Here is a 53500-nt window from a genome sequence, read left to right as displayed (position 1 = left end):
TAGCATGTTTATTGGTAATATATTCTTAGTCATTTTGAACATTGCTTTAATAGGATTACTGTTAAAAATATTACGTACACCACCCAAAGTGTTATATCCTATTATTTTGGTGCTAGCGTTTATCGGTACATATACATTAGGTTATAGTATCACTGATTTCTATATTCTAATTATTTTCGGTATTATCGGCTTAGTTATGAAATTATTAGATTTCCCGGCTGCGCCTTTAATTTTGGCAGCAATCGTAGGTTCAGATATGGAGCAGAATTTTCGTAAAAGCTTAATAGTGAGTAATAACAATGTAGCAGATATCTTTTTGGCATCCCCAATTAGTATCGTATTGACATTGATGACTATTTTAGCGCTGTTCTATCCACTGATTATAAAAGGATTTAAAAGAATGAAAGTGAAAAAATAACATAATAAATCTACTCATTATGTTATGTCATGAGAGGTTTCAAAACGTAGATAAACCAAGTGCTATAAAAGCATTTGGTTTATTTTTTATAGATGTTTTTCCTTGAGATAATCTTTGTTTATCAATTTCTTTACTAAATTTACAAGGAAATGGAAGAATTCTTTTTCGCTAATTCATTTATATATTTGTTGTCCTATATTTAGTTACATCAATGAATCAAGGCAGTGATTTGTGCCGACCCCGCGGGAAAAGTACTAGCCGAATACTATAGGATGGCTCATGCCTGCTGAAAGTGTGTACAAAAAGTGCCGACAAAGTCTTCAACTTTGTCGGCACTATGCAACTACTCATTAAGTTCTATAAACAACGATTTTAAATAGTTATTATTGAAGCATTTCCTTATATACTTTTTGGTTTTGATAAACAGTAGTTAGCAGAGGTGCATTTAATTGGTATGATGCTGCTAAATTTAACAAATAACCTTGTAAATGATCTGCTTCAATATTTAATCCTTTTTCCATATCTCGTTGCATAGAAGTTTTGAAGTGATAGGATAATTTCGGCAGTGATTTCATATATTGATCGACGATATTATCCGAAATAGGCGCACTATGTGTACGCATAATTGAAGCGACTTCATTGTATAGTGACTCAATAAAATCAACGCCTCCCACGCTATCACGAATTGGTCCAATTGGTGCATGCATGAGTGTAGTAAGACTTGATAGTACAGTGATCATTAAATATTTATGCCACAAACCTTGCTGGATATTTGAACTTAAAATAAATTCAGCTTTGGTATTTGAAAAAGCTTGAGCAATTTGTTCAGCACGTTCACTTTGATCACCATTTAATTCACCAAAAAAGAGTTTGTCAAAAGGACTTGTATGAACGATTTCACCAACGGGGTTTAAAGTCGTTTCAATAACGCAATAACCACCCATAATTTTATTTTCACCGAAAGTTGATTGTAACTTTGGTAGATGTGCGATTCCATTAAGTAATGGAATAATCACTGTATTACCGTTAACAAATGGTGTTAAATCTTCAAGCGCATGTTCTAAATGATAAGACTTAGAAGACAAGAGCACTATATCGAATGGTTTCACACGGTCTTTTCTTGTAATAAGTTGAGGGTTAAAGTGATAGTCACCCTTTTCGCTATGAATAGATAGACCATTACGCTCTAGATATGATTTTCTTTTTGAACGTACTAGAAATGTAACGTTTTGACCACCTTCAGCTAAGCGACCACCAAAGTAGCCCCCGATACCACCTGCTCCTAAGACTAAAATTCTCATTATTATGCAACTCCTCGTGTTATGTATTATTTCTATCTTGTTAATATATATATACCACTTCATAAAATTATTACGCATATTTTTATATATATTTTATATTATTATTGTAGATGTATATATTAAATTAAGGTGTTATTTTTTCTTTAGCTTCTCAAATTATAAAGTTAACTATCAGAATGATTATTGTTTCACATGGAACGAAGTGGAAATATTTATGAAAACAAATGATTTAGAATTTTCTAAAAACTCATTGACTAATCATGAGTGCGATGCTAGGATTAAAACAATCAAATACATATGATTTACTCTTATCTAGAGTGGTGGAGGGATGTGCCCTATGAAGCCCAGCAACCGTCGTTTTTGAAATGGTGCTAATTCACAGAAAGTAATTTTACTTTCAAAGATGAGGGAAGGTGGATACTTTCTCTTGAAAACCAAGAGAAAGTATTTTTTTATACATAGCTTTAGTCGTAAATTAAAACAAATTATAAGGAGAGATTTGATGAAAAGGGTTACAAGTTTAGTTTCGTTATTAGTATTAGCAGTTATATTAGCAGCGTGCGGAAATTCAAAGGGTGAAGGTGAGGATAAAAAAATTACGATAGCAACGTCTCCTGCACCACATGGCGAAGTGCTAAAACACGCTAAAAAAGCAATGAAAGAAGAAGGTTATGAATTAGAAATTAAGACAGTGAATGACTATAAAGTGCCTAATAAATTATTAGATAAAGGCGATGTAGATGCAAACTTTTTCCAACACGTGCCTTATCTAAAAGCTGAAAAAGAAGATCATAACTATAATATTGAAGAAGTAGGAAAAGTCTTAACTACGCCAATGGGTGTGTACAGTAAAAAATATAAAGATATTAATGATATCCCTAAAGGCTCAACAATTTATGTATCGAACAATCCTGCTGAAGAAGGACGCTTCTTATCATTTTTTGTTGATAAAGGTTTAATTAAAATTAAAAAAGGTGTAAATATTGAAGATGCAAAATTTGAGGATATTGTAGAAAATAAAAAGGATTTAAAATTCAATAATAAACAAGGTGCTGAATTTTTACCAAAAACATATAACAGCAAAGAAGGCGCGGCAGTTATTATGAATTCCAACTATGCTATCGATAATGGACTAACACCACATAAAGATTCGATTGCAGTTGAGGATAAATCATCACCATTTGCAAATATAGTCGCAGTTCAAAAAGGCCATAAAGATGATAAAAAATATCAAACGTTAATTAAAGTACTACAATCAAAAGGTACACAAGACTTTATTAAAAAAGAATACGGTCAAGACGTCATTCCGTATGAAAAATAGGTTGTCATAGATAACACAATAAATTGGTTACATTTTATATAGTAATTAAAAGTACCATATATTAATATTCTATAAATAAGGCGGGGATAAAATGTCCAAAATAGGAATCATTGGGCTTGGTAAAGTAGGGAGCCAAGTACTTACAGACGTCCAAAATTTAAATTTATTCTCAGATATTGTATTAATTGATACAGATACCGAAAGAGCAAGTGGTGAAGCACTGGATCGTTTGCACACACAAGGTTTACCTAATTCAACCCACATCAATATTCGCGAGGGCAATTACAATGATTTAACTGAAGCCTCCTTCATTGTAATTACAGCAAGTGTGCCAACAGATCCTAATGAGGGTGACCGGGTATTGCTTACGAAAGGTAATCGAATTATGATTGAAGGAGTCATGAAACAAATTAATCAAGTGACACAAGATGCGATTGTTATTTTAGTTTCCAATCCAGTAGATACGATTACTTATATGAGCAATGCATCTCAGTATCCTTCACATAAAATAATTGGTACTGGTACATCTTTGGAAACATCTCGATTTAAAACATTGATTGCGTCATATTACCAAGTTGACCCTAAGAATGTTGAAGCGTTTGTGATTGGAGAACACGGGCAACATGCAGTTCCTGTATGGAGTAAAGTTAGAATTTATGGCATGACATTAGATGAATTTCAACAATTGACGGATACTCCACCTATAGATAAAACGCGCATAACTTCAGAAATAGATCAGGTATCTATGGATGTATTTTATAAAAAAGGATGGACAAATGTAGCGATATCGAAAGTAGTTAATTATTTAATACAAGCAATTGCATTAAACCAGCAGAGCATCATGCCGTTAACTTCAATAAGTAATGAATATGGTTTGAATGAGAGTGCCTTTAGCCTACCTACATTAGTGGGACGTGAAGGTATTAAACAGAGGTTTGAAATTCAACTTAGTCCAACAGAAATTGCGCAACTCAAAGAGGCGCATCGATATATAAAACAAACAATTAGTAAAGTAACAAATTAATAATTGAGAGATAGTAATGAATGAAAAATTCAGTTGCTATCTCTTTTTTTATTTAAAATAAGCATTTATAGCAGAAATTAAGGTGATGTTAAATAAACAGTGAACTCCTTGCTTATATAATGAGTTATAGCTACAATGTATTTGATATTATAGGTAACGCTTACTAATAAGGCGTGTAAGAATGTGGAAAGTGCGGTGCAGCTATGCAAGAAAGACATGCTAAACTTATTCGTTTAATATTAAATAATAGTAATGATTATTTAAGTGCAAACGAAATAGCGAACTACTTGAATGTTTCCAACAGAACTGTACGAAGTGATATTAAATATATTAATAGTGAGTTAGTGAAAGAACTAATTGTTAGTGTAAAGGGTCGAGGTTATAAAATGAACCGTACCTTATATAGCGTGGAACAATTAGCAGAAATCGTTACAGCATATACGAATAAAGAAAGTGAAATACTGTTGAAAATAGGGTACCAATTGCTAATGCATCAACAACCCATGACTGTTGATCAATTGGAAAATGACTTTGGCTTAACAAGATCAGAAGTAAATGACTATTTAAAGAGAATACAATCATGGTGTACCTCATTTGATATTAATGTAAATATTTCTAAGAAAAAAGGTATTACAGTTAATGGTAACGAAATGAATATAAGAAATGCGATTCTCCATTTAAATCAGCTCTCTACAAAACACCAGACTGTAGAGCAATTCATTCTAAATGAAATACCGGAAGCACATATCCAAATGATATTTCAAATTATTAAAAATAACTTAAGTGATTACCAAATACAAACTTCCGATATTCGAATTCGACAATTGCTCATACATCTTATTATTATCTTTAAAAGAAACAATGACAATGACGCTTCGTGGGTTGTAGATGAAGAATCACAAATTATAGCACAGCATTGCATAGACGAAATAAATCGTAAATTAGCATATGGTCTAAGTGATGAAACAGCTAAATTGTTTTCATTTTTTATTAGTTACTATTTTAATAAATACGATTTAGGCTTAGAAAAAGTGTTCGTTAAAAGTTATATCGATAGAATGATATATCAAATGGAAAAAAGTGTTGGAGTGAATTTTACTAAAGATAAAGCATTACGTGACAATGTTTATTCACATTTTAGTAGAACCTACTTACGTATTGCTAAAAATGTCTATATTAACAATCCATTAACTGAAGATATAAAAAAACATTATCCTTTTGTTTTTAACACATTATATGAAACAGTAAATCATTTGTCTAAAGACGCAAAAATAAATCTAGTAGAAGATGAAATTGCATTTTTAGCATTACATTTTCAATCATCAATAGATCGTAATGAAAAAAATCGTTTTAATATCGTAATTACTTGCTACTATGGTTTGGGTATTTCAAGTTTATTGGAAGCTAAAATAGCAAATTTAGATGATAGGATACACGTGATAGATACATTGAAATTAGAAAATGTGTCACAGTATGATTTTTCAGGTGTCGATGCTTTGATTACGACGCATTTTATAGATAAACTTCAGGTGCCAGATACATTACAAGTAATGGAGGTTTCTCCATTATTTTCCAATGAAGATGCTAATAAAATTCAATCATTTATACGCCATAAGCAAAATCCTGTGCTAAATCAGGATGAATTAGCAGCCATTCAATTTGATGTACACTCAGACAAGCAAGAGCTAACAGAAGCATCCTATGTATTTGAACAGGCGCAAATTATTTTTGGGGACAACCATTCAGTTAGCGAAAAATATATCCAAAGTGCTTTGGAAAGAGAAAAATTTTCTTCTACTTTTATAGGAAATGGGATTAGTATTCCCCACGGCGATCCTGAAAAGGTACTGAAATCACACGTGGTGATTTTTAAAAACATGCAGGGTTTTGGCTGGAAACAAAATCGAGCGAAATTAGTCTTTTTCTTAGCAATAGCAGAACAAGATATTCCAGCTATGAAAAAGATTATTCATACGATAGCCAATTTAACTGAAAATGATGTAGATCAGTTGTTAGTGCTTGAAGATCAAATTTTAAGGGATAAAGTAATTCAGTTAGTGAAAGAATAATTGCCACTACTAACGGCAATTATTCTTTTTTATTTATTCATGAATGCGTTTACAATTAAAAGTAAGGAGGATGAACGTTATGAAAATATTAGCGATAACATCGTGTCCAAATGGGATAGCACACACGTATATGGCTCAAGAGAAATTAGAGCAAGCAGGTAAAGAAATGAGTATAGACATTAAAGTAGAGACGCAGGGAGGCGTTGGTGCTGAAAATGTTTTGACATCGAAAGAAATTAGAGAAGCGGATGGGATTATTATTGCCGCAGATCGCCAAGTAGATTTATCTCGATTTGATGGGAAATTATTAATCAATGAAAGTGTTCGAGAAGGTATTCATAAACCACAAGAACTCATTCAACGTATTATCGATAAAGATGCACACATACATCATGAAGCTAATGCGACAGGTGCTTCTAATCAAGATGATGAGGAGCAAAAAAGTGGCATGCAAATGATATACCAACATTTGATGAATGGTGTTTCATTTATGGTTCCATTTATCGTTGTTGGTGGACTATTGATGGCAATTGCATTGACTTTAGGGGGTAAAGCTACACCTGAGGGGTTAGTAATACCAGAAGATTCATTTTGGAAATCAATTGAAAATATCGGTAATTTAGCATTTAGCTTTATGGTTCCTATCTTGGCAGGTTATATTGCTGTAAGCATTGCAGATAAACCGGGGCTTGTGCCAGGGATGATTGGTGGTGCGATAGCTGCTGATGGTAGTTTTTATGGTAGTGACGCAGGTGCAGGTTTTTTAGGCGGTATCGTAGCAGGTTTCATAGCAGGTTATATTGCAAAATGGATAAAAAATATTAAAATACCAAAAGCAATGGCTCCAATTATGCCGATTATCATTATACCGATAATATCTTCACTGATCGTAGGGCTCATTTTTATTTTCTTAATTGGCGCACCGATTGCTAGTATTTTTGAAGGCTTAACGACATGGTTGAAAGGTATGCAAGGAACAAATATCGTAATTTTAGCGTTGATTATTGGAGCAATGATTGCTTTTGATATGGGTGGACCAGTAAATAAAGTTGCATTTCTATTTGGTTCAGCATTGATTGCTGAAGGAAATTATGCAGTCATGGGTATGGTTGCTGTTGCAGTATGTACACCACCTATTGGTCTAGGTCTTGCAACATTTATCAACAAACGCAAGTTTAATAAAGGTGAAGTAGAAATGGGTAAAGCTTCATTTACAATGGGATTATTTGGTATAACGGAAGGTGCGATTCCTTTTGCTGCTCAAGATCCTTTACGTATTATACCTTCTAATATGATAGGTGCCATGATTGCAGCGGCGATTGCAGCAATTGGTGGCGTAGGTGACAGAGTAGCACACGGTGGACCTATCGTAGCTGTGCTTGGTGGTATTGACCAAGTGCTCTGGTTCTTTATAGCAGTGATTGTAGGTAGTGTTGTGACAATGTTCTCAGTGTTAACACTAAGAAGAAAAACACCAGCAATAGCTGGAGATGCAGCGCATACAGAAGCAGGAATGACAGAACAAAGTCAGAATGATTCAGAAGTAACTGCGCAAAATAGCGCTGAAGAAAAAGAAGATAAACAATCAACAACAGATGATGAGATTGAAGTATTTCAGCAAGAGGTAATTGAAATATCAGAGAAGAAATTGACAAGAGACGAAGCAATTGAACATCTTGTAGATCAATTAGATAAATATGATTACATTACAGATATGGAAAAACTGAAAGCAGACGTCTTAAAACGAGAAATGGAGTCGACAACGGCTATAGGCATGAATGTGGCAATACCTCATGCCAAGTCAGATGCAGTGAAAAAACCAATCGTAGCAGTTATGAATAATAAGCAAGGCGTGAATTGGGATAGCTTAGATGGCACATTGCCAAAAATTGTTTTCTTAATTGCAGTACCAAGTGATAGTAGTGATACGCACTTGAAATTGTTACAGCGTTTATCTAGAGCGCTAATGGATGATAATATTCGTCAAAGTTTAATCGATGCAACACATACAGAACAAATATACGATATACTAAAAGAAATATAATTGGAGGTATGAGCATATGCCATTATTCTTACAACCTGTTTTTCAAGAACGTATCTGGGGTGGTACGGCTTTAAAATCATTCAATTATGATATTCCTAATGAATATACGGGTGAATGTTGGGGGATATCAGCACATCCTAATGGACCGAATATAATTGAGAATGGTAAACATAAAGGTAAAACATTAGAAGCAGTATGGAATGAAGATAAAGCATTATTTGGTGAAACTGGTGATACTAAATTCCCTTTATTAACGAAAATATTAGATGCAAACGATAAATTATCAGTTCAAGTCCATCCAAATGATGAATACGCACAAAAATATGAAGGTGAATATGGCAAAACAGAGTGTTGGTATATTCTAGATGCACAAGAAGATGCAGAGATTATTTATGATGTTAACGCTAAAAATCAGGATGAATTAAACGAAATGATTGATCGACAACAATTTGAGACACTTTTTAAAACAGTAAAAGTACAAGCAGGAGATTTCTTCTATGTACCAGCTGGAACAGTACACGCAATAGGAAAAGGTATTATGATTTTAGAAACGCAACAATCTTCGGATACGACATATAGAATATACGATTATGATCGTGTAGATAAAGATGGAAATAAACGTGATTTGCACTTAGAACAGAGTAAAGCTGTAATTCATCTTTCAGAAGATTCACCTAACACGACGGCAATACATGAAAATATCCAAGGGCAGCAGTACACACAATTTGTGTCTAATGATTTTTTCACAGTTGAACGTTGGGTGATCGCTGGTAACTTAAATTATAGAAAACCGCATGACTATTGTCTTGTTTCAATTGTTGAAGGTAGCGGACAAATTACTGTAGATGGAAGCGACTATAGTTTAAACAAAGGTACGCACTTTATACTGACAACAGAAGATACAGAGATAAAATTTAATGGTGACATGACGATGATTGTCAGCCATGTATAAATAAGGAGAGGCAAGATGAATTTGATTTGTCACAAGGCAAATTAGTTTTGTCTGTGCCTCTTTTTATACATAATTAAGATAAACTAATAAATGATGGAGTTGGTGCCTGATGTTGAAAATTTGTGTTGATATTGGAGGAACTAAAACGATTGTGGGCCTTATCAATGAAGACTTAGAAATCGTAGCGAGTCAAAAATTTAAAACGGATAAAGATGTGCCCGAAAAGGAATTTGAAGAAATTATAAACCTGGCGAATGACTATGTAGAGAATTTCGAAAATGTCGATAAAACTTCGTTAAATATTGCGATGCCAGGTCCTTGTGATTATAATCAAGGCTTATTTTTAAATCCTCCCAATTTGCAAAAATATAATGGATTTAATGCGGGTACTTATATAACACAGAATAGTGAATTTAAGCCACGATTTGTTAATGATACGGATGCTGCAATTTTAGCAGAACATCAGTATATAAAAGCACAAACTGAGGATTTCATTTATTTAACGATTAGCACAGGCGTTGGCATGGCTTATATGAAACAGGGACAATTAATCTCTGGCATTGACGGGAACTTTGGTGAGATTGGCCATACAGTAATTAAAAGCGATAGTAGTTACCAATGTCCTGTCTGTAAGCAATATGGCTGTGTTGAAAATGAGATTTCTGGATTAGCGATTAGCAGAAAAGCGAGTGGGATTCTAAAAAGAGAAGTGAGTACAAAAGAAGCCATTGAAATGTATGTTCAAGGTAAAGACAAAACAATAACTCATATGATTGAGGAAGTTTTAAACTTAACTCAACAACTGTGTACAAATTTATTTAGTGTATTTAATATTTATCATATTGTATTAGGCGGCGGCGTGACGCAAAGTCCATTGCCTTATAAAGAAAGTATAGAAACCTATGTAAAAGAACATCATTTAGTACGAAATAGTCCCATTAGTATTAAAGTAAGTGATTTAGAAGCTAATGTATTAACGGGTTTATATTTTGTGAATGAATCATAATAAAAGACTACACATATGTTGTATTACTATCAAATAACGTTTTTATAAACCTTTTTGAAATGTATAACAATAGTGTGTAGTCTTTTTAAAGTTTATTTCTTTTAATAGCTAAGTATTTTCGTATGTTCAAAGTTTTAGATAATTGATCTGAAATCAACAAACCTAAAGCAATCGCACCTGCTATCAAAATAGCACGAATAAATGTGTTAGTCGCGTCAGTAAAATTAAGCGTAACGAGCTGTTGTGTCGCACTGAAAGCAATGCTTCCTGGAACAAGTGGAATAATACCAGGAATCATAAACAATACAACAGGCGCTTTATATATTCGACTCATAGTATGGCTGATTAAACCTAGTGTTAAACTACCTAATAAACTTGTGTATATTGTATCCATTTGTCCATGCTCGCTTAAAATAAAATGGACGATATAACCCATGGCTCCAGCAAATCCGGCGGGAAGAAATACCTTTTTATGCGAATCGTAAATCACGTTGAAGAAATAAGAGGCGCTGAAACTGCATAAGAATGTAATTAAAATAGTCATGAAGAATCCCCCTTAAAATAGTGAATACGCAATTGCTATGCCTGAACCAATCGCAAAAGCAATAACTAATGCTTCCAAAAATTTTGCTGTAAACATAAGCATGTGACGTCCAAATAAATCTTGTATTGCGGTTGTTATTAACACGCCAGGAACAATTGGCATAACTGAAGCAAGCATGGCAGGTCCAAACATATTATCAACATTGAATAATTTAGACCCAAATATAACAATTGTTCCTATTACAAAAGAAGCTACAAATTCAGGTATAAACATAGTCAGTGACTTACTATGCATATACTCTACGATTAAAAATCCTGTAGCACCAGCTATGATTGCGGTAAGCGCATCTGGCCATGTACCATTTTGTAAATATAAAAAGCTCAATGAGATAATGCCGGCTGCTATACCTTTCTTCCACAATGGAATTGTTACTGATGTACGTTCTATATTTTTTAAAAGATCATAAGCTTCTTCTATAGACAATTGATTACTCGTGAGTTTTCGTGAAATTGCGTTAACTTGAAATATTTTCAATAAGTTGGTGATATTTTTATTAATACGTAAAATGCGCGTATCGTGTTCCTCACTAAGTGAAAAATTGATAAACACATTTATAACATATCCTTGGCTATTGTAATAGCCCATACAAATTGCTATGCGACGCATAGTATCTTCAACACGCGATACTTCAGCGCCAGAAGATAAAAGTATTTTACCGGTAAGTAATATGACATTCATGGTTATTTGATCTTTTTGATTATCCAAACGTGCACCTCCAACTTATTGAACAATTATTGTTATTATCCCAATATTAATTAACAAACACAAAGGTAAATACCTTTATTAATAGAATATAGGAGTTGAAATATAAAATTTACACACGCAGGAGTCTTCGGTTTGTGTGACGGGATAATAGCGCGCAGTCTAAAAAACGCCCAACCTTTATTTGTTTGGGCGTTTTTGACGTGCTATATTTTCAGAGTGTGAACTTGGTTCTTAGCGTCACTAAGGAAACTTTTAACATTAGTTTCCAAGTGACGCTTTAAAACCTTTATCAAGATCTGAAATGATGTCTTCTACTTTTTCTGTTCCAACTGATAATCTTACAAGTTCTGGTAGTACACCTGAAGCTTTTTGTTCTTCTGGTGACAATTGTAAGTGTGTTGTACTTGCAGGATGAATGATTAATGATTTAGAATCACCAACGTTTGCTACGTGTGAGAATAAATCTAATCCTTCAACGAAATTAGCAATATCGTCTACTGAACCATCAACGCCAAATGTAAGTATAGCGCCTTGTCCATCTGGTAGATATTTTTGAGCTAATTCATTGTAAGCATTGTTTTCTAAACCAGGATAGTTTACCCATGTTACATTTGGATGTTTTTCTAAATATTGTGCGATGCGTAAAGCATTTTCTGAATGACGTTCCATACGTAGATGTAATGTTTCTAAACCAATTAAGAACTCATGAACATTGAAAGGTGATACAGATGCACCTAAATCACGTAATAATTGAACACGTGCTTTAGTGATAAACGCAGCTTCTCCTACATCCTTCGCATAAGAGACACCATGATAACTAGGGTCTGGTTCTACTAAGCCAGGGAATTTACCGTTATCCCAATTAAATTTACCACTATCAACAATGACACCGCCGATTGAAGTACCATGGCCACCAATAAATTTAGTGGCTGAATGAACAATTATGTCAGCACCATGCTCAAACGGACGTAATAAATAAGGCGTTGGGAATGTATTGTCAACAATTAATGGAACGCCATTATCATGTGCAATATCTGCAACAGCTTCTATATCTAGAACATCAATACGAGGGTTGCCGATTGTTTCTGCATAAACAACTTTCGTTTTATCTGTAATAGCATTTTTAAAGTTTTCAGGATTGCTAGGATCTACAAAATGGACTTTAATACCTAATTTTTTGAATGTCACTTTTAATAAATTATATGTACCACCGTATAAGTTTGAAGAAGCAACAATTTCATCACCTGTTTCAACGATGTTTAATAATGCGAGATGTATTGCAGCTTGTCCTGAAGCAGTAGCTAAAGCGCCAACGCCCCCTTCTAGAGCCGTGATGCGTTCTTCAAAGACATTTTGTGTTGGGTTCATAATTCTCGTGTAAATATTACCGTCTTCTTGTAGCGAAAATAATTTTTGTGCATGGTCTGTACTATCAAATACATAACTCGTTGTTTGATGGATAGGTACTGCGCGTGATTTTGAATCATCCACTTGTTGACCGCCATGAATTGATAATGTGTCTAAATGCCATGAATTCTGACTCATAATGTAAATCCTCCTATAAATTTGAATTTTCTGATAACTAATACTATACAAGAGCTATATAGTGAATTCAAGTATTCTTATTAAAAAAGTAAGGATTTATTTTAAGTGTTTTACAATATTTTAATTATAAAATTTGCAAAAAGGGCTGAAACTATTTATAATTCATATCAGTATAGTAGGGAATAAACAAAATATTAAAAACACCTGTGTGTGGAGGACTATGATGATTGCATATGATTTAATCGGCAATACACCTATGGTATTATTAAAATCTTTTAGTAATGAGGATGTTCAAATTTATGCTAAATTAGAACAATTCAATCCTGGCGGTAGTATTAAAGATAGACTTGGGAAGTATTTAATTGAAAAAGTTTTAGAGAACAACTTAATACAAAAAGGTGGAACTGTAGTAGAGGCATCAGCAGGCAATACGGGTATTGGCGTAGCTATTGCAGCCAACCATCATAATATAAATGCAGTTATTTTTGCACCTGAAGGTTTTGCAGAAGAAAAAATAGCTATTATTAAAGCCTTAGGTGCTGAAGTTAGAAGAACTGAGCAAGCACTAGGCATGCAAGGTGCTCAAGAAGCAGCAAAGCAATTTGAATCGCAAACAGGCGCACTTTATTTAAATCAATTTGAATCTGCTAACAACCCGAAAGCATATTTAGAAACGTTGGGCAAAGAAATTACAGAAGCATTGCCAGAAATAGATTATTTTGTGGCTGGTATAGGTTCAGGAGGTACATTTACAGGTGTTGCAGAACACTTAACTTCATTAAATGTAGAGAATGTCATAGTTGAGCCGGAAGGTTCTATATTAAGTGGAGGAGCTCAACATCCCCATGATATTGAAGGTATCGGTTCTGAAAAGTGGCCTCAGTTTTTACCTGAATCCTTAGTTTCTGATATTGTTAAGGTATCTGATAAAGATGCTTTTGAAAATGTAGCATTATTGGCAAAACGAGAAGGTTTACTTGTAGGAAGTTCCTCTGGCGCAGTCTTACAAGGTGCATTAGAAGTAAAAAAACACATCAATAGTGGTGTTATTGTAACGATTTTTCCTGATGGTAGTGATCGATACATGTCACAAAAAATCTTTAATTATGAGGAGAATCATTAATGAATAAAAAAACACAATTAATTCACGGCGGATCTACTACAGACCCATATACAGGTGCAGTAACTACACCAATTTATCAAACAAGTACATTTATGCAAGATGACATCGGTGATATGAGACAGGGATATGAATATTCTCGTTCAGCTAATCCAACACGTAGTTCATTAGAAGGCTTAATTGCTGATTTAGAACATGGTCAATATGGTTATGCATTTGGTTCAGGTATGGCAGCAATATCAGCAGTGATTATGTTATTAGATGAAGGCGATCATTTATTGATAAATTCTGACGTTTATGGTGGCACTTATAGAGCGCTAACAAAAGTGTTTTCACGTTTTGGAATAAAAGCAGATTTCATAGATACAACGCATATAGATGAAGTGGAACAATATATTAAACCAGAAACAAAAATGTTATATATTGAGACACCTTCAAATCCATTATTACGAGTAACAGATATTAAAAAATCAGCTGAAATTGCACAAAAACATAATTTGATATCAGTTGTTGATAATACATTTATGACGCCATATTTCCAAAACCCATTAACATTGGGTATTGATATCGTATTGCATTCAGCTACAAAATACATTGGTGGTCATAGTGATGTCGTTTCAGGCCTAGTTGCTACAAATGATGAGAACCTAGCTGAGCGTATTGGATTTATTCAAAATTCAACAGGCGGCGTGTTGGGACCGCAAGATAGTTATTTGTTAATTCGTGGTATTAAAACATTAGGGCTAAGAATGGAACAAGTACAACGTAATGCACTTTCAATTATTGAAATGTTGCAACAACATCAAAATGTTAAACAAGTATTCCATCCAAGCATCGCTGAACATTTAAATCATGATATCCACGAAGCACAATCAGAAGGACATACTGGTGTTGTTGCTTTTGAAGTTGAGGATATAGAAAGTGCCAAAGCAATTATCCGTGAATCGCAATATTTCACATTAGCTGAAAGTTTAGGCGCAGTAGAAAGTTTAATTTCTGTACCAGCATTAATGACACATGCTTCTATTCCTAAAGACATTCGTGCCAAAGAAGGTATTGCAGATGGGCTAATTCGTCTCTCAGTTGGCATTGAAGACACTGAAGATTTAGTGGAAGATTTAAAAAAAGCGTTAGATCACCTAAAATAATTAATTATAAAAAAGAACCTCCAATCATTTGGAGGTTCTTTTTTATAAGAAACTGTTCTGTTGTGATATCTATGTAGTACTTTTTGTAGCCTTTGTATGTCATATTGGATAATGGCTTATTAGGACTTAAGTTCAGTTTTAAGATAAGGCTTCTATGTATCACAGAGTTATTTTCTAGGAATACCAATCACATGACCTAATTGTTTTGGAATGTCGAAGGGTTGTTGGCTATCAAAATATGTTTTGATCTTATCATAAACAGGTTCAGGGAAATTCATGCTACGTCTTGTATGGTGACTTACGCCCATCATAATGACTTCATAAGTAGCCGTACGTTCGTCCTGCTCATTATACATCGTTAAAAACAAATGCACTCTCTTGGCATCATAGTCATGTATATGAAACTTGATATAAAATTGATCATCTAGTAATAATTCATTTAAAAAAGAAATATGTGCTTCAATGCTAAATATCGTGATCTCTTGATCGGGACGATATGAAATTGATAAATCTACAGATTCAAAGAAACCAACAACTGCATCACTGAAAATTGAATAATATTGTGCGTCATGCATATGATTATTACGGTCAATCCAAGATGGTTGTACGGTATTTCTATATATGTATTCTTCTACCATGAGACCACTCCTATAATTATTTTTTAATATTGGACTACATAATTGTATCAGTTTTATAGTGAAAAGTTTAAAAATTTGTTTTCTCTATAATGATATTATTATTAGTTGAAAAGTGCGTATTATATAATGTAAATACCATCAAGGATAAGTATTTTCAGCGGTTTGAAAATTAAAGCTAAGTGAGTTACTATGAATATGTAAACGTTTACATTATTGTGAAAGGCAATACGGATTTTCTATGTATAGACGTGTATAAAGGGGTTTGGAATGTAATGCGTTCTATTTTACAATGATGATTTTACGTTTTAAACAAAAAATATTACTACGTACAAAGGGGATTACTATGAAGAAAGTATTTTTAATAGGTAGTGCCTTAATTGGTATAATTGTGGGTGCTGGATTTGCTTCAGGACAAGAAATCCTACAATATTTTACTAGTTTCGGTAAGTTGGGTATATTTGCAGCAATTGTTTCAACAATGTTATTTTCATATATTGGTATGGTACTTGTATGGCTAGGTAGTAAGTTTAAAGCTCAGAGTCATAATGATGTAATACATAAATTAACTGGCGGTACATTGTTTGGTAAAGTGCTTGCATGGGTGATAGATATTGTACTCATCATCGCTTTATTTGGATTTGGTGTCGTAATGCTTGCTGGTGGTGGTTCGAACTTTGAACAACAGTTTGGTATACCAGCAGTACTTGGAACATTATTAATGGTTCTCTTAGTATTTTTATTCGGTATGTTACGTGTAGATAATGTTGTTAAAGTTATCGGTAATATTACACCGTTATTGATTATAGCGATTCTCGTTGTTGCGGTTTATTGCTTGTTTACTATGTCAGGTACGTTTACTGAACTCACTGACATAGCTAAAGAACATACGTCAGCGGTGCCGAATTGGTTTATTTCAGGCGTTAATTACGTTTCATTAAATATCAGTTTAGGAGCAACTATGGCAATTGTTATGGGTGGTAGTGAGAAGAATCCTAAGGTAGCTGCATGCGGTGGCTTCTTCGGAGGATTTGTTTTAGGCATAATGATTATGATAAGTCATTTTGCGATACTTTCTAAAATTGAAACGGTAGGGGATTTACCAATGCCGATGTTAGGGCTTGTAAATGATATATCTCCAATTTTAGGTGTTCTTATGTCTATCATTATCTATTTAATGATATTTAATACGTGTTTAGGTATGTTCTATTCACTTGCTACACGTTTTACTACTCCTGAAACAATACAGTTTAAAATATTTTATATCGTAGCTATTTTAATTGGCTTTGCAGTAAGTTTTGCAGGATTTACAGACTTAATGTCATTCTTTTATCCATTCATTGGATATTTAGGATTAGTATTAATTGTGGTATTAATTTATGCACCATTTAAAGTTAAACGATTAGAGAAAAAAGGAGATTTACCATAGTATAATAGAAATAAAATCAATATGATTATTTATATAGGCTTTGTTTTACAAATTTGAATATTAAGATAGAATGAATAGGCATAGAACTAAGAAAAACAGATTGTATTGTTAGAGGAGTACTATTATGGTATTTATTGCATTAATATTATTTATTTTATCTTTAGTCTTACTTATTTATTCTATCGCATTATTAATGGGCAAGGATGGTTCGTTATTTAGTTTGTTTACGGATGGAGAAAAAACTTTAACTAAAGGACAAAAGTTATTAATCTATATCGTTACGATTGTTTTATTAGTGATAAGTTTAGTTTGGTTACTTAATCTAATTTAAAAGTTGTGTCTGTTTGCGTTTGTAGTTAAAAAATAATTTATATATATTTAAAAGTTTCTAAGAACATCTTGAGTTCTTAGAGGCTTTTTTATTATCGATAGAACATTAGAAACTTTGATGTTATGCATACTCCCGTAGACACGGTAAAAATCGTAAAATTTTAAATATAAAAAGGACTAATCCATTTAATACGGATTAGTCCTTTTATTTTGAGAATGGCATTTATGTCCAAACTCGAGAATAACTAATATTTTCTTAAAAAATCAACGTCACGATCGAAGATTTCTTTAACAACATAAGTTTGTAATGTTGTTAAAATCTTTTCGATTACTTGTGTTTTGTTAGATAAAATACGAATGCTAAAACCATGTGTTGGTAACTGTGTAATACCAAAACGACAATCATATACTTGTTGCAAGTGTTTAATTTGATCGAATACGTTATCTATAAATTTTTGGTTAACATCTGGGTGGATAAAATAGCAAGAACCCAAGTGGCTATAATGCTCCATGTAACCAATATCATCGACTTTATTTTTAGTTGGATCAAGTAACATATTATCAAATACAACGAGATCATCGTCTACATAAATTTCATTTAATAAATGCATATATGTGTAGCTAAAGGCTTTACCTTCTTTAGAATATCCTGGTGTTAAAATATCTGTATAAAATAAAGATGCTGTTGAACTCAAGTTAAATGTATTATGTTGGTAGAATTTGGCATTTTCAAAAGCGATAATTGGATCGCCTACATATTCCGCATAAGCGTTATCTTTAATATTGAAATTTTGATATTGTTCCACATGATCATTCAACGTTTTATAAATCTTTGTTGCACCTTGCGAAGTTAATATCACTTTTGCATCAGTGTCTACATTAAAGTTCATGTTATAGCGATCGCCATCTAAATAACCGCCACCTACATTCACAATATAAAATGTAGGAATATCAGAGCCGTTTAAGTAGACTGGACGCATTACTTTTAATGCTCTTTCAAAAAAGATATCACGCGCAACAGATTTTTTTCCGTTATTAAAAACAGTTAGATCTAATTGGCCAGTCCATTGTGGATTTGACTCAGACATTAAGCTAATCCTTTAAGAAATACATCTTGTTCAATCCACTCAAGTACATTGTCTAAGCCTTCATCGGTTTTAAGATTTGTAAAAGTGAATGGGCGGTTACCACGGAATGCTTTTGTATCTTCTGCCATGCGTTCTAATGATGCATTAACATAAGGCGCTAAATCAGTCTTATTGATTACAAAGTAGTCAGATTTAATCATACCTTGTCCACCTTTACGTGGAATTTTTTCGCCTTGTGCAACATCAATAATATAAATTGAAAAATCAACGAGTTCCGGGCTGAAAGTTGCCGCTAAGTTATCGCCACCAGATTCAATGAAAATAAGTTCTATATCTTCATTGCGTTCTTTTAGTTCATCAATTGCTGCAAAGTTCATTGACGCATCTTCACGAATTGCTGTGTGTGGGCATCCACCCGTTTCAACACCGATAATTCTATCTTCAGGTAATACACCTGAGTTAACTAATATTTTTTCATCTTCTTTTGTATATATATCATTAGTGATAACACCAATGCTCAAGTCTTTTGCTAAACGTTTAACAATTTTCTCGATAAGCTGGGTTTTCCCTGCACCCACAGGGCCACCGATACCTATTTTAACTGTCTCTGTCATAAAAATTGTCCTCCTAAGATATAAAAATTCTTACATTGACGTTCTCGTGTTCCATTTGATTGATTTCTAATCCTGGTGCAGTAATACCTAGTTGGGATTCATCCAATGTCATGATATAGTCTCTTGTCTCTTTCATAAGTGGAATCATATGATGTACAATACGTTGACCAGCAGTTTGTCCCAAAGGAATTGCGCGTACCGCATTTTGAGTTAAACTGGACACGTTTTGATATAAATAATAATCAATAATTGTTTCGATATCGACTCCTAAATGATGTCCGAGCATCGTAAAACAAATGGCAGGATGCAACTTGGCTTTTTTCTCTTTTAGTTGCGCATTGTACCAGTCAATCCAGTCACTATCATAAAGTTCAGAAGCGAGTTTGACCATGCGGTTACCCATTTGTTTTGAACCTTGGCGTGTTTCTTTAGGTAAGTTTTGTACGAAAAGAATTTTATCTAATCGCAATATAGATTCTGAATCATTTTGATTAAGCGCATCGTAGACGAGTCGCATTGCTAAGCCATCTGCATATGTCAATTGTTCGTTTAAAAATAACGCGAGCCATTGTTGAAAGCTTGCTTCGTCGTGTACTGTGTCACGTTGAATATAAGTTTCAAGGCCAAAGGAATGACTAAATGCACCTGTCGGGAATTGAGAATCACAAAATTGAAACAGACGTAGATGTGCATGATCAGTCATGTGAATGACCTATATGTCTAAATGCTTTATTTACTTTACGATCTTCATGCTCGTATGGAATCCCTAAATCTTTTAATAATGATTCTACCAAGTAGTCGTATTGTACAAGCATTTCAGTTTCTGTAAATTGTGCTGGCAAATGTCTGTTTCCAAGTTGATGCGCGATATCTCCCATTTCTTGAAGCGTACGTGGTTTAATAACGAGTAAATCTTCAGAATTCACATCTACGATAATCATATTGGTGTCGTCTTTATATAAAATGTCGCCATATTGTAAATCAATAGGTTGTTTTAAACGAATTCCTATTTCATTACCATGGTCTGTCGTTACACGTTGAATACGTTTAACTAAATCAGAGTTTTCCAAGTATACTTTTTCTATATGTTTACCTTTTTCACTATCAGCAATGTTAGCGATATTTCCTACAATTTCTTCGATGATCATTTTTTACCTCCTAGAATAAGAAATAGCGTTGAGTTAACGGTAATTCAGTAGCTGGTTCACTTGTGATTTTTTCACCGTCCACGAATACTTCATATGTTTGTGGATCAACATCTATTTTTGGTGTTGCATTGTTGTTTTTCATATCTGCTTTACTTAACTTACGGATATTACGAACAGGTCTTACTTTACGTTTTAAGCCGAGTACTTTATCAATATCATTTTCGTATGCTGTTGAAGAAACGAAAGTCATTGAAGTACTTTGCATATTGCCGCCTAATTGTCCGTACATTTTACGGTATTTCAAGGGTTCAGAAGTAGGGATAGAACCGTTAGCATCACCATTAATGGCTGTATTAATGAGGCCACCTTTAAGGATAACGTCTGGTTTTACGCCAAAGAAAGCAGGTTCCCACATGATAATATCTGCGAGTTTGCCTTCTTCAATAGAGCCAACATAATCTGAAATACCATGTGTAATGGCAGGGTTAATCGTATATTTAGCGATATAACGTTTGATACGGTTATTGTCATTATGTTTACTGTCACCTTCTAATGCACCACGTTGTTCTTTCATACGGTGTGCAACTTGCCAAGTACGTGTAATAACTTCACCGACACGTCCCATAGCTTGAGAATCAGAACTTACCATACTAAATACGCCAATATCATGTAATACATCCTCTGCTGCAATTGTTTCTTTACGAATACGTGAATCAGCAAATGCGATGTCTTCAGGGATTGCAGCGTTTAAGTGGTGGGTAATCATAACCATATCTAAATGTTCGTCTACAGTATTTACTGTGTATGGAAGTGTTGGATTTGTAGAAGAAGGTAAAATGTTTGGATAGGCAGCAGATTTAATTAAATCTGGCGCGTGGCCACCACCAGCACCTTCTGTATGATACATGTGTAATACGCGGTTTTTAACTGCGGCCATTGTTTCTTCCATGAAGCCAGCTTCATTTAATGTATCGGCGTGTAGTGCGATTTGAACATCATAGTCATCTGCGACTTGCAAAGCGTGGTCTAATGCTGAAGGTGTCGCACCCCAGTCTTCATGTACTTTTAAGCCAATCGCACCAGCATGTACTTGTTCTACTAAGGCAGTGTGATTGACTGCTTGACCTTTACCAGTGAACCCAATATTTAATGGCAATGATTCTGCCGCTTCTAACATGCGGTGTAGATGCCACGGTCCTGGAGTAACTGTAGTTGCTTTTGCACCTTCAGATGCACCAGTGCCGCCACCAATATGCGTAGTTATACCACTTTCAAGCGCAACTTGTGACTGTTCAGGGTTAATAAAGTGAACGTGTGTATCAATACCACCTGCAGTTACGATTTTACCTTCTGCAGAAATAATATCAGTCGTAGCACCAATAATAATATCTACATTATCCATAATATCAGGATTACCTGCTTTTCCGACTGCCATAATATAGCCATTTTTAATACCAATATCAGCTTTAATAATTTTATCGTAGTCGATAATCATTGCATTTGTCATAACTAAATCTGCAACCTGTTTATCATCACGTGTTACATTAGGATTTTGAGCCATGCCGTCTCTGATAGATTTACCACCACCAAATGTCGCCTCATCGCCATACGTAGCGTAATCTTTTTCTACTCTTGCAAATAAATTTGTATCTCCAAGTCTTACAGAGTCACCAACAGTTGGCCCATAAAGACTTGTATATTGTGATTGCGTCATTTTAAAACTCATGCTTTATACCCACTTTCTTTATTAGCATTTTCGTTTTCTTGATTTTCTTGTTCAACGATTTCTGTAGCTGAAGTGTCTGCTTCATCTCTATAGACACGAGACTCATGAATTGCTCCATTTACAGCACCGTGAAAACCATAAATTTTTCGTTTGCCAGAAAATTCAACGAGTTGAACTTCTTTCTCATCACCCGGTTCAAAACGAACGGCTGCACCAGCAGGAATATCCAGTCGTTTACCATAGGCTTTTTCATGGTCAAAGTCTAGCGCTGGATTCGCTTCAAAAAAGTGATAATGTGAGCCGACTTGTATTGGTCGATCTCCAGTATTTTTCACATTAAGTATTGTGGATTTATGACCTTTATTTACTTCTATTTCTGTACGTTTAACTATAATTTCACCAGGTTTCATAATATAAATCCTCCTTTATACGATTGGGTGATGTACGGTAATCAATTTAGTTCCGTCAGGGAAAGTCGCTTCAATTTCCATTTCTGTTAGCATATCGGCAATACCTTCCATTACATCATCTTCACTTAATATTTGTTTCCCATAACTCATCAGTTCTGCCACAGATTTTCCATCTCTAGCACCTTCAAGTAGTTCAAAACTAATTATAGCTACTGCCTCTGGATAATTTAATTTTAAACCGCGTTGTTGACGTCTGCGTGCTAAATCTGCTGCTACAACTAGCATCAACTTATCTTGTTCACGTTGTGTAAAATGCACGAGCTTCACTACCTTTCAATTATTTATATCGTGTACGTTAATTATGTCCGCTATATAATGATATTCCGAATAGTATTTAACTACAAGAATAACCCCTTGTGAGCGTGAAAAATAAAAAAAAAGAATTTTATTACAGGCGATATGTATCTCTTTAAATTTAGTGGATATTAATATATTATTATTTAAGTCAAAGTATATAGAAATCAGGTGACGTTGTGGACGCTATTCGGATAATATTGAAGAATATTGCGCAAGTATTATTATTGAACAATTCGTGGACAGGATTGTTTGTTTTAGCAGGTATTTTTGTAGGTAATTGGAAAGTGGGGCTAATGGCTTTGAGTGCAAGTGTCATTTCCCTATTGCTTGCAAAACGCACGAATTATTCAGAAGAGGAAATCAACACGGGATTGGCCGGGTTCAATCCTGTACTTACTGCCATTGCATTAACATTATTCTTAGTACCAGAATGGTATAGTGTGGTTATTGTATTAGTGGCAATTATTATAACAATGCCTATTGGTTCGGCATTTAGAGAGTTTTTTAAACCATTTGGTGTGCCAATGTTAACAATGCCATATGTATTTGTAAGTTGGATTGTATTACTCATGTCATTCCAATTTAAATTTGTGAACGCAGATGTTAATATTTTGCCGAATACAGTTCAGGAAATTAAATTTTCTGGTCATAGTATCGACTTTATAAGTGCATTTTTGACGGGTTTCAGTGAAATATTTTTACTTAAAAATATGATTGCAGGTATATTAATTCTTATTGGTATTTTTATTGCTTCCAGAAAAGCTGGTACATTTGCAATTATTGCAAATATTATAGGTTTTGCAGCAGTCACGGTACTTGGTGGTAATCACGACCAAATTAATGATGGTCTGTTTGGCTATAATGTCATACTTACAGTGTTAGCTTTAGGTGTCGCATTTAGTACTAGAATTCCGCGTTATATAAGTATTGTGTTAGGCATTCTGCTAACTGTCATATTACATGCAGGCATGACTACATTATTAACACCATTTGGTTTACCGGTATTTACATTGCCATTTATTATTGCTACGTGGATTATGCTATTTGCGGGTAATCAAATGAAAGAACAACAAATAGAGTGATATAACATGAAAACTTAAATTAATCTGGTTGAAAGTGTAGTTAACTCTATTGTTATAAGTTTTAAAATATAAATTTCTAATTGATTTTAAGAATGGTTTTTTAGAAAGAAGGAAAATAAATGAAAAGATTAGTGGTATTGTTTGCAACCGCAGCAATTACTTTAGCAGGATGTAGTGGATCTGGAAGTCAATCTAAAGGAAACACTTTGAACATTGAGTTACCTTTAAAAACAACTTCAATCGCCCCTTATGAAACCGATGTACCAGTGAAAATTGGCGCAGCAGAATCTTTGTTTAAAGCCTCCGCTGAAGGAAAAGTTCAAAAATTATTAGTTGAATCATATAATCAAAAGTCACCAACTCAACTCGATCTAAAAATAAAAGATGATATTAAATTCCAAAATGGTAAAAAAGTGACTGGTAAAGCAGTGAAATCTAGTTTGGAAGAAAGTATTGAGAAAAGTGACTTGGTAAAAGGATCTCTTCCTATTAAGGACATTCAAGTAGACGGACAAAATGTTACGATTACGACAAAAGAAGCATATCCTGAATTAGTTTCAGAGCTTGCCAGTCCATTTTCAGCGATCTATGATACGGAAGCAAAGGGCGATGTAAATAAAACCCCTGTTGGTACTGGACCATATCAAATTAAAGATTATAAGCAATCTCAAAAAATTAAATTAGATCAGAATAAAGACTACTGGCAAGGTAAACCGAAACTAGATCATATTAATGTTACTTATCAAGAAGATGGTAACGCACGTACGAGTGATTTAGACTCTGGGAAAGCAGATGTCATTACAGATGTACCTGTGGAAAAAGTAAAAACACTAAAAGAGAGTGATGAAACAAAAGTATCAAGTGTCTCAGGATTTAGAACAGGCTTACTCTTATATAACCATACAAGCGATAAGATGACGCAACCTGTACGCGAAGCACTCGATAAAGTAATAGATCGTGAAAGTATTGCAAAAAATGTGTCTAAAGGTCATGCTGAACCTGCAACTGGACCTTTCAATACAAAATTAGATTTTATAGAGAATCGACAAGTGCAGAAACAAGATATAGATAAAGCGAAGCAAATAATGGAAGAAGAAGGCTATACAAAAGAACATCCATTACAATTAACAGTTTCAACATATAATGGACGTCCAGAACTTCCGAAAATTGCACAAGTTATCCAATCAGATGCTAAAAAAGCCAATATTGATATTAAATTACGTAATGTGGATGATATCCAAGGTTACCTAAAAGATAAAAGTCAGTGGGATGCATCACTTTATAGCTTTGGTACGATTCCAAGAGGAGACACTGGTTATTTCTTCAACCAAGCGTATAAACCACAAGGTGCGATTAACGCAGGTGATTATGATAATGACAAAGTGACTGCTTTAATAAATCAATTTAATAAAACAGTAGATACAAAAGAACGTCATCGTTTAACGAATGAAATTATTGATATAACTAGCAATGACTTAGCAAATAGCTATATTTCATATAATGATAATATCGTCGGTATGAGTAAAGATGTAGAAAACTTAAAAGCAACTCCTGAAGGCGTCTATCTCATCGATTATAAAGTGGATAAAAAACAATGATATTAAAAAATATACTTTCTAGAATTGGACAAATGATCATTGTATTGTTTGTCCTTTCTACTATCACTTTTATATTAATGAAACTTACGCCGGGAGACCCAGTCGACAAAATTTTACATTTAGATGTAGCTAACGTTTCAAGTGAACAAATTGAAGCTACCAAACAAAAATTAGGTTTAGACCAACCCGTAGTCATCCAATACATTCAATGGTTAGGACAAATTGTGCAGTTGAATTTTGGTACGAGTTATCAAACAGGCGAGCCTGTAATCAATGAATTAATTTATTATACGCCACCTACAGCATTCATTGCTATTTTGACTATCATTATCGTTTTTATTGTAGCAGTGCCATTAGGTATTATTGCAGCGAAATACTATCATACTTGGATTGATACATTGATCCGCACAGTGACATCTTTTACTGTTAGTATACCTTCATTCTTTTTAGGAACTTTATTGATTTATGTATTCGCACAAAAACTCAACTTACTTCCATCATCTGGATTAGATTCGTTAGCAGGCTACGTATTACCTGTGATAGCACTGAGCATAGGTATGAGTGCCTATTATGTCAGATTAATGCGTTCTAATTTAGTAGAACTGTACCAATCTAAAGAAGTAGAAGCGGCTCGACTCAGAGGGATGTCTGAACGTTATATTTTATGGAAAGACTTGTTTAAGCCTGCTATTATACCGGTCGTTACAGTATTGGGTATGTCTATAGGCAGTCTTATTGGCGGCACAGTCGTTATTGAAAACTTATTTAGTATACCAGGTATTGGTCATTTCCTAGTCGATAGTATTAGAGCAAGGGATTATCCTGTTGTGCAAGGTGCAGTTCTTATGATCGGTTTCCTTGTCGTTCTTGCTAACACAATCAGTGACTTATTGTTATTATGGCTAGATCCAAAACGTCGATACAATAAAAATCGTAAAAAGACTAAAGTAGCGCGTCAGGATGGTGAGATGTAATGAAACATATTAATAAACACAATCTCATTTTCTATGGTTTTTCTTTCTATCTCATCGTCATTATAATAGCGCAATTTTTTGTTTCAACTAATAGTGCGTTAGAAGTGCATTTAGGTAATGCTTTGGAAACGCCAAGTCTGACTCATTGGTTAGGGACAGATGATTATGGTAGAGATTTATTATCACGAGTTATCGTTGGGGCAAGGTATACTTTACTCATTAGTTTGATTACATTACTCGTTACGGTAATTATTGGTGTTCCACTTGGTCTTTTAGCCGGTTACAAAAAGGGAATCGTCGATACAGTGATTATGCGTTTAATTGACATTGGACTAAGCATTCCAGAATTTGTATTGATGATTGCATTTGCCAGCTTTTTTAAACCGAGTATTTGGAATTTAGTCATCGCCATTACAATAATTAAATGGATGACATATACAAGACTTACACGTTCTGTAATAAGCAGTGAAATGATGAAACCCTATATACAAATGGCTAAGTTATTTAATGTGCCAACGCGTACAATTATTTGGAAACATTTTTTACCACAAGTTACGCCATCTATTATTGTGCTGATGACTGTTGATTTTGGTAAAATTATTCTTTATATTTCATCACTATCCTTTTTAGGGCTAGGCGCACAACCACCTTCACCTGAATGGGGAGCAATGCTTAATGCTGGACGTGACTATATTAGCTCATATCCATTACTGTTAATTGTTCCAGCAACTTTAATTACACTAACAATTTTATTATTTAATTTAGCTGGTGATGCCTTACGAGATAAATTATTAAAAGGGAAGCGTGATTTGGATGACTAATATACTCGAGATATCCAATCTATCAATCAAAGATAATTCAGGAACTAAGCTCATTCATAATATCAACTTAGGACTTAAGCAAAGTAAAGTGAATGTCCTAGTTGGTGAAAGTGGTTCAGGTAAAAGTTTAACTGCCAAAGCACTCGTTCAACGTGTACCACGTACATTAGATATGGAATTTGATGGATTACGTTACAAAAACCAAAGTGTCAGAGATATGCATACTTTATTAGGCAAAGATATCGGTTTTATTTCTCAAGACTATACACACAGCTTTAATGATCATACAAAACTGGGTACACAACTTATGGCTATTTACAGAATGCACTATAAAGTTAAGAAAGCAGTGGCAAAGCAGTTTGTCATCAAAGCATTACAATGGGTAGATTTAGTACCTGACCAAGTCATGGACCGCTACTGCTTTAGCTTGTCTGGAGGACAACTTGCTAGGGTACAAATTGCGAGTGTTCTGATGTTAAATCCAGAAGTCATTATCGCTGATGAACCAACCTCGTCATTAGATGCGATAACGGGCTATAATGTAATGAACTTAATTAAACATTTAGCGGAAGTGCATCAAGTAACTTTATTAATTATCACCCATAATTTATCACACGTTTTAGATTTTAGTGACTGGATTCATGTGATACGTCACGGAGAAGTAATAGATTCTAATCATGTTCAAGCCTTTAAAAATCACAATATAAAACCCTATAGCCTGGAGTTATTTAATTCCCGTAGTCAGCTAAGAAGGGAGAATGCTTATGATTGAATTAACAGGAATAAACTTTAAATACGATCAAGATCCTATTTTAACTAATATTAACCTGACTATAAAAGCTGATGAAGTTATTGGTATCGTAGGTGAAAGTGGTTCCGGAAAAACAACTTTAGCACATCTTATGCTAGGTTTACTTCAACCGACCGACGGACAAATTTTCACACATGGATTAACACTATTACCTATATTTCAGCATGCGTATGATAGTTTTAATCCGAAATTTAATATGGAGAAATCTTTATCAGAGCCAATAAAATATTATAAAGGTACGGTTACAAGTGATGTACGTCGAAGAATGAAATCATTGATGACATTTATGGAATTAGATTCTAAGTTGTTGGATAGGTTACCTGATGAATTAAGTGGTGGCCAACTACAGCGATTTAATACAATCCGTACACTTATGTTGGAGCCAGATATGCTTCTATGTGACGAAATTACAGCCAGTTTAGATGTTATTGCAGAACAGAAAATGATAGAAGTGCTAAAAGATTATCATCAGAAAACACAAAAAAGCATGTTGATGATTTCTCATGATATTGCTTTTTTAAATCATTTGGTTGAAAGAGTTATTGTGATGAAAAATGGCATCATTGTAGACGATTTTAATGTAGAGAATTTATTTAGTAATCAACGACATGAATATACAAAACAGTTACTTTCTATATATTAAGAAAGTGGCTGTTTATTTATATAACATCTACAATCATTTAGAATTTCAAATAGTAATTCTTTATATATTATTGTGTTTAATACAACTTCCTGTATAATTTAAAATACGATAAAAAAAGGGGACATAAAACAATGAAGAAACTATTATTACCTTTGTTAGTGTTGGTGCTTGTACTTGCAGCGTGTAGCAATGGCTCAGAAGACAAGTCGTCTAAAAAAGATAGCGAAAAAACAACTTACAAACAAGACTCAGGAGATAAAGTGAAAATACCTAAAAATCCTAAGCGTATTGTCGTTTTAGGGGCAACATATGCAGGTGGTTTAAAACAACTTGATGCGAATATTGTAGGAGTTGCGAATATCGTTGATGACAGTAAAGTATTAAAAGAAAAATTTAAAGATGTGGAGAAGGTAGATGCTGAAAATGTAGAAAGCGTCGCGAAACTCAAACCAGATTTAATCATTACTTATAATACAGATAAAAACTTGAAAAAAATGAAAAAAATAGCACCAACTGTTGCCTTTGATTATGCAAAACATGATTATAAAGAACAGCACCTAGAGCTAGGGAAAATTGTTGGCAAAGAAGATAAAGCAAAAAAATGGGTTGAAGACTGGGAGCAAAAAACAAAAGATGATGGTAAAGAAATCAAAGATGCCATTGGAGCAGATACAACAGTGTCTATCATCAAAGATTTTGATAAAAAAATCTATGCGCTAGGTAAAACATATGGTCACGGTAGTGAGATTTTATACGACTCATTTGGGTTGAAAATGCCAGAGACAGTAGAAAAAGCAACAAAAGAAAATGATTTAGCTGATATCTCAGAAGAAGAGCTTCCTAAAATGGCTGGCGATTATGTTGTGACTCCTGTAGCAAAAGGGTCTGACTTATCATTTGAAAATAAAGAAATTTGGAAAAATACTGAAGCGGTACAAAACAATCATACATTTAAAGTAGACGAAGGCATTTATTGGTTGAATGATCCGTATTCATTAGAATATGAACGTAAAGATTTAAAAGAGAAATTATTAAATAGCAATTCATAGTGAGCTGAACATACTGCGAGGACTTTTTATTTATAAAGCCTTCCAGTATGTTTTTTTATTAAAAAGTAAGTGACTACCGCTATCATGATGAATCTATTCAAATGTGTATTGAAAATAAATAATCAAGATGTTACAGTAAATGCAATATATAAAGACAAGGAGGATTAAAATGACAGCTTCTATGAGACTTCGCTAGAACCTTTTTGAATCATAAACACAATAAATTCAAAAAGGTACAGTTCACGCCACATTCTCATAGGGTGAAGTATGTCATTTTTTCCTAATAAGAAGATAATGTATTAAGAGAGTACTATCACGTAAAGATAGTGGATATCATTAATATATTATGTGAGTGAGATAGGAGAAACCTGTCTTATTTTTTTGCGTGCACTTCCTTTTATTAATAAGGAGTGTATATCAATGATGGAATATACAATTAAATTTAATCAAATAGCACACAATTTAATAGATTTTCGTTCTATAGAAATCGAAGCGCTACATGCTTATCAATTTGAAAAAATTGCATTAATCGGAGCAAATGGTACAGGTAAAACAACAATATTAAATATGATAAACCAAACTATTAAACCTGATTTAGGTACAATTGAAGTCAATGGTGAAATGCAATATTTTAAACAACTTAGTATGGATATAGATAGTGATTTTAACCAATTAAAAGGTGATGTGTTAAGTCAACTTAATCTACCAATGCATACGACAGATAAAATGAGTGGTGGAGAAAAAGCAAAGTATAAGTTAGCTAATATTATATCAAATTATAGTCCCATTTTATTATTGGATGAGCCAACAAATCATTTGGATAAAAATGGAATTGACTATTTAGCTGATACTTTAAAATATTACTATGGGACATTAATAATGGTTACGCATAATAGAGCGCTTATAGATGACATTGTAGATACAATTTGGGAAATACAAAATGATGGCACAATAAGGGTATTTAAAGGGAATTATAGTCAATATCATGCTCAATTAGAGCAAGAATATATTGAACATAGTCGTCAGTATCAACAATATCAAAGTGAGAAAGCTAGACTAACCAAAGCCAGTGAAGAAAAGCATAAACAAGCACAAAAATATGGGAAAGCAACATCTAAACAAAAGAACAAAAGTATTAAACCAGACAGATATAGTGCTTCTAAACAAAAAGATACAGTCGAGAAAGCAGCACAGAAACAGGCGAAACATATAGAAAAGCGATTAGAACAAATCGAAGAAATTGAACGACGTAAACAGCAATATGATTTTCAATTTCCTCAAAGTAAAGTTTATGAAGTGCATAATAATTATCCAATTATTGCTCAAAACTTCACATTAACACGCGAAGGTATCCCGCTCCTTAACGATACACGATTTCAAATTCCATATGGTTGTAACATTGCAATTATTGGTGATAATGGAGTAGGTAAAACTTCTTTGTTTGAAGCGATATATCATCAAGAAAAAGGTATTGATTGTTCACCAAAAGTGCGTATGGCCTATTATCGTCAACTTAGTTATGAAGCAATGCGAGATGTTTCACTTTTACAATTTTTAATGGAAGAAACAGATACGCAAGAACACTTTGCTCGAGCTATATTAAATAACTTAGGATTAAATGAGGCGCTTGAGCGTTCCTGTAAAGTTCTAAGTGGTGGTGAAAGAACAAAATTATCTTTAGCTGTGTTATTTTCTACTAAAGCTAATATGTTAATCTTAGATGAACCCACTAATTTTTTAGATATAAAAACATTAGAAGCATTGGAATTATTTATGAATGCTTATCGGGGTATCATTTTATTCACTTCTCATGATGCAAAGTTCGTTGAAAATGTTGCAGATAAAAAATGGGAATTAACAAAACAATCAATCTATGATGTAACGTAAAGCTATAAAATAAACAGCAGAATAAATATAGATGGTAGAGAAGTATTGGGGGATGTTATATGGAACAACAGCAAAAAATAAATAATTGGATTGAAATGACAAAATATGTACACTACACAGAATCATTAATAGAAAAAACGTTAAAACAACAATATCATTTAAGTTTAAAAGAATTTTATGTACTATACGAAATTTTTACAGCAACAGGAAAAAAATATAAAATGAATGATTTAATTAAAATAGTAGATTTGAGTCAAAGTGCAATGTCGCGTTTAATCGTTAGGATAGAAAGAATGGATTGTCCGCTCGTTTTTAGACAAGAATGTGTTGAAGATCAACGCGCTATGTATATCTATCTAACTGAAGAAGGATTAACAATGACTAAAAAGGCGTTGAACACATATGAACAATTGATTGAAAAGATTGACCTATCGCATATTCGTAAGCTCACTCATATTAACGATGATTAATTCATTTAATTTTAGTTTTATAGTATAACCTAGGAAATAATCACAATGTAAGTGGATAACGGTTCTATAGTTTAAAGTAGGTGATTAACGCCCCCTATAGAGTGAGATATGATATGGTGAGTAAAAATAGAGGGCGTGTTAAAATGGATATACAATCGGCATGGCTAAATTTACTAGTAAAAGACCTTAAAGCAAGTGAAGCATTTTTTAGTGACATTGGCTTTAAAATTCAACAAAATGATGCTGTTTTGGATAAAATGAGAGGAATTCAAACGATCGATAATAAAATTATTATGCTTATTGAACGTAGCCAATTTAAAAAAGCATCTCAGCTTTCTAATATAGGCTCAAATGAAGCATTAGTTTCTATTTCTGTATCTCAGTCTCAAGATGTTGATGCATTATTAAATAAAGTTAAAGAAGCGGGTGGTAAAGTATTGCAGAGCGGTACGATGTTAGAAGGGTTTTATGGTGGTTTGTTTAGTGACATAGATGGCCATTTATTTAATATTATTGTGATGTAAAGTAAGTAGTAACATATATTGTTAGGGTTGATAACGAATTTGGAAGGATGTATACCGATGATAAAAGCAATTGCAGTAGATAAAGATGGAACGTTATTTAAATCCAATCATACCTTTGATGAAATATATTTTGAAAAAATATTTGAAGGAATAACAAAACGTAATATCAAATTTATTGTAGCAAGTGGTAATCAATATGCCCAATTACGATCATATTTCCCAGGCAAGGAAGCACAAATTACGTATGTAGCAGAAAATGGCGCCGTTACTTATGTTGATGATACATTAGTGTCTTCTTCACATTTTGATCAACAACTTACCTTTGATATTCTGCAGACAATTATGGTGGATTATAATATCTCTGATGTTATAGTAAGTGGGATTAAATCAGCATATGTTAAAAGTGATTGTAGCGATGAATTTATGAATTTTATTACTAACTATTACTACGATATTGAAAAAGTTGAAAACTTTAGTGATATCAAAGATGACCAGTTTGTTAAAGTGGCAATGAGAATCAAAGATGACAATATCGTAAATCAAGTGAAAACTGGTTTGGAAAGTGAATATGTACATGAAATACGAGCCGTGACAAGTGGTGCTGAGAGTGTGGATCTTATTTTACCTGGAGTGAATAAAGGTGTAGCGATTCAAGCACTTTTAAACCAGTGGGGCATAGAGCAAGACGAATTATTAGCTTTTGGAGATGCTAATAATGACTTAGAAATGCTAGCATTGACCACACATAGTTATGCTATGGCGAAATGTAGCCCAGAACTTGAAAAAATAGCTCAACACCGCGCACCATCTAATGATGAATCTGGTGTATTACAAGTAATAGAGAGATACTTAAAGCAACAGGGTTAAGTATCAATATAAGTCGAAAATAATTGCATAGCATTTTAAATAAAATAAAGGAAGCTTCCAAGATTTAGATGGAGGCTTCCTTATTTATATGCCTATTATTTTATAATTAATACAGGAAGATTCGCGCTGTTGGCAATTTTATGAGTGACATTCCCCAGAACATTTTTAATGTCTGGTTTTGCACGTTTATTACTCATGACGATAATGTCATATTTATTTTCTTCAATTTCTTGCAGAATAGATTGCTTGATGTATCCTGTACTAAATCTCACGCGAACATTTAAACCGAGATTTTCTAATTTTTGAACAAATGGATCTAGTTTTTTGCCTTTTTCGTTCGCTAATTCTTCAAAATGTTTACCATCATAGCGTACTGAGGTTTGTAAGTCACCTTCAGAAATAACATTGAAAATTGTAATTTCAGCGTCATCTACGCCAGCAGTTAAGTTTTGTAGTTCTTGTGGAACGTTATCGAATGTGTTGCCAAAGTCATAAGCTAATAGTATTTTCTTGTACATAATAGCGCCTCCTTTATTATTTACATACCCTAATAAAGATAATGTAATATGATTTTAAATTAAACAATTACTGAATTTTATACGTCTAACCCTATAATATCATTTATATGCTCATAACCTTCTGTTTTAAGGTATTTTGCCAAGTTTTTATTTAATTTTTTAGTTAGTCCTGGTCCTTCAAATACTAAAGCACTATAAAGTTGTACGAGCGAAGCGCCATGACGCATCATTGTAATGACGTCACTTGTATTAAATATACCCCCAGTACCAATAATTAAGAACTGACCGTTTTTTTGTTTATAGGCATAAGAAATGAGTTCTAGATTACGTTCAAATAGCGGTCTACCACTTAAACCACCAGTTTCATGCTGATTGTCAGAATGTAACTGTTCACGTTTCTGAGTAGTATTAGCTAAAATAATGCCATCAAAAGTTTCAACGATAGGGTCCAACATACGACCTAAACTATCTAAGTCAAGATCTGAAGTCAGCTTGATAAAAATAGGCACGTTGACATTGTGACTGTCTTTATATGATTGGATTGCAGAACAAAGTTGTGAGAATTCATCTTTGTCATGGAAGCTTTGTAAATTTTTAGTGTTAGGTGAGCTAATATTCACAGTGAAAAAAGTTACATCATTTCTAAATGTATCGATTACTTTTATATAATCTTGATAACGTGATTCATAATCAGTAAATTTATTCACACCCACATTCAAACCTACAGGGACCTGATAGCTATATTTACGTAGGTTACTAAGTGCCTTGTTCATACCTAAATTGTTGAAGCCCATACGGTTAATTAAAGCGTTATCCTCAACTAGTCGGTACATACGTGGTTTTGGATTACCAGGCTGTGGTTTAGGTGTAACACCTCCGAGTTCTATAGCACCAAATCCTGCTTTCTCTAAAGCTTTAGGAACTTCACAAGATTTATCGAAGCCTGCTGCAAGACCAATAGGATTGTCAAAATGAATACCATGAATTTCTTGATGTAGGACTGTATGCTCATAATGAAATAACTGTTCGATGACTGGTAATAATTTAGAATGTTTTTGTACGAATTTCAGTGCGTCAATAGTCATGCCATGTGCTTTTTCAGGGTCATATTGAAATAAAATAGGTTTGATTAGTTTATACATGAGATTATCACTCCGTTAATCGAATTTTATATGTATTTAAGCCAAAAGTTAATTTATATTGTTGGCTATATTGAAAATGATGTCTTTAATAGAGTAGCATTTTACTGAATATATGCCTAGAGTAAATCAAGATAATTTTAAGAAGTGTCACATAAAAAGTATGACAATAAGCATTATTGATTAAGATATGTTGAAAACGGTAATAATTAAGTAGCAATATTATAGCTTAATAGTTATGGAGGGGTACAAATGAAACAAGAATGGCAAGCACAACTTCCATTAAATCATATAGAATCTATATCTCCAGTTGGTGGTGGAGATGTGAATGAAGCATTTCAAGTAACAACACCAGATGAAACTTATTTTTTACTCGTGCAACGTAATCGTAATGAAGATTTCTTTGCAGCAGAAATTGCAGGTTTAAACCTTTTTGAACAAGCGCAAATTACTGCGCCAAAAGTGATTGGAAGCGGAAAAATTAATGAAGATGCTTATTTACTCTTAACCTTTTTAGATGAAGGCACAACTGGTAGCCAAAGAGAATTAGGACAGCTTGTTGCGAAAATGCATAGCCAACAACAATCATCAGGAAAATTTGGGTTTGATTTACCATATGAAGGTGGAGATATTTCATTTGATAATAGCTGGACAGATTCATGGATAACATTATTTGTGGAACGTCGTCTGGATCATTTAAAAGATGAATTATTGCGGTTGAAATTATGGACAGATAACGATGCTCAAACATATAAACGTGTACGTAAGGTCATTATAGATGCACTGAATAAGCATACGAGTAAACCTTCCTTATTGCATGGAGACTTATGGGGAGGCAATTATATGTTTTTAGAAAATGGTTCGCCTGCACTATTTGATCCGGCACCATTATATGGTGATAGAGAATTTGATTTAGGTATTACTACCGTGTTTGGTGGTTTTACACAATCATTTTATGATGAATATAATAAGCATTATCCATTGAGCGATGGTGCGGAGAAACGCTTAGAATTTTATAGACTTTATTTATTAATGGTACACTTAGTCAAATTTGGAAATATGTATGCGAGCAGTGTTGATCGTTCAATGCAACAAATTTTAAACGATTGATATAAGTAATTGCACTTTGTGAACCTCAGAAATATTAAACGGCTGTGCGCTTTGATATGAAAGTGCACAGCCGTTTTTGTGAATATTTATTATAAAGTTATCAATTTAATTTAAATCTAAAGTATTCATGTTTTCACGTAATTCATAGACTTTATCTGGCGTAATGTCTTCACCTAAAGGATCAACGACTTTCAAAGTTGAAAATGTGTTAACAACTTGTCCACGAATCATTTGTAAATATTCTTGTCTTAATACATGTTGTTCTTGTTTTTCTTCAATGCTCAATGTTTCAACTTTTTCTTTATTTGCTAGTATATTAATTCTATCTAATAGTGTCATAATTTTTTTCCTCCTGTAATTCATGAGGTGGAAAGTGTGGAATAATATAATTTCCAACCTCTGTTAATATATTTTTATAAGTTCTTTCATTTTCAACTAAGTGGAGCATAATATGATTCGTACCTATACGCTCATATGATTTTAATATTTTTATTAAAGTATTTCTACCTAAGCGATAACCACCTTTAATAGGTTTAACCAACTCATTTGGATTCACAGACAAATCGATAACAAGTGGATGCATAAAAGGTTTGAATACATCATTTTGATGCCAATCTAGTAATAATTTCTTTTGCTGCTGAAAATCTTGTGGGTAAAACATCCAGCCATCCATGTGTTTCTTTAGCCAAGACATATTTTGTTTTGAATAACCAGTAGCAAACATTGGAATATGCTTGTGTTTTGGTAATATTTGTAAACCGGCATCCTCATATAATTCAAATATAGAATTTGAGATTTGCGGTGAATGTGTTTTCCATAAATCGTTTATAGAAGTTATCGCTGTTTGAAATTGTTCAGTTAAATGGTTTGTATTTACTTTAAAAGCTGGAAATTCGAATGATCGATCTCCTGTAGCAACGCCTAATAATAATCGCTCATTTGAAATCAAGTCAAGAGAAGTAGCAGCTTTCGCTATATGAATTGGATGACGTAATGTAGCAACAATACTAGATGTTCCGAGAGCGATTTTTGATGTCTTGGCGCTGAGATAAGTTAAAAATACAAACGGATCGTAGTTTGTCGTTACATTTCCTAAATGTGGGCTATAAAGCGGACTGTCCCGTACAAAAAGGCTCGTAAATCCAAGTGTTTCAGCGTATTGCGCTAAATCAACTTGATGTTCCAACGACAATGCGATGTGTTCAGAATTATCAAAAGGTAACGTTAAGCCTAACGTCAAATGACCCTGTTGAAAAGTCCGTTTGAAACCATTGTGTTTTTGAATTGTTGTCACGTCTATCCCTCCTAACTTTATTTAAGCAACAAGCATTATTTAACTAACACCTGTTGTTTAAATGCATTGTATTACGTTACGAAATATAAAGCAAACAACATGTTTATATATGTATCGTTTAAACAACATAAAGAGAAATGTGTTGTTTTGAAAATGATACTATTTTAGAAGATAGGGTATAACCTAAGAATATACTATTAAAAAAACTTATAAATTAAGGTGATATATTTTCAAAAACTAATATTATGATTTGATTATTTTTGGAAAATTCTTTAAATTTTAATAGTATAATATATTTTAATGGAGGGTTATTTATGTTTATAAGAAAAATGATAGGTAGTATAGCTTTTTCTTTAGTTATGTTATCTGCAATTGCACCATTTAGTAGTTCTGCAGCTACGGATACTCAAAATAACGATACAACGAATCAGCAAACACAAACACAACAAAATGATAATACGACCAATAGTCAGTCATCAGAAGTTATGCCAAGGGTCATATTACCTGATGAAGACAGAACACAAATTGAAAATACCACTACAGGCCATTACCAATCAGTAGGCTACATTAATATGGGAGACAATATAGCGACAGGCGTAGTCATCGATGAAAATACTGTATTAACAAATAAACATGTTGCTAATCTTTCAAACGGTGATATGACATTTGCACCTGCAGCTAAAAATGAAGGTTCATTTCCGTATGGTGAGTTTACTGAAAAAGATGTCCAAGCTTACCCTGGTCAAGAAGACTTAGTACTTATATATTTTAATACTAACGATAAAGGACAGTCTGTAGGTGATGTCGTACAACCCGCAACAATCCAAGATGCATCAAGTGTTAGTAAAGGTGATCCTGTGACAGTAACTGGCTATCCGGGTGATAAATCGTTAGCTACAATGTGGGAAAGTAAGGGAGAAGTATTAACAAATAGCGGCACGCAACTTACATACGGTGCGAGTACATTTGGCGGTAACTCTGGTTCTGCAATCTTTAATGCGAATAATGAAGTAGTAGGATTACATTACGGTGGCGTAGAAGGTGAAAGTAATAATGGCGTCGCATTAACTGGTGATGTATTAGACTTTATTAATGAAAACAAAAAATAGTTTCTTGAAAAATTTTAAGCCTCTAGAACAAATAAGCATTGCTTTAGAGGCTTTTTTGTATGATTTATTTTAATATGTGACTCATAAACAAAGGAAGTGCTTTTTCGATATAGTTAAGTGCAGAAGTGTTGCTCGTATGAAACCAATGTTTAGCTGTGCCATATAGCCCCCACGATAAAAAGCGAGCACTTGTAGCTAAGGCTTCTCTATCTTCAGTTGGATGTTTTTGTACGATTAACGTTAAGAAAATATCTTCCAGTTCTTCTTTTACTCTCTTTTCAACTACTTCACCATATGCAGCACTATTTAATTTACATTCATTATGTGTTTCTTCAATATAACTCGTAATTGTGATAAACGTTTTGCATAATGTTTCTTCATTAAGTTCGGAAGCAAGGGTTAAGTTATCGTTTAAATTTTTAAGAATGGTTTCTGACAATGTATAGTCCATAATGTCATATTTATCATAAAAGTGAGCATAGAATGTAGCACGGTTTACAGTTGCGCGTTCAGTTATATCCTTCACTGTAATGGTTTGTAACTTCTTTTCTTTAGCAATGTCGCGAAAGGCATCCATCAATAATTTTTTTGTTCTGGTAATTCGTGGATCAACATGTGTTGTGGTCATTGACTTCACACCTCCTTAAATAAGTTGCAAATAAGATAATTTATACAAATTATCTGGCTTTAGTTCATGAATGTCAATATGCTTGATTTGTAATGAGTAAAAATAAATATAAAACGGCGTGCTTTAACATGAATTACATTGTTTCATAATTGGTTTATTACTATGGTTTTCGGTTTGAATATTGATTAGTTAATATTGTTACTACTATATTAAAAAGTAGTATGATAGAAATGTGGCAAGATTTCGAATTGGAGGATTAGAATACAGTAAGGTTTACGTAGAAGATTCTTGTTATAGCGAATTTTTGAATGAACTTTCAGTATTAGCTATTGTTTTAGTTTTGAGATTTGAAATGAGCAACATATCTAAAATATTTTGATTGGAGTGAAGCATATGACTAAAAAGATTATTATGGATTGTGATCCAGGACATGATGACGCAATTGCTTTAATTTTAGCTGGTGCAAAAAATAGCTCACTTGATGTCTTAGCAGTAACTACAGTGGCAGGTAATCAATCTGTTGAAAAAAATACAAAGAACGCATTGAATGTGCTCGAAGTTATGGGAAGAGGAGATATCAATGTCTCAGTTGGTGCAACACGTCCGTTAATTAAGCCAGCTTCATTTGCCTCCCAAATTCATGGCAATACTGGTTTGGATGGTCCGAAGTTACCTGAAGTGCCATCTCTTAAACCCACACCAGATCATGCTGCTGACGTCATTATTAAAACATTAAAGCAAAGTAAAGAACCAGTTACCATTGTTGCTACAGGACCGTTAACTAACATAGCAACTGCATTAATTAAAGATCCAAGCATCACGCAATATATCGATTCTATAACAATTATGGGCGGCGGCACATTTGGTAATTGGACGCCTAACGCGGAATTCAATATTTGGGTAGATGCTGAAGCGGCGAAACGAATCTTTGATAGTGGAGTGACAATTAATGTATTTGGGCTAGATGTCACACACCAAGTATTGGCAACGGATGAAGTCATTAATCGATTTAAGCGTATCGACAATCAAATTGCTAATTTTGTCGTTGAACTTTTAGAGTTTTTCAAATCAACATATAAAACACATTTTAATATGGATGGTGGCCCAATACATGATGCTTGTACAATTTTGTATTTATTACAGCCAGACTTATTTACGATGCAACATACACACATAGATATTGAACACCAAAGTCCGCTTACATATGGGACGATGGCAGTCGATTTAAATGATATTACGCATAAAGAAAAAAATGCTTATTTCGCTACTGCAGTGGATGTAGAAAGCGTATGGAAACTAATGGAAAATATGCTTGGAAGTTATAGTGCTTAAAATAATATATAGCTTTAGGGTCATTGAAGCATAATCTGAAATAAGTTGAATGAAAAAGTCATTGTATAAACAATATACGATGACTTTTTTGTGACATCAAACTAAAGTATGAGCCGTTTTCAAGCTGTATGATTAGCGTATCAAAACTATAAAAAGTATACTAATATATCACAACTTAAATATAATAAAGGTGATTTGAATAGTGAAAAATACGATAAAAACAATTGTTTTACTTATTATTATTATAGTTCCGTTAACACTACTCATTATTAACATAGACGACATTCAAGACAGTATGAATAAAACTTTTACAGAAGAAAGCAGTAATGAGACTGATGAAGATAATGGTAACTCATTTAGCATGTTATTTGATGGAAGTAGAGAAACAGAAACATTTGGTGAATACGAGAGAAGTAATTTTGATGGTAAACATTATGGTATAGATTATCATTTACCTGAAGATACGCCTATAAAAGCTGCTTCAGACGGTACGGTAACACGCACATTTAATAACGAATTAGGTGGGAAAGTCTTACAAATTTCGGAAGCAAATGGTCAGTATCATCAATGGTATATGCATTTAAATGATTATAAGGTTGAAGTAGGTGACAAAGTGCAAGCTGGCGATGTCGTTGCACTTTCAGGCAATACTGGCGAACAAACCACAGGCGCTCATCTTCATTTCCAAAGAATGAATGGTGGCGTAGGTAATACGTATGCCGAAGATCCTAAATCATTTATAGAAAAACTACCTGATGGCGAAAAAAGTTTATATAAAAAATAATAAAAAGTTTTGGTAATATGTTGCTAAAGCTCAGAACGTAGACAAATCAAATGCTGTAAAGGCATTTGATTTTTTTTAGATGTTTTTCCTTGAGACAATCTTTGTTCATTAATTTCAATGGCCAATTATGATTGGAAATGTAGGGAATATCTTTTCTCTAATTTAGTTATAGATTCAATTTTATTTGCGTTTGTCTTTACATAATTTCAAACAATGATTGATTATATTATTATTATTTTAAAAAGTGGCAGTGATTTGGGCAGACTCCTGCGGGAAAAGCACTAGCTGGAGACTACAGGCTGAGGCTGTCCCCGGGGAAACGTGCACAAAAAATGCCAACAAAGTCGTAGGCTTTGTCGATATTATGAAGCTTTGCAGTTAGCAAAGCTTTCTGTATACACATTAGTCATTAATGTCATGTATGGAAGCGTAAGCTAAATAATCTTGATGTATGGCTTCCCATAAATAGAACGCACCAATAGATGCACAATGCTTCCAACGTTCAGAACATAAAGCAAGCTGTGCTTTTCGCTGCGCTTTAGTTGTACCGTACAACCATTGCGCTGACCTTTGCAGACCAACATCATGAACAGGGACAACATCTGGACGCTGTAATGTAAATAATAAAAAAACTTCGGCAGTCCATTGCCCAATACCTTTCACTTCAGTTAACGTACGAATAACTTCATCGTTGCTTAACTTGTGTAAATTTTCTAAATCTAGTTTTCCATGTTGTATATGTGTTACTAAATTATGAATATAATTAATTTTAGATTTAGATAAACCAAAGGATTTCATTTGCGTATCTTCAATTTTTGACAGTTTATCAACTGTCCATTCATCATTGATAGCATCTGTTAGCTGTTCGAAAATAGATGCGGCCACTTTTACCGTGATTTGTTGTCCTATTATAGAGCGAATTAAAGATTTTAATGGGTTAGGACGAATATTGATTTGAAGATTGCCGACTTTTTTAATAAGTAATGCTAATGTTGCATCTTTTTTAATTAATTGTTGAACACAGTCATCTTGTACATGAATATTCCATGAGGTCAATTCTAACACCACCTTATTTTAGCAAGTCTTGCAGTACGACAGCTTGGTTATGCTCTTCATCTTTAGCTGCAAATAATAAAATAATATCTTTTTTAGTATTAGACTTGATTTCTTTAAGTTCATTAAATGCTTCTTGTTGATTGTCATTTTCACGTAATTCTTTTTCATATTTTTCTTTGAAAGCAGCATACAATTTAGGATCATGATCGAACCATTTTCTTAGCTCAGATGTAGGCGCAAGTTCTTTTAACCAATAATCTAAATTTGCATCCTCTTTAGATACACCTCTTGGCCAAACGCGGTCTACAAGTATACGCACACCATCTTTTTGTTCTTTATCATAAATTCTTTGAATGTGAATAGTCATAGCATTCATCCTTTCTATAAATAAATATCTCTACAATACTTAATTACCTATAATGAATATAGAAAAACATAATTACTTTAATTATAGAAGAAAGAGAAAGGGTATATAGATACAAAGAGAGAAATAGGAGTGAGTTCAATGACAAATTTCGATAATGTGCAACCACCTCAACAATTCAAATATCGAGATAACGATGTATGTATAAAAAACTATTATGAATTTACATGTAACAATCGTATTTATTTCACTGAAAAATTTCACAAAGATTTAGAGAATCATTTATACAAATTCAACATTGAAATTTTATCTGCAATTGATGATTATGGTCTAGCAATGGATTTTAATGAAGTTGATAAGTTATATAAAAAAGAAATTGCACCTTATTTAGACGGAAAATTAGTGAACGAAACATTGCCGGATATGAATACAACAGCTGAAAATATCGCTTTTTGGATTTGGGAACAATTTGATCGCTTATTACCAGAAAATAATAAACTGCAAAAACTAGAATTTTTTGAAACTGAAACACAAGGACTCGTAATAACTTCTGAATTAATGGAAAAATAAAAGTTATTATGGAAGAAACTAAAAATCATTAGAAACCAACTAAATATATAATTAATAGCCGATAGATTACTTAATCGTTATCTGTGGGCTTTTTTAGTTGCTGTTTTACTAGATTATTTTTAAAAATTAAATACGAAATAAATATTCTGAAAATTAAGATAATGTGATATATTAGTAATTATTACAACTTAGGAGGAACTGCTATGATGAAAGTCAGTCCGAAACAATTTATAAATAATGTATTATCAGGTGTAGCAATAGCGATTGTTGCAGGTCTGATTCCAAATGCAATTTTAGGTGAATTATTTAAGTTGCTTTCACCAAAGTATCCAATATTCGAAACAATGTTACAAGTTGTCGAAAGTATACAATTTACAGTACCACTTCTTGTAGGAGCATTGATTGCAATGCGCTTCAATCTAACGCCATTAGCTACAGCAGTAGTTGCAAGTTCGGCATTTGTTGGTAGTGGGGTTGCACAATTCAAAGATGGTGTATGGATGCTTGTAGGCGTTGGGGATTTAATCAATACAATGATTACTGCAGCAATTGCAGTGTTTTTTATATTAATAGTAGGAGAACGTTTTGGTAGTTTAACGCTAATTATTTTACCAACAATTGTTGGAGGCTTGGCTGCATTAATAGGCGTACTCATACTGCCATACATACAAATGATTACTACAGGTATAGGTAATTTAGTAAATTCATTTACAGAATTACAACCTATATTAATGTCTATGCTTATTGCACTTGCATTCAGTTTCATAATTATTTCACCGATATCGACTGTGGCTACAGCTCTAGCCATAGGTATAAGTGGTCTAGCAGCTGGTTCTGCTTCGCTTGGCATCGTAGCATGTGAAGGTGTACTTGTTGCAGGCACAATGAAAATGAATAGACCAGGCGTACCGATAACGATTTTCTTAGGTGGCGTTAAAATGATGATACCGAATATGGTAAGACATCCTATTATTTTATTACCGATTTTTACAAACGCACTTATCACAGGGTTTGTAGGTGGGCTTATTGGTATAGAAGGTACTAAAGAGTCAGCCGGATTTGGTATTATCGGGCTTGTAGGGCCAATTAGTGCCTTTAAATTTATGGAAGACTCGATATTAATGAATTTATTATTAGTATTTATCACGTTCTTTGTAGTTCCATTTATTATGGGGTACTTAATTAATCTTTTTTATATGAAGGTATTAAAACTGTATGATAGTAACATTTATAAATTCTTAGCATAAAATGTTATATGTTTTGGATATGAAATGAGTAACGATTTGTAATAAACTAACAGTTAAATTGATTTTTTGAAAATACAGTTAGACAATCTAAAAGGCCACATAACAGTGGTCTTTTTTTATTTTGACAAAAATCAGTGCAAGTTTCGCGCAAAATTATAATTTTTATGTTGAATTTTAATTTTACAGTTGGGTAACAGTAGATGGTTTTGTAATATTTCAGACTATATAAAAAATTAGTATGAAAATTGACGTGAAGCTCAATATAATAACATTTAGAGATATATGAAAAGTATATTTTATTTGTTTAGAGCGTTACAAAACAAAACGGTTATATTTCAATATTACAAAGAGAAGCTGTATCTGTAACGTTTTGTTATCTAAGTGTAATATAATTGAACGAAATTTATGGTATATTATTTGTGGCGAAAAAATAACACATAAAAATTAATTGCTTGAAGTACATAGGATAATTTAATTAACGAAAATATAATTTTACTTAAAAAGATTTAAATGGAGGATTTTTTAATTATGAAGAAGACAATTTTAGCATCATCATTAGCAGTAGCATTAGGTGTAACAGGATACGCAGCAACAGCAGACAACAATCAAGCTCACGCTTCAGAAGAAAGCATCGACAAAGCGCATTTAGCTGAATTACCACAAAGTAATGCTGCAGAATTAAATGAAAAACCATTACACGCTGGTGCATACAACTATGATTTTGTATTAGGCGGTTATGAATATACATTCACTTCAGACGGTCAATCATGGTCATGGGAATATGATGTAGCAGGTGCTCAAACTGCATCTTCTAACGTTTCTACAAACACAACTCAAGACGTTAGCACACAAGCAACTACTAATACTAACGAAAAATCAGCAAGCGAAGTAAGTACGCAACAACAATCAAATAATGTTGACGTAAAACCAGTTGCAGCTCCTAAAGCTTCAACTACTACAAAAGCTTCAACTACTACAAAAGTTGAAACTACACAAACAAGTACAACTACTACAAATACATCAAGCATTGATTCAGTAGCGCAACAAATGGCAGAACGTACTGGTGTATCAGCATCACAATGGAAAGGTGTTATCCAACGTGAAAGTGGCGGAAATGCAAACGCAGTTAACGCTTCATCAGGTGCATACGGATTATTCCAATTATTAGGTCATGGTGAGCATGCTGGTATGTCTGTTCAAGATCAAATAGATAAAGCAGTTGAGGTTTACGAATCTCAAGGTGCTGGCGCATGGGTTGCATGGTAAGATTTTAAGCACACAATATAATGATTTAATTATAAAAAGAAAGAGTGGCTCTTAGTAGTCACTCTTTTTTTATACTTTAAAGTTTATTGACAAGGGTGAATATTCTGATAAAATTAAAGCTAATTAAATAAATGAAAACTTATCCAGAGAAGTTGAGGGATTTGGCCCTATGAGACTTCAGCAGCAGACTTATGTCGTAAGTACTGTGCTACTTCCAACAAGTGACATGACTTGATAGATAGGTGACATGTGAAAACTATATGCCACTTCATTGGGTATATAGTTTTTTTATATAGGAGGACTTTTTAATGTCAATTTCAGATAGATTAGCACAAATTCCTGATAGTTACTTTGGTAAAACAATGGGGCAAAAGGTTGAACATGGGCCTTTACCATTAATCAATATGGCAGTCGGTATCCCTGATGGCGAAACGCCAAAAGGTATTATTAATTGTTTCGCTGATGCGATACGTCTTCCTGAGAATCAGAAGTATGTAGCATTTCACGGTAAAGATAGCTTGAAACAAGCAATTGTAGATTTTTATGAAAGGCAGTACCAAGTAGAATTAGATATAGAAGATGAAGTTTGTATTTTATATGGAACGAAGAATGGTTTGGTAGCGCTTCCAACATGTATCGTTAATCCTGGAGAAAATGTATTGCTACCGGATCCTGGTTATACAGACTATTTGGCAGGGGTGATGTTGGCTGATGCACAACCTGAGCGATTGGTACTTAAACCACCATATTATTTACCTGAATGGGATAAAGTAGATAAAAAAGTGCTAGCTAATACACGTCTAGTTTATTTAACTTATCCTAATAATCCAACTGGCTCAGTGGCTACAAAGGCTGTATTTGATGAAGCTGTTGCAAAATTTAAAAATACGAAAACTAAAATTGTTCATGATTTTGCATATAGTGCATTTGGTTTTGATGGTAAGAATCCCAGTATGTTGCAATCTGAAGGTGCGAAAGATTTGGGAGTAGAAATTTTTTCCTTATCTAAAGGTTACAACATGTCAGGATTTAGAGTGGGATTTGCAGTAGGGAATAAAGATATAATACAAGCCTTAAAGAAATACCAATCACATACACACGCTGGTATGTTTGGTGCGTTACAAGATGCAGCTACTTATGCATTGAATCATTATGATGATTTTTTAGAAGAACAAAATGAAACTTTTAAAAAACGTAGAAATCAATTTGAAGCAAAACTTAATGAAGTGGATATACCATTTGAACCGATGAAAGGTGGCATTTTCTTGTGGTTGAAAACACCGCCCGAATACGATGGTGAAACGTTTGTTGACTATTTATTACAAGAGCAATCTATTCTTGTTGCACCTGGCATACCTTTTGGTGAACATGGGCGTAACTATGTACGTATTTCATTGGCACTTGATGATCAAGCATTGTTGGAAGCAGCAGAACGTATTCAATCGCTTAAATATCTTTATCAATAATAAAATAGGAGTGAATTTAGATGACAAAAATCAAACTTTTTGGCGTGCGTGAAGAAGATATTCCCTACATAGAAGCATGGGCAACAAAATACAAAGTAGAGGTTGATTTAGATAAAGATTTACTTACTTTAGACACAGTAGATCGAGTAGAAGGATTTGATGGTTTATCTTTATCACAGCAAATTCCATTAGATGAAACAGTATATAAAAAATTACATGATTTTGGCATTAAACAAATTGCACAACGTAGTGCAGGTTTTGATAGTTATGATTTGGATTTAGCTCAAAAATATAACTTGATTATTTCAAATGTACCTTCGTATTCGCCACATTCAATTGCAGAGTATACAGTTTCTCAAGCACTTAATTTAATTCGTAATTATAATGATATTCAACAAAAAACAGCAACTTATGATTTCAGATGGCAACCAGCGATATTATCACGTTCTATCAGAGATTTAAAAGTCGCTGTAATCGGTACGGGACGCATTGGTTCTATTGTAGGAAAAATTTTTGCTCGAGGGTTTGACGCGGAAGTTGTGGCATATGATATTGAACCGAATGAACAATGCCAAACATATTTAACTTATAAAGATAGTGTGACTGAAGTTGTAAAAGATGCAGACATTGTCACTGTACATATTCCAGGTAGTAAAGAAAATGACTATTTATTTGACGAAGATTTATTCAAAGCATTTAAGAAGGGCGCTGTGTTTATCAACTGTGCGCGTGGTTCTATTGTAAAGACAAGTGCACTTATAGAAGCTTTGGATAATGGAACGTTAAAAGGTGCAGCGCTTGATACTTATGAGGGTGAGAAAGGATTGTTTCCTAGTGATCAAAGAGGCACTGAACTTAAAGATGATATTTTAACTCAATTAATTGAACGACAAGATGTTATACTGTCTCCTCATATTGCATTTTATACAGATGCAGCAGTTGAAAATTTAATTGTGGATGCACTAAATGCAACATTAGAAGTATTGAACACTGGTGATACAGCCCTCCGTGTTAATACATTATAAAGGGTTTTTAACTCAGTATTAAAATTAATATAAACAATAAAAAAAAGTGGGCGCATCAGAGATGAGGCGTCCACTATATTTGTGTGCTATTCATTTATTTTACATCATAACCTTGGTCTTCAATTGCTTCTTTCATATGAGACATTTCGACTTTGCTGTCATCATAATCTACTTTAACATTATTTTCTTCAAGGTTAACATCTGCTGTTGTAACACCATCAAGGTTAGTAAGTGCTGACTCTACTGCTTGTTTACAGTGATCACAACTCATGCCTTCTACTTTAATTGTTTCTGCAGTCATACAAATCACCTCCTTAAAATAATGAATGTCTCTATCATGATTATTTCAAAAATGAATTATAATTTCATGCGTTTAAGTCTCAATGCATTAGTGACGACACTCACAGAGCTTAACGCCATTGCAGCGCCGGCAACCCATGGTGCGAGTAACCCTAATGCGGCAATCGGTATACCAGCTACATTGTAACCAAATGCCCAAAATAAGTTTTGACGAATATTGCGTATTGTTGATTTACTAGCTTTCATGGCTTTCGGAATTAATAATAAATCGCCGCCAAGAATTGTAACGTCAGCAGCTTCGATAGCAACTTCTGTACCGCTACCAATTGCTATACCAATGTCTGCTTGTACAAGTGCTGGCGCATCATTGACACCATCACCAACCATGGCTACTGTCTTGCCTTGATCTTGTAGCTCTACAATTTTTGAGGCTTTTTCTTCAGGTAATACCTCGGCGATTACTGTGTCGATGCCTACCTGCTTTGCAATAGCTTGTGCAGTACGTTCGTTATCTCCAGTGAGCATCACGACTTCAATATCTAAATCATGAAGTTGCTGAATTGCTTCACTTGTTGAAGCTTTAACAGTGTCTGCAACAGCGATTGTTCCTTTTAATTCGCTATCTATGGCAATCATCATCGCTGTTTTTCCATCTTGTTCAAAACGTGATAATTGTGTTTCAGCACTGTTTATTGCAATGTTTTCTTCTATCATAAATTTGCGATTACCAACACATAATGATTTACCATCAATTGTCGCTTTTATACCGTGACCTGGTATCGCTTCGAAATGTGCTACTTCTAAAAATGGAATGTGATTCTTTTTAGCGTAGTTCACAATAGATTCAGCTAAAGGATGTTCAGAACCTTTTTCTGCACTTGCGAGTAGTTGTAACACTTTATCATCACCATCAAAATCAGTGACTACGGGTTTACCATTTGTAATTGTACCTGTCTTATCTAATACAACAGTATTGACTTGGTGTGTACGTTCAATATGTTCGCCACCTTTAAAAAGAATACCGTTTTCGGCAGCTTTTCCAGTACCTACCATAATAGAAGTAGGCGTAGCTAACCCAAGTGCACAAGGGCAGGCGATTACGAGTACTGCGATTGCAGCAACTAATGCTGGTTCGAATTGTCCTGTTTGTACGAGTGTAATCCATACAATAAATGTGAGTAAAGCAATGCCAACTACAATCGGTACAAAATAGCCAGAAATAATATCAGCAAGACGTTGAATAGGTGCTTTAGATCCTTGTGCTTCTTCTACAACTTTAATAATTGAAGCGAGCGCTGTGTCTTTGCCAACTTTAGTTGCTTCTACTGTAATAGACCCATTTTTATTCATTGTGGAACCGATGACGTTATCATTTTGAACTTTCTCAATTGGTATAGATTCACCAGTTAACATAGATTCGTCTATAGAAGTGGTTCCTTTAATGACTTTACCGTCTACAGGTATTTTCTCACCAGGTTTAATGATAAGGTGATCGCCTTGGACAACCTCGTTTAATGGAATCATAAGTTCTTCTTGATTACGTAACACGCGTGCTTCTTTTGCTTGAAGGTTGAGCAATTCACTTAAAGCATTTGTAGTTTGTGTTTTTGCGCGCGTTTCTAAATACTTTCCAAAAAGAATCAATGTGATTAGTACTGCACTCGTTTCAAAATATAGATGCGGTGTATAATTTGTAAGGTTTAGCCATTTTATCATTTCGTATAAACTATAGAAGTATGCGGCACTTGTACCTAAGGCGACAAGCACATCCATGTTGGCAGAACCATTGCGTAAATTTTTATAGGCACCTACATAAAATTGCCAACCGATTATAAACTGAACAGGTGTTGCTAATGCAAATTGAAACCATGGATTCATAAAGATATGAGGAATTTGCATACCAAAAAGGTGTACAAACATTGTAAGCAATAAGGGTGCTGCTAAAATTGCTGAAATAATAAGTTTAGTGCGTTTGTGTTTTAACTCTTGTTCTTTTTGCGAACTTTTCTCACTGGCTGCTTGTTTTGGTTTTGCATCATAACCTATTTTTTGAATTTTTTTAATCAAATCATCAATAGAAGTCATTTCTGGATTATAAGCAATCGTTGCATTTTCAGTAGTTAAATTGACATTAGCATGTTCAACACCAGCGTCACGGTTTAATACTTTTTCAATCCTATTCGAACATGCGGCACAAGTCATGCCTATAACATCGAGTTCTGCTTTTTCAGTTAAGACGCCATAACCTGTTTTTTCAATGGAGTGCGTAAGGTCATCAATCGTTGTCGATTCAGGATTGTAAGCAACCGTTGCTTTTTCAGTTGTAACGTTTACAGTGGCGTCTACATCATTAATTTTATTTAAGTTTTTCTCTATACGATTTGCACACGCGGCACAAGTCATACCGGTGATACCTAAAGTCGTTTTTTTCTTTTCAGCCATGAAGTGAACCTCCTTTCATACATGTAACTAAATATTGGTGACAGAGTCGTTTTTTAATTTCTATATTTTTAATATACCCCCACTAGGTATAAAAGTCAATTTTTACGTTTGAAAAAAGAGATTGAAATAAGGGCGTAGTTTTAAAAACTTACCGATATTTCAATCTCATAGATTCATATTTTATAAAAGATGTTGTTTGTTTACTTTACTTAATTCTGAAACAATTTTACGACTGTCTTTATTGAGGTGTTGTACATAAATTGTGTTTTTTTTCTTATGATAGTTTTCTATTAAAGTATCAATCGCATTCACTGCGGAATCGTCCCATAAGTGAGCTTGACTAAAATCTAAGTAAATTATTTTATTGCGTAATTCCAAATCAAGTTGATTCATCATAGAATCTATAGAGACAAAGAAAATTTGGCCTTTGATTTTGTAGTGAATTGTCTCATCGACTTCTTCGTAATCTACAGTAACATTTGAAATTTTTGTAGCAAAACAAAGGGCACTTACAATGACACCAACGATAACACCTAAGGCAAGGTTACTCGTGAATAGTACAATAGCTACAGTGAGTACCATGACTAACGCATCAGTTCGTGGTGCTTTTTTCATAAATTGGAATGAATGCCAATCAAACGTTCCTACAGATACCATAATCATGATACCAGCTAATATAGGCATAGGAATTTGAACGACCCAATCCCCAAACACGATAATTAAAACAATCAAAAATACACCAGCTGTAAAAGTAGAAAGACGTGTTGTTGCACCAGAGCGTACATTAATTACGGATTGACCAATCATAGCACAGCCACCCATAGCACCAAAGAACCCTGTAATAAAGTTGGCAATACCTTGTCCACGTGATTCTCTATTTTTACTACTATACGTATCAGTTGCTTGGTCTACGATACGTGCAGTCAATAAACTTTCTACAAGTCCAACAATCGCCATAGATAAAGAATAAGGCAAAATAATTTGTAATGTTTCTAAGTTAAATGGCACATCAGGAATGAAAAATTGTGGCAATGAACGTGTGATTTGACCTAAATCACCAACAGTTTCGACTTTTGCGCCAGTCGCTAAGTAGACAATAGTAAGTACAACAATTGCGATAAGTGGCGCGGGAATTTTGTTGAATACGCGTGGCAATAAGTAAATAATTAGTAGTGTAGTAATAACAAATAAATATGTAGGTATTGATATACCAAATATATGCTTGATTTGTGTCATGAAAATAAGAATGGCTAAAGCGTTGACGAAACCAATCATGACAGAGTTTGGGATGAACTTCATTAAACGTCCTACCTTTAACACACCAAATATAATTTGTATAATACCCATTAAAATTGTTGCTGCCAGTAAATATTGAACGCCATGGTCCTTTACTAATGGCACAATGACTAAGGCAACAGAACCTGTAGCTGCTGAAATCATTGCTGGTCTACCACCAACGAAAGAAATAACAACTGCTATAATAAATGAAGAGTATAGACCGACCATAGGATCTACACCGGCAATGATAGAGAATGAGAGGGCTTCAGGAATGAGTGCAAGCGCCACAAGGATACCAGCTACGATATTGGTGCCCGGAGCAGTGAGCCATTCTCGTTTAAGTTTATTTAACATCTTCTTGTACTCCTTATTTAAAATTCAATTAGACTATTATATCATATGACAGAAGTGTAGATTTAGAAAAATAGAAGCAACTAAATTTCATATAAGTGACAAAGTTGTCATTTAAAAATAGCTTTTTGTTAGTTATATCAAACGAAAAGAAAAAATTAATTAGCTATGATAGTTATATAGAGAAAAAGATGACGAGGAGTGAACAAACATGTCGATATTAAAAGTAGAAGGACTAACAAAAAAGTACGGTAACAGACATCAGCAACAAGAAGTATTAAAGGGGATAGATTTTTCAATTGAAAAGGGTGAATTTGTTACCATAATGGGGCCTTCAGGTTCTGGTAAAACAACACTTTTAAACGTCTTAAGTTCTATTGATTATATAACGAGTGGCACAGTTGAAATTAACGGTAACAAAATAAATAACATGAGTAACAAGGCGTTAGCAGATTTTCGTAAAAAAGAGATAGGTTTTATTTTTCAAAACTATAGTGTATT

Annotated in this window: 54 protein-coding genes and 2 riboswitches; of the genes, 32 read left to right on the top strand and 22 right to left on the bottom strand. The window is 33.7% G+C overall.

Translation table 11 applies throughout. From position 1 onward, the window contains the following. A partial coding sequence (locus NSR03_RS14275) for a tripartite tricarboxylate transporter permease (RefSeq protein ID WP_285328592.1) occupies window positions 1-418 on the top strand: 418 nt, incomplete at its 5' end. Window positions 419-801: 383 nt separating this feature from the next. Here the strand turns inward: NSR03_RS14275 and panE are convergent. Then, entirely contained in the window at window positions 802-1719 is a 918-nt protein-coding gene (panE, locus tag NSR03_RS14270; protein WP_069821183.1) for a 2-dehydropantoate 2-reductase, read from the bottom strand. A 305-nt stretch (window positions 1720-2024) separates the two neighbouring features. Next, a riboswitch (SAM riboswitch) is annotated at window positions 2025-2129 on the top strand. A gap of 92 nt (window positions 2130-2221) precedes the next feature. On the opposite strand from panE, the gene NSR03_RS14265 reads away from it, so the two are divergent. From NSR03_RS14265 to NSR03_RS14240, 6 genes are all read left to right on the top strand, one after another. Beyond that, complete coding sequence (locus tag NSR03_RS14265; protein ID WP_069813623.1) at window positions 2222-3040, top strand: MetQ/NlpA family ABC transporter substrate-binding protein; 819 nt, start codon at window positions 2222-2224, stop codon at window positions 3038-3040. A gap of 91 nt (window positions 3041-3131) precedes the next feature. Further along, on the top strand, window positions 3132-4064 hold the full coding sequence (locus NSR03_RS14260) for a lactate/malate family dehydrogenase (RefSeq protein ID WP_069813622.1): 933 nt from the start codon (window positions 3132-3134) through the stop codon (window positions 4062-4064). A 203-nt stretch (window positions 4065-4267) separates the two neighbouring features. Continuing rightward, window positions 4268-6133 (top strand): BglG family transcription antiterminator, encoded by a 1866-nt coding sequence (locus NSR03_RS14255; RefSeq protein WP_021338828.1) that lies wholly within the window; start codon window positions 4268-4270, stop codon window positions 6131-6133. Window positions 6134-6212: 79 nt separating this feature from the next. Beyond that, on the top strand, window positions 6213-8177 hold the full coding sequence (locus NSR03_RS14250) for a fructose-specific PTS transporter subunit EIIC (RefSeq protein ID WP_021338827.1): 1965 nt from the start codon (window positions 6213-6215) through the stop codon (window positions 8175-8177). 16 nt (window positions 8178-8193) lie between these two features. Next, entirely contained in the window at window positions 8194-9129 is a 936-nt protein-coding gene (gene manA / locus NSR03_RS14245) for a mannose-6-phosphate isomerase, class I (protein ID WP_021338826.1), read from the top strand. A 109-nt stretch (window positions 9130-9238) separates the two neighbouring features. Then, complete coding sequence (locus tag NSR03_RS14240; protein WP_069813620.1) at window positions 9239-10135, top strand: ROK family protein; 897 nt, start codon at window positions 9239-9241, stop codon at window positions 10133-10135. 85 nt (window positions 10136-10220) lie between these two features. On the opposite strand, the gene NSR03_RS14235 is transcribed toward NSR03_RS14240, so the two are convergent. From NSR03_RS14235 to NSR03_RS14225, 3 genes are all read right to left on the bottom strand, one after another. Beyond that, the gene (locus NSR03_RS14235; protein ID WP_002506578.1) at window positions 10221-10679 is read right to left on the bottom strand and encodes a threonine/serine exporter family protein; all 459 of its coding nucleotides are present in this window, start codon (window positions 10677-10679) and stop codon (window positions 10221-10223) included. A 12-nt stretch (window positions 10680-10691) separates the two neighbouring features. Further along, window positions 10692-11444 (bottom strand): threonine/serine exporter family protein, encoded by a 753-nt coding sequence (locus NSR03_RS14230; protein WP_002506579.1) that lies wholly within the window; start codon window positions 11442-11444, stop codon window positions 10692-10694. Between the two features lie 258 nt (window positions 11445-11702). Then, window positions 11703-12989, bottom strand: a complete 1287-nt coding sequence (locus NSR03_RS14225; protein WP_021338824.1) for a homocysteine synthase — start codon at window positions 12987-12989, stop codon at window positions 11703-11705. A gap of 223 nt (window positions 12990-13212) precedes the next feature. Here NSR03_RS14225 and NSR03_RS14220 point away from each other — a divergent pair, with 223 nt between their 5' ends. Both NSR03_RS14220 and NSR03_RS14215 read left to right on the top strand, forming a co-directional pair. Beyond that, window positions 13213-14112, top strand: coding sequence for a PLP-dependent cysteine synthase family protein (locus NSR03_RS14220; RefSeq protein WP_069813618.1), 900 nt, complete (start codon window positions 13213-13215; stop codon window positions 14110-14112). Beyond that, entirely contained in the window at window positions 14112-15257 is a 1146-nt protein-coding gene (locus NSR03_RS14215; protein WP_002506582.1) for a bifunctional cystathionine gamma-lyase/homocysteine desulfhydrase, read from the top strand. The genes NSR03_RS14220 and NSR03_RS14215 overlap by 1 nt, the downstream gene beginning before the upstream one ends. A gap of 167 nt (window positions 15258-15424) precedes the next feature. Here the strand turns inward: NSR03_RS14215 and NSR03_RS14210 are convergent, their stop codons facing one another. Beyond that, the gene (locus NSR03_RS14210; RefSeq protein ID WP_002506583.1) at window positions 15425-15895 is read right to left on the bottom strand and encodes a thioesterase family protein; all 471 of its coding nucleotides are present in this window, start codon (window positions 15893-15895) and stop codon (window positions 15425-15427) included. Window positions 15896-16238: 343 nt separating this feature from the next. Between NSR03_RS14210 and NSR03_RS14205 the strand changes: the two genes are divergently transcribed. Together NSR03_RS14205 and NSR03_RS14200 are read left to right on the top strand one after the other, a co-directional pair. Beyond that, the gene (locus NSR03_RS14205; protein WP_069821041.1) at window positions 16239-17321 is read left to right on the top strand and encodes a YkvI family membrane protein; all 1083 of its coding nucleotides are present in this window, start codon (window positions 16239-16241) and stop codon (window positions 17319-17321) included. Between the two features lie 124 nt (window positions 17322-17445). Then, a complete protein-coding gene (locus tag NSR03_RS14200; protein WP_069813617.1) occupies window positions 17446-17652 on the top strand; it encodes a hypothetical protein in 207 nt (68 codons plus the stop codon). Between the two features lie 244 nt (window positions 17653-17896). Here the strand turns inward: NSR03_RS14200 and NSR03_RS14195 are convergent, their stop codons facing one another. From NSR03_RS14195 to NSR03_RS14165, 7 genes are read right to left on the bottom strand one after another with little or no spacing between them, the layout of a single operon-like run. Further along, complete coding sequence (locus tag NSR03_RS14195; protein ID WP_002506586.1) at window positions 17897-18739, bottom strand: urease accessory protein UreD; 843 nt, start codon at window positions 18737-18739, stop codon at window positions 17897-17899. Beyond that, window positions 18739-19353 carry an urease accessory protein UreG gene (gene ureG, locus NSR03_RS14190; RefSeq protein ID WP_002506587.1) on the bottom strand — a complete coding sequence of 205 codons (615 nt, stop codon included), beginning with the start codon at window positions 19351-19353 and terminating at the stop codon, window positions 18739-18741. The genes NSR03_RS14195 and ureG overlap by 1 nt, the downstream gene beginning before the upstream one ends. Window positions 19354-19366: 13 nt before the next feature. After that, entirely contained in the window at window positions 19367-20056 is a 690-nt protein-coding gene (locus NSR03_RS14185; RefSeq protein ID WP_002506588.1) for an urease accessory protein UreF, read from the bottom strand. After that, the gene (ureE, locus tag NSR03_RS14180) at window positions 20049-20501 is read right to left on the bottom strand and encodes an urease accessory protein UreE (RefSeq protein ID WP_002506589.1); all 453 of its coding nucleotides are present in this window, start codon (window positions 20499-20501) and stop codon (window positions 20049-20051) included. Before ureE ends, NSR03_RS14185 begins: the two co-directional genes overlap by 8 nt. Window positions 20502-20511: 10 nt before the next feature. Beyond that, window positions 20512-22227, bottom strand: a complete 1716-nt coding sequence (ureC, locus tag NSR03_RS14175) for an urease subunit alpha (RefSeq protein ID WP_046466000.1) — start codon at window positions 22225-22227, stop codon at window positions 20512-20514. Beyond that, window positions 22224-22637, bottom strand: coding sequence for an urease subunit beta (locus NSR03_RS14170; protein ID WP_069813615.1), 414 nt, complete (start codon window positions 22635-22637; stop codon window positions 22224-22226). The genes ureC and NSR03_RS14170 overlap by 4 nt, the downstream gene beginning before the upstream one ends. A 15-nt stretch (window positions 22638-22652) precedes the next feature. Further along, entirely contained in the window at window positions 22653-22955 is a 303-nt protein-coding gene (locus NSR03_RS14165) for an urease subunit gamma (RefSeq protein ID WP_021339769.1), read from the bottom strand. A gap of 215 nt (window positions 22956-23170) precedes the next feature. Here NSR03_RS14165 and yut point away from each other — a divergent pair, with 215 nt between their 5' ends. From yut to NSR03_RS14110, 11 genes are all read left to right on the top strand, one after another. After that, complete coding sequence (gene yut, locus NSR03_RS14160) at window positions 23171-24076, top strand: urea transporter (RefSeq protein ID WP_002506593.1); 906 nt, start codon at window positions 23171-23173, stop codon at window positions 24074-24076. A gap of 119 nt (window positions 24077-24195) precedes the next feature. After that, complete coding sequence (gene nikA, locus NSR03_RS14155) at window positions 24196-25674, top strand: nickel ABC transporter substrate-binding protein (RefSeq protein ID WP_069813613.1); 1479 nt, start codon at window positions 24196-24198, stop codon at window positions 25672-25674. Beyond that, on the top strand, window positions 25671-26648 hold the full coding sequence (nikB, locus tag NSR03_RS14150; protein ID WP_002511562.1) for a nickel ABC transporter permease: 978 nt from the start codon (window positions 25671-25673) through the stop codon (window positions 26646-26648). The genes nikA and nikB overlap by 4 nt, the downstream gene beginning before the upstream one ends. After that, on the top strand, window positions 26648-27469 hold the full coding sequence (gene nikC, locus NSR03_RS14145; RefSeq protein ID WP_002506596.1) for a nickel transporter permease: 822 nt from the start codon (window positions 26648-26650) through the stop codon (window positions 27467-27469). Before nikB ends, nikC begins: the two co-directional genes overlap by 1 nt. Beyond that, entirely contained in the window at window positions 27462-28241 is a 780-nt protein-coding gene (locus NSR03_RS14140; protein ID WP_065367513.1) for an ATP-binding cassette domain-containing protein, read from the top strand. Before nikC ends, NSR03_RS14140 begins: the two co-directional genes overlap by 8 nt. Next, window positions 28234-28923, top strand: coding sequence for an ABC transporter ATP-binding protein (locus tag NSR03_RS14135; protein WP_065367512.1), 690 nt, complete (start codon window positions 28234-28236; stop codon window positions 28921-28923). Before NSR03_RS14140 ends, NSR03_RS14135 begins: the two co-directional genes overlap by 8 nt. Before the next feature lie 131 nt (window positions 28924-29054). Further along, the gene (locus tag NSR03_RS14130; protein ID WP_002511560.1) at window positions 29055-29972 is read left to right on the top strand and encodes an ABC transporter substrate-binding protein; all 918 of its coding nucleotides are present in this window, start codon (window positions 29055-29057) and stop codon (window positions 29970-29972) included. Between the two features lie 420 nt (window positions 29973-30392). Further along, entirely contained in the window at window positions 30393-31859 is a 1467-nt protein-coding gene (gene abc-f / locus NSR03_RS14125) for a ribosomal protection-like ABC-F family protein (protein ID WP_069813611.1), read from the top strand. Between the two features lie 59 nt (window positions 31860-31918). After that, window positions 31919-32329: a MarR family winged helix-turn-helix transcriptional regulator gene (locus NSR03_RS14120; protein WP_002506600.1), complete on the top strand. Its 411-nt coding sequence runs from the start codon at window positions 31919-31921 to the stop codon at window positions 32327-32329. Between the two features lie 143 nt (window positions 32330-32472). Further along, window positions 32473-32853 (top strand): VOC family protein, encoded by a 381-nt coding sequence (locus NSR03_RS14115; protein WP_069813609.1) that lies wholly within the window; start codon window positions 32473-32475, stop codon window positions 32851-32853. Between the two features lie 57 nt (window positions 32854-32910). Beyond that, window positions 32911-33720 (top strand): Cof-type HAD-IIB family hydrolase, encoded by an 810-nt coding sequence (locus NSR03_RS14110; RefSeq protein ID WP_069813607.1) that lies wholly within the window; start codon window positions 32911-32913, stop codon window positions 33718-33720. A 95-nt stretch (window positions 33721-33815) separates the two neighbouring features. Here NSR03_RS14110 and NSR03_RS14105 read toward each other — a convergent pair whose 3' ends face one another. Both NSR03_RS14105 and NSR03_RS14100 read right to left on the bottom strand, forming a co-directional pair. Further along, on the bottom strand, window positions 33816-34238 hold the full coding sequence (locus NSR03_RS14105; protein ID WP_065338817.1) for a universal stress protein: 423 nt from the start codon (window positions 34236-34238) through the stop codon (window positions 33816-33818). Between the two features lie 77 nt (window positions 34239-34315). After that, window positions 34316-35380 (bottom strand): quinone-dependent dihydroorotate dehydrogenase, encoded by a 1065-nt coding sequence (locus NSR03_RS14100; RefSeq protein WP_069813605.1) that lies wholly within the window; start codon window positions 35378-35380, stop codon window positions 34316-34318. 249 nt (window positions 35381-35629) lie between these two features. Between NSR03_RS14100 and NSR03_RS14095 the strand changes: the two genes are divergently transcribed. Continuing rightward, window positions 35630-36487: a fructosamine kinase family protein gene (locus tag NSR03_RS14095; RefSeq protein WP_002506605.1), complete on the top strand. Its 858-nt coding sequence runs from the start codon at window positions 35630-35632 to the stop codon at window positions 36485-36487. Window positions 36488-36592: 105 nt separating this feature from the next. Here the strand turns inward: NSR03_RS14095 and NSR03_RS14090 are convergent, their stop codons facing one another. Together NSR03_RS14090 and NSR03_RS14085 are read right to left on the bottom strand one after the other, a co-directional pair. Then, entirely contained in the window at window positions 36593-36826 is a 234-nt protein-coding gene (locus NSR03_RS14090) for a DUF896 domain-containing protein (RefSeq protein ID WP_002506606.1), read from the bottom strand. Continuing rightward, on the bottom strand, window positions 36810-37781 hold the full coding sequence (locus NSR03_RS14085) for an LLM class oxidoreductase (protein WP_002506607.1): 972 nt from the start codon (window positions 37779-37781) through the stop codon (window positions 36810-36812). Before NSR03_RS14085 ends, NSR03_RS14090 begins: the two co-directional genes overlap by 17 nt. A 314-nt stretch (window positions 37782-38095) precedes the next feature. On the opposite strand from NSR03_RS14085, the gene NSR03_RS14080 reads away from it, so the two are divergent. Beyond that, window positions 38096-38890, top strand: coding sequence for a trypsin-like serine peptidase (locus NSR03_RS14080; RefSeq protein WP_046465991.1), 795 nt, complete (start codon window positions 38096-38098; stop codon window positions 38888-38890). Between the two features lie 64 nt (window positions 38891-38954). Here NSR03_RS14080 and NSR03_RS14075 read toward each other — a convergent pair whose 3' ends face one another. Next, a complete protein-coding gene (locus NSR03_RS14075; RefSeq protein WP_069813603.1) occupies window positions 38955-39518 on the bottom strand; it encodes a TetR/AcrR family transcriptional regulator in 564 nt (187 codons plus the stop codon). A 393-nt stretch (window positions 39519-39911) separates the two neighbouring features. On the opposite strand from NSR03_RS14075, the gene NSR03_RS14070 reads away from it, so the two are divergent. Both NSR03_RS14070 and NSR03_RS14065 read left to right on the top strand, forming a co-directional pair. Next, on the top strand, window positions 39912-40850 hold the full coding sequence (locus tag NSR03_RS14070) for a nucleoside hydrolase (RefSeq protein ID WP_021339759.1): 939 nt from the start codon (window positions 39912-39914) through the stop codon (window positions 40848-40850). 202 nt (window positions 40851-41052) lie between these two features. Next, complete coding sequence (locus NSR03_RS14065; protein ID WP_021339758.1) at window positions 41053-41634, top strand: M23 family metallopeptidase; 582 nt, start codon at window positions 41053-41055, stop codon at window positions 41632-41634. A 402-nt stretch (window positions 41635-42036) separates the two neighbouring features. Here the strand turns inward: NSR03_RS14065 and NSR03_RS14060 are convergent, their stop codons facing one another. Together NSR03_RS14060 and NSR03_RS14055 are read right to left on the bottom strand one after the other, a co-directional pair. Then, complete coding sequence (locus NSR03_RS14060) at window positions 42037-42699, bottom strand: DNA-3-methyladenine glycosylase family protein (protein WP_236582977.1); 663 nt, start codon at window positions 42697-42699, stop codon at window positions 42037-42039. 4 nt (window positions 42700-42703) lie between these two features. Then, window positions 42704-43057: a DUF488 domain-containing protein gene (locus NSR03_RS14055; RefSeq protein ID WP_002506613.1), complete on the bottom strand. Its 354-nt coding sequence runs from the start codon at window positions 43055-43057 to the stop codon at window positions 42704-42706. Between the two features lie 138 nt (window positions 43058-43195). Here NSR03_RS14055 and NSR03_RS14050 point away from each other — a divergent pair, with 138 nt between their 5' ends. From NSR03_RS14050 to NSR03_RS14030, 5 genes are all read left to right on the top strand, one after another. Beyond that, window positions 43196-43624: a 6-pyruvoyl trahydropterin synthase family protein gene (locus NSR03_RS14050; RefSeq protein WP_021339756.1), complete on the top strand. Its 429-nt coding sequence runs from the start codon at window positions 43196-43198 to the stop codon at window positions 43622-43624. A gap of 203 nt (window positions 43625-43827) precedes the next feature. After that, window positions 43828-44871 carry a PTS transporter subunit IIC gene (locus NSR03_RS14045; protein ID WP_002506615.1) on the top strand — a complete coding sequence of 348 codons (1044 nt, stop codon included), beginning with the start codon at window positions 43828-43830 and terminating at the stop codon, window positions 44869-44871. A gap of 528 nt (window positions 44872-45399) precedes the next feature. Continuing rightward, a complete protein-coding gene (locus tag NSR03_RS14040) occupies window positions 45400-46137 on the top strand; it encodes a transglycosylase family protein (protein WP_069813602.1) in 738 nt (245 codons plus the stop codon). A 136-nt stretch (window positions 46138-46273) separates the two neighbouring features. Continuing rightward, window positions 46274-46382: riboswitch (SAM riboswitch) on the top strand. Between the two features lie 63 nt (window positions 46383-46445). Beyond that, window positions 46446-47603: an aminotransferase class I/II-fold pyridoxal phosphate-dependent enzyme gene (locus NSR03_RS14035; protein ID WP_021339754.1), complete on the top strand. Its 1158-nt coding sequence runs from the start codon at window positions 46446-46448 to the stop codon at window positions 47601-47603. A 20-nt stretch (window positions 47604-47623) separates the two neighbouring features. Further along, window positions 47624-48628: a D-lactate dehydrogenase gene (locus NSR03_RS14030; protein WP_021339753.1), complete on the top strand. Its 1005-nt coding sequence runs from the start codon at window positions 47624-47626 to the stop codon at window positions 48626-48628. Window positions 48629-48722: 94 nt separating this feature from the next. Here the strand turns inward: NSR03_RS14030 and copZ are convergent, their stop codons facing one another. From copZ to NSR03_RS14015, 3 genes are all read right to left on the bottom strand, one after another. Next, on the bottom strand, window positions 48723-48929 hold the full coding sequence (gene copZ, locus NSR03_RS14025) for a copper chaperone CopZ (protein ID WP_002506619.1): 207 nt from the start codon (window positions 48927-48929) through the stop codon (window positions 48723-48725). Window positions 48930-48985: 56 nt separating this feature from the next. Further along, on the bottom strand, window positions 48986-51370 hold the full coding sequence (locus NSR03_RS14020; protein ID WP_069813600.1) for a heavy metal translocating P-type ATPase: 2385 nt from the start codon (window positions 51368-51370) through the stop codon (window positions 48986-48988). A gap of 180 nt (window positions 51371-51550) precedes the next feature. Continuing rightward, window positions 51551-53002: a SulP family inorganic anion transporter gene (locus NSR03_RS14015; protein WP_002506621.1), complete on the bottom strand. Its 1452-nt coding sequence runs from the start codon at window positions 53000-53002 to the stop codon at window positions 51551-51553. Window positions 53003-53210: 208 nt separating this feature from the next. Here NSR03_RS14015 and NSR03_RS14010 point away from each other — a divergent pair. After that, window positions 53211-53500 (top strand): ATP-binding cassette domain-containing protein (locus NSR03_RS14010; protein WP_340719248.1); only part of this gene is annotated, 290 nt, incomplete at its 3' end.

The sequence above is a fragment of the Staphylococcus sp. FSL W8-1207 genome, assembly GCF_038003745.1.
GTDB lineage: Bacteria > Bacillota > Bacilli > Staphylococcales > Staphylococcaceae > Staphylococcus > Staphylococcus equorum.
Note: the sequence above shows the minus strand (reverse complement) of the source record. Positions and strands in the feature narration are given on the sequence as shown.

Coding starts and splice junctions, on each gene's coding strand:
- nikC (WP_002506596.1), top strand. CDS start 26,648: ATGAAACATATTAATAAACACAATCTCATTTTCTATGGTTTTTCTTTC.
- NSR03_RS14115 (WP_069813609.1), top strand. CDS start 32,473: ATGGATATACAATCGGCATGGCTAAATTTACTAGTAAAAGACCTTAAA.
- ureG (WP_002506587.1), bottom strand. CDS start 19,353: ATGACAGAGACAGTTAAAATAGGTATCGGTGGCCCTGTGGGTGCAGGG.
- NSR03_RS14120 (WP_002506600.1), top strand. CDS start 31,919: ATGGAACAACAGCAAAAAATAAATAATTGGATTGAAATGACAAAATAT.
- abc-f (WP_069813611.1), top strand. CDS start 30,393: ATGATGGAATATACAATTAAATTTAATCAAATAGCACACAATTTAATA.
- NSR03_RS14030 (WP_021339753.1), top strand. CDS start 47,624: ATGACAAAAATCAAACTTTTTGGCGTGCGTGAAGAAGATATTCCCTAC.
- NSR03_RS14135 (WP_065367512.1), top strand. CDS start 28,234: ATGATTGAATTAACAGGAATAAACTTTAAATACGATCAAGATCCTATT.
- NSR03_RS14080 (WP_046465991.1), top strand. CDS start 38,096: ATGTTTATAAGAAAAATGATAGGTAGTATAGCTTTTTCTTTAGTTATG.
- NSR03_RS14140 (WP_065367513.1), top strand. CDS start 27,462: ATGACTAATATACTCGAGATATCCAATCTATCAATCAAAGATAATTCA.
- NSR03_RS14100 (WP_069813605.1), bottom strand. CDS start 35,380: ATGTATAAACTAATCAAACCTATTTTATTTCAATATGACCCTGAAAAA.
- NSR03_RS14075 (WP_069813603.1), bottom strand. CDS start 39,518: ATGACCACAACACATGTTGATCCACGAATTACCAGAACAAAAAAATTA.
- NSR03_RS14215 (WP_002506582.1), top strand. CDS start 14,112: ATGAATAAAAAAACACAATTAATTCACGGCGGATCTACTACAGACCCA.
- NSR03_RS14130 (WP_002511560.1), top strand. CDS start 29,055: ATGAAGAAACTATTATTACCTTTGTTAGTGTTGGTGCTTGTACTTGCA.
- NSR03_RS14240 (WP_069813620.1), top strand. CDS start 9,239: ATGTTGAAAATTTGTGTTGATATTGGAGGAACTAAAACGATTGTGGGC.
- NSR03_RS14040 (WP_069813602.1), top strand. CDS start 45,400: ATGAAGAAGACAATTTTAGCATCATCATTAGCAGTAGCATTAGGTGTA.
- NSR03_RS14170 (WP_069813615.1), bottom strand. CDS start 22,637: ATGAAACCTGGTGAAATTATAGTTAAACGTACAGAAATAGAAGTAAAT.
- NSR03_RS14095 (WP_002506605.1), top strand. CDS start 35,630: ATGAAACAAGAATGGCAAGCACAACTTCCATTAAATCATATAGAATCT.
- NSR03_RS14050 (WP_021339756.1), top strand. CDS start 43,196: ATGACAAATTTCGATAATGTGCAACCACCTCAACAATTCAAATATCGA.
- panE (WP_069821183.1), bottom strand. CDS start 1,719: ATGAGAATTTTAGTCTTAGGAGCAGGTGGTATCGGGGGCTACTTTGGT.
- NSR03_RS14250 (WP_021338827.1), top strand. CDS start 6,213: ATGAAAATATTAGCGATAACATCGTGTCCAAATGGGATAGCACACACG.
- NSR03_RS14200 (WP_069813617.1), top strand. CDS start 17,446: ATGGTATTTATTGCATTAATATTATTTATTTTATCTTTAGTCTTACTT.
- NSR03_RS14055 (WP_002506613.1), bottom strand. CDS start 43,057: ATGACTATTCACATTCAAAGAATTTATGATAAAGAACAAAAAGATGGT.
- NSR03_RS14110 (WP_069813607.1), top strand. CDS start 32,911: ATGATAAAAGCAATTGCAGTAGATAAAGATGGAACGTTATTTAAATCC.
- copZ (WP_002506619.1), bottom strand. CDS start 48,929: ATGACTGCAGAAACAATTAAAGTAGAAGGCATGAGTTGTGATCACTGT.
- NSR03_RS14235 (WP_002506578.1), bottom strand. CDS start 10,679: ATGACTATTTTAATTACATTCTTATGCAGTTTCAGCGCCTCTTATTTC.
- NSR03_RS14185 (WP_002506588.1), bottom strand. CDS start 20,056: ATGACTGATCATGCACATCTACGTCTGTTTCAATTTTGTGATTCTCAA.
- NSR03_RS14225 (WP_021338824.1), bottom strand. CDS start 12,989: ATGAGTCAGAATTCATGGCATTTAGACACATTATCAATTCATGGCGGT.
- NSR03_RS14265 (WP_069813623.1), top strand. CDS start 2,222: ATGAAAAGGGTTACAAGTTTAGTTTCGTTATTAGTATTAGCAGTTATA.
- NSR03_RS14255 (WP_021338828.1), top strand. CDS start 4,268: ATGCAAGAAAGACATGCTAAACTTATTCGTTTAATATTAAATAATAGT.
- ureE (WP_002506589.1), bottom strand. CDS start 20,501: ATGATCATCGAAGAAATTGTAGGAAATATCGCTAACATTGCTGATAGT.
- NSR03_RS14220 (WP_069813618.1), top strand. CDS start 13,213: ATGATTGCATATGATTTAATCGGCAATACACCTATGGTATTATTAAAA.
- NSR03_RS14260 (WP_069813622.1), top strand. CDS start 3,132: ATGTCCAAAATAGGAATCATTGGGCTTGGTAAAGTAGGGAGCCAAGTA.
- NSR03_RS14070 (WP_021339759.1), top strand. CDS start 39,912: ATGACTAAAAAGATTATTATGGATTGTGATCCAGGACATGATGACGCA.
- nikA (WP_069813613.1), top strand. CDS start 24,196: ATGAAAAGATTAGTGGTATTGTTTGCAACCGCAGCAATTACTTTAGCA.
- NSR03_RS14045 (WP_002506615.1), top strand. CDS start 43,828: ATGATGAAAGTCAGTCCGAAACAATTTATAAATAATGTATTATCAGGT.
- NSR03_RS14195 (WP_002506586.1), bottom strand. CDS start 18,739: ATGTCTGAGTCAAATCCACAATGGACTGGCCAATTAGATCTAACTGTT.
- nikB (WP_002511562.1), top strand. CDS start 25,671: ATGATATTAAAAAATATACTTTCTAGAATTGGACAAATGATCATTGTA.
- NSR03_RS14015 (WP_002506621.1), bottom strand. CDS start 53,002: ATGTTAAATAAACTTAAACGAGAATGGCTCACTGCTCCGGGCACCAAT.
- NSR03_RS14210 (WP_002506583.1), bottom strand. CDS start 15,895: ATGGTAGAAGAATACATATATAGAAATACCGTACAACCATCTTGGATT.
- manA (WP_021338826.1), top strand. CDS start 8,194: ATGCCATTATTCTTACAACCTGTTTTTCAAGAACGTATCTGGGGTGGT.
- NSR03_RS14090 (WP_002506606.1), bottom strand. CDS start 36,826: ATGACACTATTAGATAGAATTAATATACTAGCAAATAAAGAAAAAGTT.
- NSR03_RS14105 (WP_065338817.1), bottom strand. CDS start 34,238: ATGTACAAGAAAATACTATTAGCTTATGACTTTGGCAACACATTCGAT.
- NSR03_RS14205 (WP_069821041.1), top strand. CDS start 16,239: ATGAAGAAAGTATTTTTAATAGGTAGTGCCTTAATTGGTATAATTGTG.
- ureC (WP_046466000.1), bottom strand. CDS start 22,227: ATGAGTTTTAAAATGACGCAATCACAATATACAAGTCTTTATGGGCCA.
- NSR03_RS14020 (WP_069813600.1), bottom strand. CDS start 51,370: ATGGCTGAAAAGAAAAAAACGACTTTAGGTATCACCGGTATGACTTGT.
- NSR03_RS14035 (WP_021339754.1), top strand. CDS start 46,446: ATGTCAATTTCAGATAGATTAGCACAAATTCCTGATAGTTACTTTGGT.